The 46,568-nt window shown below is 69.8% G+C and carries 40 protein-coding genes and 4 pseudogenes; 22 read left to right on the top strand and 22 right to left on the bottom strand.

Going from position 1 to position 46,568, the window contains the following annotated elements; genetic code table 11:
- From G3I19_RS08245 to G3I19_RS38230, 9 genes are all read right to left on the bottom strand, one after another.
- On the bottom strand, nucleotides 1–518 hold a 518-nt coding region (locus G3I19_RS08245), incomplete at its 3' end, for an SRPBCC family protein (RefSeq protein WP_164261327.1).
- A complete protein-coding gene (locus G3I19_RS08240; protein WP_164261324.1) occupies nucleotides 518–1,030 on the bottom strand; it encodes a (2Fe-2S)-binding protein in 513 nt (170 codons plus the stop codon). The genes G3I19_RS08245 and G3I19_RS08240, both read right to left, overlap by 1 nt.
- Nucleotides 1,027–3,387, bottom strand: coding sequence for a xanthine dehydrogenase family protein molybdopterin-binding subunit (locus tag G3I19_RS08235; RefSeq protein ID WP_164261321.1), 2,361 nt, complete (start codon nucleotides 3,385–3,387; stop codon nucleotides 1,027–1,029). Before G3I19_RS08235 ends, G3I19_RS08240 begins: the two co-directional genes overlap by 4 nt.
- 53 nt (nucleotides 3,388–3,440) lie before the next feature.
- Entirely contained in the window at nucleotides 3,441–4,289 is an 849-nt protein-coding gene (locus G3I19_RS08230) for an FAD binding domain-containing protein (RefSeq protein WP_164261318.1), read from the bottom strand.
- A gap of 53 nt (nucleotides 4,290–4,342) precedes the next feature.
- Nucleotides 4,343–5,746, bottom strand: a complete 1,404-nt coding sequence (locus G3I19_RS08225) for an MFS transporter (RefSeq protein ID WP_164261315.1) — start codon at nucleotides 5,744–5,746, stop codon at nucleotides 4,343–4,345.
- Nucleotides 5,747–5,905: 159 nt separating this feature from the next.
- Nucleotides 5,906–7,174 carry an FAD-dependent monooxygenase gene (locus G3I19_RS08220; protein WP_164261311.1) on the bottom strand — a complete coding sequence of 423 codons (1,269 nt, stop codon included), beginning with the start codon at nucleotides 7,172–7,174 and terminating at the stop codon, nucleotides 5,906–5,908.
- 82 nt (nucleotides 7,175–7,256) lie between these two features.
- On the bottom strand, nucleotides 7,257–8,291 hold the full coding sequence (locus G3I19_RS08215) for a hypothetical protein (protein ID WP_164261308.1): 1,035 nt from the start codon (nucleotides 8,289–8,291) through the stop codon (nucleotides 7,257–7,259).
- 446 nt (nucleotides 8,292–8,737) lie between these two features.
- The gene (locus tag G3I19_RS08210; protein ID WP_239074064.1) at nucleotides 8,738–10,960 is read right to left on the bottom strand and encodes an NEW3 domain-containing protein; all 2,223 of its coding nucleotides are present in this window, start codon (nucleotides 10,958–10,960) and stop codon (nucleotides 8,738–8,740) included.
- 282 nt (nucleotides 10,961–11,242) lie between these two features.
- Nucleotides 11,243–11,626, bottom strand: a complete 384-nt coding sequence (locus G3I19_RS38230; protein WP_164261302.1) for a DUF3592 domain-containing protein — start codon at nucleotides 11,624–11,626, stop codon at nucleotides 11,243–11,245.
- Between the two features lie 382 nt (nucleotides 11,627–12,008).
- Here G3I19_RS38230 and G3I19_RS08200 point away from each other — a divergent pair, with 382 nt between their 5' ends.
- A complete protein-coding gene (locus tag G3I19_RS08200) occupies nucleotides 12,009–12,698 on the top strand; it encodes a hypothetical protein (protein ID WP_164261299.1) in 690 nt (229 codons plus the stop codon).
- A gap of 24 nt (nucleotides 12,699–12,722) precedes the next feature.
- Here the strand turns inward: G3I19_RS08200 and G3I19_RS08195 are convergent.
- The 4 genes and pseudogenes from G3I19_RS08195 to G3I19_RS08180 form a co-directional block, all read right to left on the bottom strand.
- Nucleotides 12,723–13,019 (bottom strand): annotated as a pseudogene (locus G3I19_RS08195) (hypothetical protein); the annotation flags it as partial.
- A 12-nt stretch (nucleotides 13,020–13,031) separates the two neighbouring features.
- A complete protein-coding gene (locus G3I19_RS08190) occupies nucleotides 13,032–13,826 on the bottom strand; it encodes an SDR family oxidoreductase (RefSeq protein WP_164261346.1) in 795 nt (264 codons plus the stop codon).
- Between the two features lie 571 nt (nucleotides 13,827–14,397).
- Nucleotides 14,398–15,152, bottom strand: a pseudogene (locus tag G3I19_RS08185) (transposase family protein).
- 317 nt (nucleotides 15,153–15,469) lie between these two features.
- The gene (locus G3I19_RS08180; protein ID WP_164261297.1) at nucleotides 15,470–16,351 is read right to left on the bottom strand and encodes a helix-turn-helix transcriptional regulator; all 882 of its coding nucleotides are present in this window, start codon (nucleotides 16,349–16,351) and stop codon (nucleotides 15,470–15,472) included.
- Nucleotides 16,352–16,666: 315 nt separating this feature from the next.
- Between G3I19_RS08180 and G3I19_RS08175 the strand changes: the two genes are divergently transcribed.
- The gene (locus tag G3I19_RS08175; RefSeq protein WP_164261294.1) at nucleotides 16,667–17,254 is read left to right on the top strand and encodes a hypothetical protein; all 588 of its coding nucleotides are present in this window, start codon (nucleotides 16,667–16,669) and stop codon (nucleotides 17,252–17,254) included.
- A 118-nt stretch (nucleotides 17,255–17,372) separates the two neighbouring features.
- Here G3I19_RS08175 and G3I19_RS08170 read toward each other — a convergent pair whose 3' ends face one another.
- Both G3I19_RS08170 and G3I19_RS08165 read right to left on the bottom strand, forming a co-directional pair.
- Nucleotides 17,373–17,666, bottom strand: coding sequence for a DUF1330 domain-containing protein (locus G3I19_RS08170; protein ID WP_164261292.1), 294 nt, complete (start codon nucleotides 17,664–17,666; stop codon nucleotides 17,373–17,375).
- A gap of 288 nt (nucleotides 17,667–17,954) precedes the next feature.
- Nucleotides 17,955–18,131 (bottom strand): hypothetical protein, encoded by a 177-nt coding sequence (locus G3I19_RS08165; RefSeq protein WP_239074063.1) that lies wholly within the window; start codon nucleotides 18,129–18,131, stop codon nucleotides 17,955–17,957.
- Between the two features lie 323 nt (nucleotides 18,132–18,454).
- Here G3I19_RS08165 and G3I19_RS08160 point away from each other — a divergent pair, with 323 nt between their 5' ends.
- Nucleotides 18,455–19,594 (top strand): GDSL-type esterase/lipase family protein, encoded by a 1,140-nt coding sequence (locus tag G3I19_RS08160; RefSeq protein WP_164261344.1) that lies wholly within the window; start codon nucleotides 18,455–18,457, stop codon nucleotides 19,592–19,594.
- Nucleotides 19,595–19,773: 179 nt separating this feature from the next.
- Here the strand turns inward: G3I19_RS08160 and G3I19_RS37335 are convergent.
- The 3 genes and pseudogenes from G3I19_RS37335 to G3I19_RS08155 form a co-directional block, all read right to left on the bottom strand.
- Nucleotides 19,774–20,038: pseudogene (locus G3I19_RS37335) on the bottom strand (hypothetical protein); the annotation flags it as partial.
- Nucleotides 20,039–20,357: 319 nt separating this feature from the next.
- Nucleotides 20,358–20,633 (bottom strand): annotated as a pseudogene (locus G3I19_RS37330) (IS3 family transposase); the annotation flags it as partial.
- A 130-nt stretch (nucleotides 20,634–20,763) separates the two neighbouring features.
- Nucleotides 20,764–21,729, bottom strand: coding sequence for a pirin family protein (locus G3I19_RS08155; RefSeq protein ID WP_164261289.1), 966 nt, complete (start codon nucleotides 21,727–21,729; stop codon nucleotides 20,764–20,766).
- 166 nt (nucleotides 21,730–21,895) lie between these two features.
- Here G3I19_RS08155 and G3I19_RS08150 point away from each other — a divergent pair, with 166 nt between their 5' ends.
- From G3I19_RS08150 to G3I19_RS08140, 3 genes are read left to right on the top strand one after another with little or no spacing between them, the layout of a single operon-like run.
- Nucleotides 21,896–22,567 carry an ABC transporter permease gene (locus G3I19_RS08150; protein ID WP_164261285.1) on the top strand — a complete coding sequence of 224 codons (672 nt, stop codon included), beginning with the start codon at nucleotides 21,896–21,898 and terminating at the stop codon, nucleotides 22,565–22,567.
- Nucleotides 22,564–23,238 carry an ABC transporter permease subunit gene (locus G3I19_RS08145; RefSeq protein WP_164261341.1) on the top strand — a complete coding sequence of 225 codons (675 nt, stop codon included), beginning with the start codon at nucleotides 22,564–22,566 and terminating at the stop codon, nucleotides 23,236–23,238. The genes G3I19_RS08150 and G3I19_RS08145 overlap by 4 nt, the downstream gene beginning before the upstream one ends.
- Entirely contained in the window at nucleotides 23,235–24,185 is a 951-nt protein-coding gene (locus tag G3I19_RS08140; protein WP_164261284.1) for an ABC transporter substrate-binding protein, read from the top strand. Before G3I19_RS08145 ends, G3I19_RS08140 begins: the two co-directional genes overlap by 4 nt.
- Nucleotides 24,186–24,298: 113 nt before the next feature.
- On the opposite strand, the gene G3I19_RS08135 is transcribed toward G3I19_RS08140, so the two are convergent.
- Entirely contained in the window at nucleotides 24,299–25,456 is a 1,158-nt protein-coding gene (locus G3I19_RS08135; RefSeq protein WP_164261281.1) for a betaine/proline/choline family ABC transporter ATP-binding protein, read from the bottom strand.
- Between the two features lie 368 nt (nucleotides 25,457–25,824).
- On the opposite strand from G3I19_RS08135, the gene G3I19_RS08130 reads away from it, so the two are divergent.
- The 15 genes from G3I19_RS08130 (at nucleotide 25,825) to G3I19_RS08060 (ending at nucleotide 43,003) form a co-directional block, all read left to right on the top strand.
- Nucleotides 25,825–27,363 carry a sugar ABC transporter ATP-binding protein gene (locus tag G3I19_RS08130; protein WP_164261278.1) on the top strand — a complete coding sequence of 513 codons (1,539 nt, stop codon included), beginning with the start codon at nucleotides 25,825–25,827 and terminating at the stop codon, nucleotides 27,361–27,363.
- Entirely contained in the window at nucleotides 27,360–28,385 is a 1,026-nt protein-coding gene (locus G3I19_RS08125; RefSeq protein ID WP_164261275.1) for an ABC transporter permease, read from the top strand. The genes G3I19_RS08130 and G3I19_RS08125 overlap by 4 nt, the downstream gene beginning before the upstream one ends.
- A complete protein-coding gene (locus tag G3I19_RS08120) occupies nucleotides 28,382–29,395 on the top strand; it encodes an ABC transporter permease (RefSeq protein WP_164261271.1) in 1,014 nt (337 codons plus the stop codon). The genes G3I19_RS08125 and G3I19_RS08120 overlap by 4 nt, the downstream gene beginning before the upstream one ends.
- Entirely contained in the window at nucleotides 29,392–30,474 is a 1,083-nt protein-coding gene (rhaS, locus tag G3I19_RS08115) for a rhamnose ABC transporter substrate-binding protein (RefSeq protein ID WP_164261269.1), read from the top strand. Before G3I19_RS08120 ends, rhaS begins: the two co-directional genes overlap by 4 nt.
- Nucleotides 30,475–30,524: 50 nt before the next feature.
- On the top strand, nucleotides 30,525–31,949 hold the full coding sequence (locus tag G3I19_RS08110; RefSeq protein WP_164261265.1) for an L-fucose/L-arabinose isomerase family protein: 1,425 nt from the start codon (nucleotides 30,525–30,527) through the stop codon (nucleotides 31,947–31,949).
- Nucleotides 31,950–32,208: 259 nt separating this feature from the next.
- On the top strand, nucleotides 32,209–33,507 hold the full coding sequence (locus G3I19_RS08105) for an alpha/beta fold hydrolase (protein ID WP_164261262.1): 1,299 nt from the start codon (nucleotides 32,209–32,211) through the stop codon (nucleotides 33,505–33,507).
- 39 nt (nucleotides 33,508–33,546) lie between these two features.
- Nucleotides 33,547–34,278: a PIG-L deacetylase family protein gene (locus G3I19_RS08100; protein ID WP_164261259.1), complete on the top strand. Its 732-nt coding sequence runs from the start codon at nucleotides 33,547–33,549 to the stop codon at nucleotides 34,276–34,278.
- A gap of 258 nt (nucleotides 34,279–34,536) precedes the next feature.
- Nucleotides 34,537–36,201 carry an amidohydrolase gene (locus G3I19_RS08095; protein WP_203599319.1) on the top strand — a complete coding sequence of 555 codons (1,665 nt, stop codon included), beginning with the start codon at nucleotides 34,537–34,539 and terminating at the stop codon, nucleotides 36,199–36,201.
- A 1-nt stretch (nucleotide 36,202) separates the two neighbouring features.
- Nucleotides 36,203–37,240 carry a GTP-binding protein gene (locus G3I19_RS08090; RefSeq protein ID WP_164261257.1) on the top strand — a complete coding sequence of 346 codons (1,038 nt, stop codon included), beginning with the start codon at nucleotides 36,203–36,205 and terminating at the stop codon, nucleotides 37,238–37,240.
- A 176-nt stretch (nucleotides 37,241–37,416) separates the two neighbouring features.
- Nucleotides 37,417–37,707, top strand: coding sequence for a DUF3311 domain-containing protein (locus G3I19_RS08085; RefSeq protein WP_164261255.1), 291 nt, complete (start codon nucleotides 37,417–37,419; stop codon nucleotides 37,705–37,707).
- Nucleotides 37,707–39,191, top strand: coding sequence for a sodium:solute symporter family protein (locus tag G3I19_RS08080; RefSeq protein WP_164261252.1), 1,485 nt, complete (start codon nucleotides 37,707–37,709; stop codon nucleotides 39,189–39,191). Before G3I19_RS08085 ends, G3I19_RS08080 begins: the two co-directional genes overlap by 1 nt.
- 219 nt (nucleotides 39,192–39,410) lie before the next feature.
- On the top strand, nucleotides 39,411–40,379 hold the full coding sequence (locus tag G3I19_RS08075; RefSeq protein ID WP_164261248.1) for an NADPH:quinone oxidoreductase family protein: 969 nt from the start codon (nucleotides 39,411–39,413) through the stop codon (nucleotides 40,377–40,379).
- Entirely contained in the window at nucleotides 40,376–41,593 is a 1,218-nt protein-coding gene (locus tag G3I19_RS08070; RefSeq protein WP_203599318.1) for an acyl-CoA dehydrogenase family protein, read from the top strand. The genes G3I19_RS08075 and G3I19_RS08070 overlap by 4 nt, the downstream gene beginning before the upstream one ends.
- Nucleotides 41,590–42,681, top strand: a complete 1,092-nt coding sequence (locus G3I19_RS08065; protein WP_164261245.1) for an acyl-CoA dehydrogenase family protein — start codon at nucleotides 41,590–41,592, stop codon at nucleotides 42,679–42,681. The genes G3I19_RS08070 and G3I19_RS08065 overlap by 4 nt, the downstream gene beginning before the upstream one ends.
- A gap of 127 nt (nucleotides 42,682–42,808) precedes the next feature.
- On the top strand, nucleotides 42,809–43,003 hold the full coding sequence (locus G3I19_RS08060; RefSeq protein WP_164261242.1) for a hypothetical protein: 195 nt from the start codon (nucleotides 42,809–42,811) through the stop codon (nucleotides 43,001–43,003).
- Here the strand turns inward: G3I19_RS08060 and G3I19_RS08055 are convergent.
- The 3 genes from G3I19_RS08055 to G3I19_RS08045 form a co-directional block, all read right to left on the bottom strand.
- Entirely contained in the window at nucleotides 42,993–43,508 is a 516-nt protein-coding gene (locus G3I19_RS08055) for a GNAT family N-acetyltransferase (RefSeq protein ID WP_164261239.1), read from the bottom strand. The genes G3I19_RS08060 and G3I19_RS08055 overlap by 11 nt on opposite strands.
- A gap of 88 nt (nucleotides 43,509–43,596) precedes the next feature.
- Nucleotides 43,597–43,947, bottom strand: a complete 351-nt coding sequence (locus tag G3I19_RS08050) for a DUF779 domain-containing protein (protein WP_164261236.1) — start codon at nucleotides 43,945–43,947, stop codon at nucleotides 43,597–43,599.
- 126 nt (nucleotides 43,948–44,073) lie between these two features.
- Nucleotides 44,074–44,922: an IclR family transcriptional regulator gene (locus G3I19_RS08045; protein ID WP_343235022.1), complete on the bottom strand. Its 849-nt coding sequence runs from the start codon at nucleotides 44,920–44,922 to the stop codon at nucleotides 44,074–44,076.
- Nucleotides 44,923–45,218: 296 nt separating this feature from the next.
- Between G3I19_RS08045 and G3I19_RS08040 the strand changes: the two genes are divergently transcribed.
- The gene (locus G3I19_RS08040; protein ID WP_164261234.1) at nucleotides 45,219–46,502 is read left to right on the top strand and encodes a hydroxyacid-oxoacid transhydrogenase; all 1,284 of its coding nucleotides are present in this window, start codon (nucleotides 45,219–45,221) and stop codon (nucleotides 46,500–46,502) included.
- Nucleotides 46,503–46,568: the final 66 nt, after the last annotated feature.

Raw genomic sequence — 46,568 nt, 5'->3', positions numbered from 1 at the left:
GCGGTCGAGTCCTGGCCCGCCTGCATCGGGGCGTTCGCGGCGGGCGACACCGCAGCGGCGGCCCCCTGGCCGCGGTCCTGGTCGAGCAGGCTGCCGAGATTCCTCGCGAACTGCTGGAGGATCCGGTCCGACACCGCACCGATGGCGCCCTTGCCGAACTGGGCGATCTTCCCCCGGATGACGAGGTCCGTGGACAGCCGCAACAGAGCGCCGTCCGGTGCCTCCTCCACCACGATCGTGGCCGCGGCCTCCGCGTCGCCGCTGCCGTGTGTGTCCGCGCCCCGCGCCTGGACCCGCAGCAGCCGCCGTCCTGCGTCGACCTCCAGGAACCGGACCGTCCCCGCGTACGCGGCGGTGATCGGGCCGACCTTGACCTTCACCTTGCCGTGCCAGGAGTCGCCTTCCTGCCCTTCGATGGCGGCGCCCGGCATACACGACGCGACCCTTTCGACGTCGTTCATCAGGGCGAAGACCTCGTCCGGCGGGGCTTTGACCGGAACGGTGTTGGTGAGCTGCATCAGTTCTCCTTCTCGCGGCGCCGGGCGGTGGCGCAGCCGTCGATCGCTTCGACGATGGTCTGGTAGCCGGTGCACCGGCACAGGTTGGCGGCGACGACCTCGCGGATCTCATCCCTGGTCGCGTCGGGCCGCTCGGCGAGGAAACCCTCGGCGAGCATCAGGAATCCGGGCGTGCAGAAGCCGCACTGCAACGCGTGGTGTTCGCTGAACGCCTGCTGCAGATCGTTCAGTTCACGCCCGTCCGCACCGCCCGACAGGGATTCCACGGTGCGGATCTCGGTGCCCTCGGCCTGCGCCGCGAACATCAGACACGCGCGTACGGGCCGGCCGTCGACCAGCACGGTGCAGGCGCCGCAGATGCCGTGTTCGCAGCCGACGTGCGCCCCGGTCAGCCGCAGGTCGTGGCGGAGCACATCGACCAGTGTGCGGCGCGCCTCGGTGATGACCTCGTGCCGCTCGCCGTTGACGTCGAGGGTCAGCAGATGGAGATCCCGCTGATCGGTGCTTGTCATGAGACGTTCTCCGGATTCCCCCGCAGTGCGCTGTGCACCGTGCCGGGTGTGATCGGGGTGTGGTCGAGTTCGATGCCGGTCGCACGCAGGCCGTCGTTGACGGCGTTGAGCACGGCGGCGGGTGCGCCGATCGTGCCGCCTTCGCCCGCGCCCTTGGCCCCGGTCTCCGTGAACGCGCAGGGCGTCGAGAGGTGATGGATCGTCACATCCGGGATCTCCTGCGCGGTGGGCACCTTGTAGTCCATGAAGCTGGTGGCGGACGGCTCGCCCTGCCCGTCGTACGTCACCTGCTCGAAGAGCGCGCCCGCGATGCCCTGGGCGATGCCGCCCCGGCACTGGCCCTCCACCACCTGCGGGTTGATCGCGACGCCGACGTCCTCGACGCAGATGTACCGCAGGATCTCCACCTGGCCGGTGCCTTCGTGCAGTTCCACGACGACGCCGTGTGCGGCATTCGAGAACGTGCCGTCGTTGAAGACGTCGAAGGTGGCGGTGGCCGTCAGCCCCGGCTCCACGTCCTTGGGCAGCAGATGCGCCCTGAGATACGCGATGTCGGCCAGTTGCTCGTAACCGAGCACGGCGGAGTGGTCGTCCTTGCGGCGCACCCGTGCGCGGTCGAGTTCGGTCTCCTCCGGGGTGATGTCCCAGTGGGCCGCCGCGATCCGGCACAGCTTGTCGCCGAGCTTTGCCGCGGCCAGCCGTACCGCGCTGCCGCCCACCGTGATGGACCGGCTGGCGAAAGTGCCCCAGCCGTACGTGATGCGTTCGGTGTCGCCCTGATGGATGCGGACCTTGGCGATATCCAGGCCGAGTTCGTCGGCGACGATCTGCGCCATCGTCGTCTCATGGCTCTGCCCGTGGCTCATGGTGCCGGTGGTGACGGTCACCGCGCCACTGGTGTCCATGCGGACCTCGGAGATGTCGAAGCCGGGAACGACCGCCATCTTGCGCTGCGCGAAGGCGGTGGACCCGTAACCGGTGCGTTCGCTGAAACACGAGTAGCCGATGCCGATGTGGCGCCCCTCGGCTGCAGCCGCGGCCTGCCGCTCGTACCAGCCCTCGTCCCTGACCGACCGCTCGCACAGATCCAGCGCCTCCAGGTAGGAGCCCGGGTCGTAGGTGATGCCGTTCACGCCCGTGTACGGGAAGTCGGTGATGACGTTGCGGCGGCGGATCTCGACGGGGTCGAGGTCCAGTTCGCGTGCGGCACGCTCGAAGAGCCGCTCCACGACCATCACGTACTGCGGCCGGCTGACACCCCGGTACGGCGCGGTGGGCGCCTTGTTGGTGGTGACGGCCCGCCCGCGCACCCGGTAGGCCGGCACCTTGTAGACACCGGGCATCTCCGCGGCCGCCATCAGCGGCTCGATACCGGCGGTGAACGGGTAGCAGGAGTACGCCCCCATGTCGCACACCACATCGGCGTCAAGGCCGAGGATCGTGCCCTGCTCGTCGAACGCCGCCCGTACCTCGTAGTGCTGTTCGCGGGCGAGGAACGAAGCGGACAGCGCGTCCTTGCGGTCCTCGATCCACTTCACCGGCCTGCCCAGCCGCAGCGCCGCGGCCGCCGCGGCGATCTCCTCGCGCCCGACCGCGCACTTGAGACCGAAGCCCCCACCCATGTCCGGCACGATCACGCGGACCTTGTGTTCGTCGAGCCCCAGGGAGCGGGAGGCCACCGTGCGCACCTGGTGCGGGACCTGGGTGCAGGTCTGCAGGACGAGCTGCTCCTCGCGGTCGTCCCAGTGGGCCACGGCACCGCGCGTCTCCAGCGGCAGCGCGTTCTGCCGGCCGGTCCTGGTGGATACCTGTACGACGCAGGGGGCGTCGTCGAAGATGCCGTCGATGCCGTCCGTGGCGAACAGCGAGACGTCCACGAGGGTGTTGTGCGCGGCCTCGTCGTGGACCAGCACCGCACCGGGCGCCAGTGCCTGTTCCTCCGATGTGAGGGGTGCCAGCGTCTCGTAACCGACCCTGGCCGCCGCAAGACCGTCCTCGGCGGCGTACGCGTCGCGTGCCACGACGACGGCCAGGGGCTCACCCACGTAACGGACCCGGTCACGGGCGAGTACGGGCATCGCGGTGGGGACGAACTCGTGCGGCGGGCGCCCGAGCAGGGCGGTGATGTCGCCGAGCGGCAGATCCTCCGCGGTGTACGCGGCGACCACACCCGGCACCTCCCGCACCGCGGACAGGTCGATCGAGGTGATCAGGCCGTGTGCGACGGTGCTCCGCACGAACTGCGCGTGCAGCATGCCGGGCAGCTGGATGTCGTCGACGAACCGGCCGCGCCCGGACAGCAGCCGGGGGTCCTCGCGGCGGGCGACCGACCTGCCGATCAGACGGGGGTCTGCCATCGGTGCGCCGTTCCTCGGTGCTTCACTCTTTCCGTTCTTCTCCGGGACGTTCTTCATCGGGATGCCGCCTCCTCGCAGGCGCGCTCGACCAGCGTGCGGATGAGCTGTTTGCGGTACTGCGTACTGCTGTTCGCGTCCCCCGGCGGCTCGACGGCGGCCGCTGCCGCCGCGGCGCACTCGGTGAAGGTCCCGCCGCCGGCCAGCACCGCCTCCGCTTCCGGCACTCGTACCGGAAGCGACGCCACGCCACCGAGTGCGACCCGTCCGCCGCGCACGCCGGGCCCGCCCGGATCGAGGTCGACGGCGGCGGCCACGATCGCGAAGTCACCCCGCCGTTCGGCGAATTCGGTGAGCGCGGCATGGGGGGCGGGACGTGGGAAGACGATCTCGACGAGCAGTTCGTCCGGGTCGAGCGCGTTCGTGTAGTAGCCGAGGAAGAACTCCCCGGCCGGGATACGGCGCTGCCCGCGCGGCCCCCTGGCCACCAACTCGGCGCCCAGCACCACAGCGAGCAGACACCACTCGGCGGTGGAGTCGGCGTGCGCGATGCTGCCGCCGGCCGTGCCCCGGGTACGGATCGGCAGATGGCCGATCCACCCCATGGCCTCCCTGATGACCTCGTAACCCGGCCCCAGCGTGTCCACCGGGGCCGTTTCCACGGCGTGGTGCGTGGTGAGCGCGCCGATGTGCAGGGCGCCGTCACCATCCCTGCGGATCCCGGCCAGTTCCCGCAGGCCGCCGATATCGACGAGATGCGCGGGCCTGGCCAGCCGGAAGTTCATCATCGCGACCAGGCTCTGGCCGCCGGCGATGACCTTGGCGTCGTCACCGAGCTCGGCCAGTAGCCGGGTGGCGCCCTCGGTGTCGCGGGCCCGGTGGTAACGGAAGGGGGCGGGCTTCATGTCTCTCCTGTTCGTGCGAGGGGGCGCCGTACGCCGGGCCCGGACGGCAGCCGTCAGGCGGCCGCGTTCTCGGGTGCGGATGCGGTGACCGGTGCGGGCTGCGCGCCCGCCTCGTCCGCGTCGTCCAGGGCCCGGCCCTTGGTCTCGGGAGCCGCGAACGCCATCCATACGACGGAGACGAGTACGGCAAGTCCCAGCACCCCGAAGGTCAGGGGCAGCCCGAGCGCCGGCCACATCACCGAGCCGAACAGCAGAGGGGCGAACCCGGTGGCGGCCCGGCTGACCGAGGAGGCCCATCCGAAGCCGCTGGCCCGCAGACGCGTCGGGTACAGCTCGGACACGTAGGCGTACAGGACCGGGATGGTCAGCTGCATCAGCAGTCCGAAGGCCGCGATCGCCACCACGGACCCGGTCGGCATGTCCATCACGAGCGCGAACACCACGAGGGCGAGCGAGGCGAGCGGCGCCGAGACTCCGATGAGCCACTTGCGGCCGATCAGGTCCACCAGCGCGGTGGAGACCAGTACGCCGACGATGCCGACACCGCTCATCACGGTGGTGCTCATGAACGCGGCGGTGTCGCCCAGGCCCTCGTCGCGGAGGATCGAAGGCATCCAGCTCAGCGCCGCGTAGTACACGAGCATCACGGTGACGAACAGCAGCCAGGCCGCCGATGTGATGCGCGGGCTGAACGTCCAGAGCCTGCACAGCTGTTCGGCCGCCGCCCGCAGTCCCTTCGCCCCCGTGTCCTCGGCCGGTGCGGGGATGACGTACGGCTCCACGGGGGCACCGGTGCGGGCCACCAGGTCGTCGATGACGGTACGGGCCTCGGCCTCCCGGCCCCTCTTCGAGAGGTAGATCGGCGACTCGGGAACGCCACGCCGTACGAAGAACAGCAGCAGCGCGGGCAGGCTCATCGTGGCGAGCATCCAGCGCCAGTTGTCGTCGAGCGTCAGCATGGCCGTCGACACCAGGCCGCACAGTGTCACACCGATCGGCCACCACACATCGAGGGCGGTGAGGACCCGTCCGCGGTACTTCTTCGGCGAGAACTCGCCCACCAGGGCGTAGTCCACCGGGATACAGCCGCCGAGCCCGGCGCCGGCCAGGAACCGCAGACCGAGGAAGGCCGGGTAGTCGGGGGAGAGCGCCCCCAGCACCGAGAACAGCCCGAAGACGAGCAGTGTGACGCTGAACGCCTTCTTGCGGCCGATACGGTCCGCGACCGCGCCCCAGGCCACCGCACCTACGGCCATCCCGACCAGATTCGCCGTGGCGACGAGCCCGCGCTGAATCAGCGAGAGGCCGAAGTGTTCGCCCAGCAGCGGCATCAGGAAGCCGTTGAGCGCGATGTCGTACGCGTCGAACAGGTAGCCGAGGCCACCGATGATGAAGATCCTGCCTTGGACTCCCCAGCGCCAGGGGAGGTTCTGGACGATCTGATCGCCTGTTTTCACGTTCGCTCCATGGTGGGTGTTCACGGGGGACGTCCCGCACCATCGCGGACACCGGGCCTGGCCCGGCGGGGGCATCGAGTGCTCCTGTGTTCGTTCGTGGCTGCCTGTTGGAGAGTGGAGAAGTGGCGAAGGAGTGGCGGCGAGTGGCTGCGCGCGGGGTCAGCGGGCGAACTGGTAGGAGAACGCCCCCAGATCGGGGTCGCTGAGCGGGGTGCCGCTCCACAGCCAGTCGTAGGACAGGTCGGACTCCCCGCTGAAATTCCTGAGCTTGGCGTCCCTGGCCTGCTGGTCGGGCCCGTCGGGGAAGTGGTAGAAGGTCTTGTTCCGCAGAGAGGCGTCCTGCACCATCCCGGCGTGCTTGGCGCGCCGGTCGACGTAACGGCGCAGCGCACCGTCGATCCCTGAGCGGGTGACGGAGCCCAGTTCTTCGGCGAGTACCGCCGCGTCCTCCATCGCCTGGGAGGCGCCCTGCGCCTGGTAGGGGAGCATGGCGTGGCAGGCATCGCCGAGCAGGGCCACCCGGCCGTCCATCCACACCGGGTCACGGCGGCGGTGGTAGAGGGCGAAGCAGGTGACGTCCTCCTTGGCCTTGGACAGCATGGCCGGGACCCGGTCGTCCCAGCCGGGGAACGCGGCCACCAGGTCCTGTGCGGTGGCGGACACGGCCCACTTCTCGGCGACCTCGTCGGTGCACGGCACACACGCGACGATGTTCAGATACTCGCCGCCGCGGATCATGTAGTGGACGAGATGCCGGTCCGGGCCGTACCAGATGGTGCTCTGGTAGCGGTCCACCAGCCAGCGCGTGGACGGGTCGGCGGCGATCAGGTCACCGGGGATCAGGGCGCGGAACGCCATCTCGCCGGAGAACTGCAGGGTGTCGGGGACGTCCATCAGCTCGCGTACTCGCGACCGGACGCCGTCGGCGCCGATCAGGACATCGCACGCGTACCGCCGGCCGTCCTCGGTGACAGCCACGGGACGCGCGGGGTCCGTACGGTCGGCCTCGACGACCCGGCTCGCGGTGTGGATCTCCACGACCGGCCCCGGACCCGCGGGGTCCAGACAGGCGTCCATGAGTACCCGGTGCAGATCGGCCCGGTGGTAGTGCCAGTAGGGGGCGTTGAACCGGTCCTTGCAGAACTGGCCGAGGGGCGTGAGACCGACGATGCTGCCGTCCTTCCACCGTCGCCTCACCTGGTCGAGCGGCTCGGTGCGGATGGCCTCCAACTGGCGGCGCAGGCCGAGTCCGAGCAGGATCCGGCTGGCGTTGGGTGCGGTCTGGATGCCCGCGCCGACCTCACCCAGCCGGGCCGCCTGTTCGAGGACGGTGACCCGCAGGCCGCGGTGGCGCAGGGCCAGCGCGGCGGTCAGACCCCCGAGGCCGCCTCCGGCGACGATGACTTCGTACGACTGGCTGGACGCCACTGACTTCCTCCAAGACGTTGAACGGGTGACGGCAGGTGACCGCCGCTTGCTGGTCGCCGTGCTGGTCGCCGCAGTGGTCGCCTCACTCGTCGCCGGCGAGCTTGCCGTTCACGACGGTGTCCGTACCGTCGACCGAGACGGAGCAGCCGCGCATCGCGATGTCGAGGTGCGCGTAGGACTCGCGCCCCAGAACCGGGTGCGGGCCGGTGGACCACAGGAAGTTGCCCGCGAAGGCCCGGGCGTCCATGCCCATCAGCTCGTCCTTGCCGTACATGGCGGTGGCGAACCAGTCGGCCGTGCGCATCAGGCCCCATCCCATGTGGGAGAGGCTGCGCGCCCACTCGTCCCGTGCGTCGTCGAAGAAGGTGTTGAGCAGCTCGGCCTCGGCGCCGCCGGTGACCTTCTCGATGTGGCCGCCGGAGATCTCCAGGGTGACGGGGGTGCGGACGTACTCCTTGAACGGCAGGAGGATGTCGCCCTCCGCGAGCACGATCCGGCCGTCGGAGATCTCGGGCCAGCACAGCACCATCGTGCTGGGCCAGTGGTCCCAGCGGCCCGGGTCGTCGGCGAAGCCGCACTGGAACTCGGGGTGGGAGCCGCTGAGCCGGACGGTGAGATCGGTGCCGGCCTTGGACGTGACACGCATGACGGACGACCGCTTCAGCAGGTCGACTCCTTGCAGCACCTGCGCCTTGTCCTCCTCCTTCGGGAGGTTGCGGATCAGGACGTCGGGCGCGTCGCAGACGAAGATGATGCGGGTACCGGCCTTGAGGATCTCCTGCTGTACGGGGGCGTGGATGAAGCCTTCGCGGGTCAGGTCGACCACGAGATCGGCGGACTTGAGCAGCTCCTGGGCCGTCGTGTCGTTGAGTACGGACGTCAGACCGGGGCCGGCACCGGTGTGCGTGCTGGGCATGGGCGCGGGGGTGCCACCGGGCACGGTGGCCGCGATGACATGGGCACCGCACGCCTTGGCCGCCCCGAACGCGGCCGCGACGTAATCACCCCGGCTGCCCGGCTCGGAGAGGACGACGACATGCTCGGTGGACGTGAGTTTGCAGAGCTGAAGTTCACGGGTGAACGCGTCGAGCAGATCGACGGACGAGAGATCGAACACGAGAGAACCCTCCCGGGCGTGAGGATGCGTCTGGCAGTCGGGAACGTCGGCCGCTCCAGCGCGGCGGTTACGTACGGAACGGCTCGCACCTGGCATGCAGGACGGCCGCCCCTGGCCCAACGAAAACGCGCTGAACTGCGGTGATGCACTGGCGGTGCGTCACCCGACAGAGATAATCCGAACACGTACTATCTGGTGCTGGCAAGGGGTGTGCACGGGGTCGGCCGTGTTGATTCGCGAGAGGCTGCCGGGGCGGGCTCCGTCGGCCGGCCGGTGCGCGGGACGACGTGGACGTCCTCGGCTCGCCGGATCAGCGTCAGCAAAGGCCGGCCCGCCGCGGCCGGCGTCGGCGTCGACACAGACGCGGCCGGACCCGCCGGACTCGACGGCCATGGAACGCAAAACGCCCGACTGGGCAACCCCAGCCGGGCGTCTCGCTGATCTGCCTACTGTGCCGTGATGGCGAAGATGTGCAGGGCGTCCTCGTCCGGGAGCGTCACCGTGCGGATGGTCTTGCCCGCGTCGAGCGGTACGGAGTTCCCGAACAGCTTGTAGCCGCCGCCGAAGTTGGCGGGCCCCTGCGGTGTGTTGCGGTGATCGGTCGTGGCGACCGTCGTGGCGCCGTACTCGGTGCCCGCCGTGCAGCACCAGTTGGGCAGCCCGAGGTCGCCGCTGCTGGTGGTGCCGTCGGTGTACGTGACGGTCACCTTGCCCTCTGCGGAACCTGCCTCGGCGCCCAGGAACCAGAGCTTCGTCCCGCTGCCCGCCATGTTGACCACCTGACCCGCTGCGGTCACGTTGTCCGGTGCGCCGGGGGCTGCCTTCGGGAACTCCCAGCTGACGCCGTCCTTGGTGACCGTGCCTCCCGGTGTCACACCCGCGCCGGCCAGCGCCTGGGCGGAGTAGCTGTCACCGTCGCCGTCGAAATTGCCCAGCGTGTAGTTGCCGTCCGCCGGCGGGGCGTCCTCGCTGCTGACACCGACATTGTTGAAAGCGTCGGCCAGAGCGGGATAGGGCACGACCGACACGACGGAACCCTGTCCTGTCGTACGGGACTCGCCTGCGGATCCCGCCCGGTACCGGGCGGTCGCGCTCAGCGTGACGGTCGTCGTTCCCGGCTTCGCCTCCGGGCCCTTCACCGTGAAGTCCGCTGCGGCCGAGCGGCCGGGGGCGATACGGCCGAGCCGTGCCTTCGACGGGCTGACCGACCAGCCCTGCGGCACGTCGACTTCGAGTGCGGTCGCGGACAGCGCCCCGGGGCCGTGGTCGGCCAGACTGACCTGCCAGGTCGAGGACGTCCCCTCGCCCCCCGTCCGCTTCCAGGTGATCGCGGTGGCCGGCGGCACCTTGTGCGCCTGCCCGGCATGTATCCGGTACAGGACGGTGCCGTGGGCGGGGACATTCGCCGCGATGGTGCCCGTGGACTGTGTGGTCCGCTTCGACCAGAGGTCCTTCAGCAGATAGGAGGAGCCCTTCGGGAGCCCGGCCTTGGCCGCCGTGGTCGTGATGGTCCGCGCCTGGTCCGACGAGTTGAAGAGTGCCACGGCCCTGTCGCCGCCGCGGAGCTTCTTCGACAGCACGTCGTAGCCGTCGCCCTGCTGGACGATGCGGCCCTGCAGACCTGTCGGATCCTGGTCGACCGCGATGACGTCACGGTTACCGAGAACGGACAGGGCGTCAGTGGACGCCTTGGTGAGGTCGGTACTGGAGATCAGTGGTGCGGCCATCACCGACCACAGGGACATCTGGCTGCGGATCTCGTCGCCGGTCAGCCGCGACTGGCCCGCGAGCAGGAAGTCCGGGTCGTTCCAGCGGCCGGGGCTCTGCAGGTCGGCGAGCGGCACGTTGTAGCCGTAGTTGTACTTGATCGAAGACCACTTGGAACTGGCCGATGCCGGTTCCATCGCGATGTCGGCGCCCTCCCGCCACAGATTGCCCACCTGGGCCGACCAGCCGATGACGTCGTGCCAGTCCTTCTCGCCCTCGAAGTACGCGGGGGCTGAGACGGAGAAGGTGATGGGCCTGCCGGTCTGCAGGAGAGCGGTGCTCATGTCGCTGTAGAGCGAGTGGTAGACCTCGTCGGGTGTCCGGCCGGTACTCTCGGGCACGTTGCAGCCGTCGAGCTTCAGATAGTCGACGCGCCACTTGGCGAAGAGGTCGGCGTCCTGCTTGATGTGACCGTACGAGCCGGGGTATCCGCCGCAGGTGGAGGTACCTGCGTCCTCGTAGATACCGAACTTCAGCCCCATCGCGTGCAGTTGCCGGCCGACGTAGGCCATGCCGTGCGGGAAGCGGTCGGGGTCGGGGACCAGGTCGCCGTCGGCGTTCCTGCTGTGTGTCATCCAGCAGTCGTCGGTGGTGACCGTGTCGTAGCCCTTCGCGGCGAGACCGGAGGAGACCAGGGCGCGGGCGTTGGACAGGACGGTGGTTTCGTCGATGTCACAGCCGTAGTAGGACCAGTTGTTCCAGCCCATGGGCGGGGTCGGGGCAAGGTTCGGGTAGGTGCTCCCCGAAGCGCCGGTGGTTCCCGCGCTCTGTGCGGGAACGGGGGTGCCCGCCGCCGCGGCGGACGGACCTGCGAGCCCGCCGAGGGCGAGTGCGGTGGCCGCCGTCAGGGCGTACAGGCTCCGTCGCAGGGATGCAGGGATCGGGGTCGTTCTCGCGGACAAGGCGTCTCCCGTCATCGAGCGCGCCTCAGTGACGGCGCGATGGCCAACACCGTGCCTCTGTAAGTTCATTTGTGCAAGATGCCATCGAGTTTCTTGCACAAACAGTCATCTTGGCGGACCTGGGAACGGAGCCGTGATCCGGCCTGTCCGGCTGTCTGGCCTGTCCGGCTGTCCGCGCCGCTGGGCGGGGCGCGCTTGCGGGACCTGAGGCGCGCGAAGGCATTGCTCTCGCCGTCGAGGGTGCGGCCGCAGGGTGGCGAACGCCCGCTCCGAGGAACCGGCTCAACGGCCGCCGGCGAGCATCCAGATTCCGATGGCGGAGAACAGAGTGCCGAGCGCGAGAGAGAACGCGACATCCTTGACACGCCTCCTGGCGAGGTCGATTCGCGCGCTCTTGGGGGCGTTGCCGGGAAGGTAGCGCACCGGGACCCCGCCGCCCACGGGAAGCCCCCTGACTCCGGATGACCCGGACTGGAACGTATGCCGACTGCCCTGCACATCGACGAATTCGACTATCGCGAAGTGGACAGGGCCGTCCTTCCCGAAGTTCACGCGGTGACGGACCACCAGGCCCTGGACGCGGATACCCTCGCGTCCGAGGCGGTACTGGACCACGGCCTCATGAGTGCCGAACCCGAGCGCGGTGAGACCTGCCAGTAGCAACAACGCAACCACCCTGCTGCCCCCCTGCGCACCCTGGACGGCCTTGGACGCTTCTTGCCTTCGAGCGCCCCTTGTCTCAGGAGTGGACGCTGCATCGGCGGGGGGCGGTTCCTGGTGAAAAGGCTGGACTGTGCTGAGCGGTCCGATACGAAGGGGGGAGACTGCCGCTCGGATCGGGGCGCGGGCATGGACGTGGGCGGGGGAGGGGAGGTACTCGGCGGCCGGGGCCGGGCCGGGCGAGCGGACCGATTCCCGGGCCGGCGGGGGAGCGGTGGCGGATTCTCGGGGACGGCGAGCCAGGGGCGCAGCCCCAGGTGTGTCGGAAGCCGGACTCTGAGCAACAACCCTGCAAGAAGCCCTGCGGAGCAGCACTAAGATCTTCGGCATGGCGAAGCGCAAGGTGCAGCGGCGGGCCCGGAAGATCCTGGGCGAGGAACCCGTCGCCCTGGTCTGGTGCGAGATCCACAAGCCCATTCCCGCACCGCCCAAGGACGTTCACCGTGCAGCAGGCAAGGGACGTCTGAAACCGCGCCACCATTGGCTGTTGTACGCCGGGGCCGTTGTGTTCTTCTTCGTGATCGTGCCGATGATGCTGATCGACAAACTCGGCCGCACGCTGGAGCAACTGCTGTCGGGACAGAGACGCGGCCGCCGTTCCGAACCGCCGTCAACTCCGTCCGACACACGGCGTTCCAGCCGTGACCGCTCCCCTGAGAACGACCGAGAGCAGGACCCGACCAACGGCGTCTTCGACGGAGACTGGAACCTGACCGCCGGCCAACTGCTGTTGCGCTGGTACGGCCACTCGCCCAACCCCAAGCGCCTGGTCATGCTGGCCCATGACCGCATCTGCGTGGCAGCGTCCCCCCGCCGGCGGCTGTCCCCGACCAAGGCCGACGACTTCCGGAGCGTCATGGAATTCCCCCTCGACCAGGCCCGTATCGAGGGCGAGGCGGGCCAGCCGCGTGGGTACGCCACCTTCCGGATCCGCTTCGCCGACGGTTCCTGGCTGGAGACAGGCCGACTGGGCGAGCCGGAAGACGCCGATCACTTTCTGCGCACGGTCAGCTGTTGATCTGGCCGCCTTCTCTGCCTCTGCGTCGCCCCACTGGCCAGGCGTGAGCAGGAGGGCCATGGGGCGGCAGCCGCATGGGCCAGCAAGGTGGATCTTGCAGGTCGGGCCGCGTTCTTGCAGGTCATGCCGTGGGACGCCAGTCCGGATCCGACACACCTTTGCGTTGATCACGGTGTGGTGGTCGTTTCACCGGCCACCCTCGCCACCCGGTGGAGGCAGATGCGCCTCCAGTATCGACCACTCGCGATTCGTCAGGTCCCTCCTGACCGACGCCCCGACAAACGAGCGACTGCTCGGAAGGACACATGCTCCGCCGGACAGCACCTAGGCGGCCTACGCGGTTGTGGCGATGCCGCCGTCGACGGGGATCACGGCGCCCGTCAGGTACGCGCCTGCCCGGCTGGCGAGGAACACGGCGACACCCGCCATGTCGTCGTCGCGGCCGATCCGGCGTAGTGGGGCCGACGCTGCGATCGCCTCGCCCAACTCATCGAGGGTTGCAGCCATCATCGCCGACGGGAACGGTCCCGGCGCCACGGCGTTCACGGTGACGTGCTGCGGTCCTAGTTCCTTGGCGAGCACTCTGGTGAGTTGATGCAGTGCGGCCTTGCTGCTGGAGTACGAGTAGTTGGGCCGCTGGGGGATGTGAATGGCGGCGATGCTGCCGATGTTGATGATCCGCGCGGGATCGTCGACGGTGCCCGTCCTGCGAAGCGCGGGAAGCAGCGCCTGGACCAGCCAGAACGGCGACTTCAGGTTGAGGTCGACGACTGTGTCCCAGGCCGCGTCTGGGAACGTCGCCAGCGGCTCGTCCCACATGGCGCCCGCGTTGTTGACGAGGATGTCGAGACGCTCCGAGTCGGCGATGACGAGGTCGGACAGTCGCCGGCACTCGTCGTGGCGGGACAGGTCGGCGGGGATGGCCCGCACCTCACCGAATTTGGACAGCTGTTCCTGCGCCAGAGCACACGCTTCTGCGTTGCGTGAGCTGATGACCACGCGGACACCCGCCTGGAGAAGGCCACGCGCGATCATCATCCCGATGCCTCTGGTGCCACCGGTGACGAGCGCGCGCTTCCCACGCAGATCGAAAAGTTCTGCATGCGTTGTGAAGGGGTTGTCTACCACTTGCTGCCTTTCTCGTTGCATGAGAGATGCTCCTGCGGTATCGGCTGTCTGGCTCTCACCAATTGCGTGTTTACCCGGGAGCCGGGAGCCGGGAGCCGGTACAGAGGTTAGGCAGCCTTCCGGGATGTCGGCGAGGCCCTGTTGATACAGGTACTGCGAGAGCCTCCCTCAGGGCCAGTCCGGGCGATCACGGGTTTCACTGCAGGGCTGTAGCGGAGCACCGTCTCGAACTGGGCTCAGTCCGCCAGCTGTCCGCCGCCGACGGCCAGGGACAGCGGACGGCAGCGGCCGTCGGCGCTCAGGTGGAGCCTGCCGGTGATCCCGACACCGGCCACAACGCCCGTTGCTGACCGGCAGGAACGGCCGCAGGCGTTTCCACTCCGCATCCGTCAGGTCACCCCGCCCTGCCTGGCACAGCGAGCCATCGGCCAGACAGTCACTTGATCGGGTGAGCAAGTCCTAGCTGGGGGACGGACGTATCCAGTGTGGTGCGCTTCGATGAAGTCGAGCGCCAGATCCGCGTGCGTTCGTACAGCCAGTCAGTCAGTCAGTCAGTGAGCCTTTTCCAACCTCATGCTGACGCGTGATGAAGGACGAGGACGGCCTGGACGATCGCTGTGATGCGGTTGGTGCTGCAGCGGAGCTTCCGCAGGAGGCGCCAGCCCTTCAGGGTGGCCATGGCCTGCTCGCCGAGGCAGCGGATCTTGGCGTGCGTGCTGTTGTGCCGACGCTGCCACCGCTTGAGCCGGCGACCCCGGAAGGGCACCCGGATGGAGCCACCAGCACCTTGATATGCCTTGTCGGCCCAGCACTTGAGGTCGGCGTCGGTGAGTGCTTCGACGATGCCGTGGGCGCGTGCGGCGGTCAGGTCGTGGGTGGAGCCCGGGAGTGCGGGCGAGGCCCACAGCAGTCGGCCGAAGGGATCGGTGAGGACCTGGATGTTCATGCCGTGACGTTTGTGTTTGCCCGAGTAGTACGGAGTGTCGGCGGCGATCCGGTCGATCGGCAGCAGGGTACCGTCCAGGATGACGAACGCCTTGGTTCGTGCGATCTGCATGACCTCGGCCAGGGTGGCGCGAGGCCAGCCAGAACCTCGACGGCCTCGCGTATGTAGCGGTATACGGTCGCGATGCCGATACCGAACCCGGCGGCGAGTTGGGCGTACGTGTCGCCGCATCGCAGATGGGCCAAGGCGAGGAGAGCCTGACGGCCAGCGGTCAGACGCCGCCATCGGGTCCCGATCTCCCCTCGCCGGACAGCGACTCGTCCGGTCAGGCACCGCAGGGTACGACTGGACAGGTCGATCGACGACGGGTAGACAAGCACGCGAAGCTCCTGGTGGCTGCGGGCGATCTTGGTCGAGAACCCGTCTACCGGGAGCTTCGTCGTTCCGCAGATCCGTCCAACACGCGGCCAGCACCGTCAGGTTGGAAAAGGCTCAGTCAGTCGTGGGTTGTCTCAGTCTGTCGGAGTGCACCGGAGTGCCGATGCCGGTCTTGTCCGGCGCGGGAACTCTTCTCTTGGCCGCTGATGGCGACCACCCTTCAGTGGCTGACGTCGTCGCCCTGGTTTGGCGGATTCTCGTCGGCATTGTGATCCCTGACGCGCACAGGCTGAGGGGGGATTGGGGTATCCGCCAGGTGCTAGAAGATCGGTTGCCAAGGTTTCTCGCTGGCCGCCCATGACGCCAACAGGGCCAGATTGTCAGCGGCCGGCCCCTCCGAGGGCGCGGTGTAGACATTCAAATGCAGGCCAGGGTCGGTGGGCAGATCCATGGACTCGAAGTCCAGGTCGAGCCGGCCGACTACTGGATGGTTGACGCGCTTGCTTCCGTATCCGTGCAGCCGCACGTCCTGAGATGCCCACTGCCGCCGGAATAGCTCACTGCACGCTGACAATTCGGCAACAAGGGCGACGAGTTCCTCGTGGTGCGGATCGCGGCCGACCTCCATGCGTAGTATCGCTGCCGCATTTCGCGTGATCTGCTCGTAGTCGACGAAGAACGTCTTGGCTGCGTCGGGATTCAGGTACACGAACCGCGCGATGTTGGCGGGGCGTCGCGGGTCTGCCAGCACCGGTGAATACAGGGCTCGGCCAAGTTGATTCGTGGCGAGCACGTCGTGGCGGCCGTTGCGGATCCACGCCGGTGCATCGGTCATGGCGTCGAGCACTTGTTGCAGCGCCGGGCGCACCGTCGTTGCGGGCTTGCGGCGGCGTCGACTGCTGGGTGCCCCGGACTGGCGCGCGAGGTGAAACAGGTGATCGCGCTCCGCGTCGTCGAGTTGGAGGACCGAGGCCAACGCGTCGAGCACGCCCTCGGAGGTACCGGCCAGGGCGCCGCGCTCCATACGCACGTAGTAGTCAACCGACACTCCTGCGAGCAGCGCTACTTCCTCGCGACGCAGACCCTTGACGCGGCGGTTGCCACCGTAGGCGGGCAGACCCGCCTTATCGGGAGTGATACGGGAGCGACGTGACCTCAAAAACTCCCGGATCTCGGTGCGCAAATCAATCGTGCCGACCATTCCCTCATCGTAGTCCGCCGACCCGCAGGCGAAGGGACATGATCTCGGCGCAGTCGCATTTCAGCAGATCAGCAGCGGTTGGATGAGGCGGTGCGGTTTCCGGGCGTGATAGCGCGGAGCTGGGGCGAAGTCGGACCCGGCCGGGGGAGAAGGCGGCACCGGCGATCGGCCACAGGACCCCCATCTGCTGTGTGGGCTCGCAGCGTTGACTTCCGGTGGCACCGGCACCGGACCAGGGTGCTTCAACGGCCGTGTGCCGGCGGAAACCCGCTTGTCGGTATCGGTGTCGTAGCAGGGCCGAATATCCTGTGCAGCGTGCCGACTTCGATCTACCACGTACGCAAGACCTCGCTCGGTCTCAAGCGCAAGTACCGGATCTCCGCAGACGATGGGAAGGGGAAACCGGGCAAGCCGCTCGGCTACGCCGAGAAGCAGCTGAAGATGTCCGACGAGCTGGACATCTATACCGACGAGCGGCGCAGCGAGAAGCTGGTGACCGTCCGGGAGAGCTCGAAAGGCTGGCTCGCCGCACTGACCGGCTACGAGGCGTTCGATCATGAGGGCCGTCTGCTGGGCTCATTCGCGGTGCTGCCGAAGAAGTCGGTCGACCGTACGACCTGGGAGTTCGAGCAACCCGGCCTCGGCAGGCTCATCGGAAGGGAGCGCAGCGTCGCGACTGCGCGGGCCCGGCGGCTGCTGACGCTCTTCGACACGGTCGGAGAGATCGCGGGGGCCTTCGTGAAATACCACTTCGACTTCTCGCGGGACGGCGAGCCGGTGTTCAGCATCGACAAGCCCAAGGTGTTCGACGACTGGTATCGCCTGACCGTGCACGAGGATTCCGTCGACAGGCAGTTGCTTTTCGCACTGGCTGTGACGATGGAGGCCCGGCAGCGAGGCTAAGGCTTGGCCCGCAATGGAGGATAGGAGTGTGAGTGAGGTCTTCTCGGGCACTTGTGCATGCGCACTCGCCGACGAGGCCAGCGGGGCCGCCAGGCCGGCCTGAAAGTCAGTGCGCCGGTCAGTCGATGCCTTCGATGATGCGGAAGTCGCGCTCGACGCCGTCGGAAAGGGCGGCCAGAGCCTCCTGGTAGGCCGCGCTCTCGTGTGCTGCGACCGCCTGTTCGAAGGTGTCGAACTCGACCAGGACGGTGCGCTCGGCGATTCCGGCGTCGTGGGCGACAACCCGACCGCCGCGGGCGAGCGTCCGCCCGCCCTCGGCCTGGACGGCCGGACCGGCCAGCTTGTTGTAGGCGGCTAGCTTCTCGGGGTCGGAAATGGTGCGGTAGGCGCTGACCCAGTAGCCCTTGGCCATGGAAACCTCCTGTGTTTGGACAAACGTGCCAGGTTTCGCGTCGGCCCTCGGGTGATCGGCCGCGGTGACGGATCACCGGGCATTTCGGAGGGCGGTTCGCGAGGAACTGGCTGATTGTGGTGCGCTGTTGAGGTAGGACGATGTCTCAGTTGGCGATGGAGCCTACCTGGAGACCGTACGAGTCGCTCAGTCAACCAGGCGTCTCTGTCTGGATGAACTCGTGAACGATGCCCCGCCCAAGCTGTCCTTGCTCTACATCTGGCCAGCTCAGCATGAAGTTGAAGGGGCTCACCGTGCCGGGAACGGGACGCCCCAGGGCTCCTCCTCCAGGAAAAGCCCGTTGGGCAGGTATCTGATGGTTCGGTACCAGCCGACCAGCACCAGGAACTCCAGGAGTTGGGTGTCTTCGTAGTGGGTGCCCAGGGAATCCCAGGCGGGTTGTGAGAGGTGTGCTGTAACCCGCACGGTGTCCTGATCTGTGACGACACCGGTTTCCTGCAAGGGGGCAGCAAGTCGTCCGGCGGCCGTACACCGGCACCGCGGTCGCCGGGAGAACCGCCAGATCGGTACCCGCGCCGCAGAAGCCGCAATAGGGCACGCAGCCAGGCACGAGCCCGGCCGTCCCCCTGTAAACGCCGAGGCCACAGCCTCCAGATGTGGTTGCAGCACTAGGCTGCGAAGGGGGCGTTGGTCGTGGTTGTTCCCCACTGGTTGGTTTGCCGGTGCCAGGCATGGTTATGCCGGACGGTCCATCAGGTGACGTAAGGGGCAGAGCGGTGACGGTGGGAATGAAGGCGGTGCCGCTGGTCGGCGGGCCAGTGGAGTTACGGGGTGCACTGGATCTGGAGACCACCGAGGCGGGGGTGATGCCGCGTCGGCTGCCGGCGTGGACGAAGGTTCAGTACCAGGATCCCTCGGTCTACGGGGTGACCCTTATGCCCTCGGGCGTACGGCTGGTGTTCCGTACCGACGCGCGCGCGGTGGAGTTGGACGTACTCACCTCCACGGGGCAGCTCGACACGGAACCTCGCCCCCGCCCGACGGGGATGATGGAACTCCTGCTGGACGGCGTGCTGTTCGGGCGGCAGCAGGCTCCGCTGGGCAATGTGCTGCGGATGGCGGGCCCCGGGGCCGAGCAGCGACTGATCCCGGGCGAACCGGGGACTGTCCGGTTCGGCGGGCTGCCGGCCGGCATGAAGCAGGTCGAGCTGTGGCTGCCGCAGCAGACCCCCACGGAACTGGTGGGCCTGCGGGCCGACGGCAAGGTGTTGGCGCCGCTGCCGGACGGGCGACGCCGCTGGGTGCACTACGGCAGTTCCATCAGCCACTGCCTGGAGGCCGACGGCCCGACCGGCACCTGGCCGGTGGTGGCGGCAACGCTCGGGGGAGTGGAGGTGATCAATCTCGGCCAGGCGGGCAACGAGATGCTGGATCCCTATGTCGCCCGGACGATCCGCGATCTTCCGGCCGACCTGATCAGCCTCAAGGTGGGAATCAACATTGTGGGCCTGGCCACCTTTCGGCAGCGGTCGTTCGGCCCGGCGGTCCACGGATTTCTCGACACGATCCGCGAGGGGCACCCGGAGACCCCGCTGCTGCTGATCTCCCCGGTGAGCTGCCCGACGTTCGAGGAGCGTCCGGGGCCGGGCGTGATGGGTGCGGACGGGAGGATCACGGCCCTGGGTGACCCGGCGGACGTGACCGCCGGGGCTTTGTCGCTGACTTTGGTACGTGCCGAGCTGGCTCGGATCGTGGCGGCCCGGCGGGCGCACGATCCCCATCTGCACTATCTCGACGGACGCGAACTGCTCGGGCCCGGCGAGGTGGCCGACCTGCCCGATGGCCTGCATCCCACCGCCGCCGCGTACCGCCGGATGGGCAAGCGTTTCGCCGCACACGCCTTTGTGGACGGCGGTCCGTTCGCCTGACCACCCTGGCCCCGGGCCCACGCTGGGGGTCCGGAGCCAGATAGGCCGCGGCGCTGCAGTTCCGTGACGAGGCGCGCCGACGGGCCGACGGGGCCGCGGTCACAGACGGACGACGAGGGCGACGCTGTCGCGGGCGCCGCCCGGTCCGGATCGTTCGTGGCCGTGGCCTTGGCCTTGGCCACGATCGTGCCGAGGGTGGCCACGATTCCCGTGGGGGTGAAGGCAACGGAGCCGACTTTCAGGTTTCCGGTGCCATCGGCGACCGTGAGGGCCAGTTTCGTGGCGGTACCGGACGTCAGGCTCCCATGGGCCACCCGCTGTGTGACGCCCCTGGCCGTCGGCCCGGGCGGGGCGGGTGAAGCTGCCTCCGACGGCGGCCCGTAGGCCGTCGATGGATGAGTAGGCCGAGGGCGTTGTGTCGCTGGGGAGGTCTCTGAATCCGCCCGGCAGGAGTGAATCCCGTCTTCCATCGCGTCCAAGACGCTGCTCCACGTTGCGCACGCCTCCTCGACACTGCCTTGGGCGATCTGCCTCGCACCCATGTACCCGAGGGCGACCACGTGCGTGCGTCGGAACGCAGCCCCGCGAGCGTGTACGGAGCGCCGAAACTCTTTGACTGCCCTCTGGTGATCACCAAGATCTCGCAGAGTGCATGCGGTCTCGTGCGCCAAGGATGCCTCTCCAAAGAAGAGTGTCCGGTCCGGCTCGCTGATCCCTTCCTGAGCATGCGAAAGGTCGCCTTCCGCTCGTGCCAGCGCCTTGAGACGGCGTTGTTCAGTGCGTTCACCGCAAAGCGGGTTTTCATCCGACGGTCGATTGAGGAGCCGACGATCCGGCCTGACCAGGAATCTTTGATTCGCGTCAGGGGGAGCATGCCCTGGACGGTGGGGTGTTCCGTGATGTCGGTCAGCCACAGCTGGTTCGGGCCGGTGGCGGTGAAGTCCCGCCGCACGAGATCGTCGTATACCGGCGGCCCAGGTCTCCTGCCGTTCTTGGCTTGTTTCCTGCCGAAGACGGACCACCAGGCGTTGTTCCGGCAGGATCCGCCACGCAGCTCACGGCTCCTGCGGACTCGGACTTGTCGCGCTCCTAGCACACCTCGGCGGAGGCCGTCATCCACCCCGGAGCCGCCCAGGACGAGGGCAGCCCAATGCCAGAAGATGCGCAGGTCAACGTACTCGCCCCCGAGGCTTCAAGGGGACTGGGGGCAACGCGGGGGCAGGGATCGGTGCGCCGTCATAGCCACGTACGGTGCCGAACCGATCACCGTTCATCCAGTCCTCCCGGGCCTGCGTGATATCGCCCTGAGTTCTGGCCACGAAGTTCCACCACATGACGATCTCCTCCGCGAACGGCTCGCCGCCCAGCAGCATCAGGCCCGCGTCCGACCCTGCGCGAAGGGGCAGTTCGGTGCGTCCGCAGCCGAGATAGAGCATCGAGCCGGGATCGACCGGTACGCCGTCCACGGATGCCTCTCCCGACATCGCCAGTACCGCGTACTCGAAGTCCGGGTCCAGCGGCAGGGCCGTCTCCGCTCCTGCCGTGAGGGACAGGTCGGCGCCGATCAGCGGGCTGTACGTGGTGCCGGGGGAGAGGGCTCCGTCGAGTTCGCCCAGGATGACCGTTGCCGTGAAGCCCGGGGCCCGCACCGTCGGCAGGTCCGCGTGGTGCTGGAAGTGCGGCTCGACCGTGCGGTGGGCCTCCGGCAGTGCGACCCAGAGCTGCGCGCCGTGCAGATAGCGGGCATGTGCTGCGGGGCTCTCCTCCGAGTGGCTGATCGCCCGTCCCGAGGTCATGAGTCCCAGCTCACCCGGGCGCACCGTCTGCAGGCTCCCCGTGCTGTCCCGGTGCAGTACCTCTCCCTCGTGCAGCCAGCTCACCGTCTGGAGGCCCATGTGCGGGTGCGGCGGGACCTGCATCCCCGGCTCGTCGGCGATGTCGTCGGGCCCGTAGTGGTCCACGAACGCCCAGGCACCGACCATGCGTCGGCCCAGGTTGGGCAGCAGTCGGCGCACTTCGGTCGATTCGCCGAGCTGCACCCTGCGGGGGCTGAGGAGCTCGCGTACCGGCTCGGCCGCGACGAAGCCGCGGCCGCCGCAGACGGAGAGGGTCGCCTGCCGATCGAGATTGCTCATGCCGCACAACCTAGTACTGATCGCACCAGATCTGCTCACCTGTCGGTAGGCCGGGCCCACGGTGGGGCCGGAGCTCGCCATGCCCGAGAGGGGCGCCCCCCCTCCCGCAGACCCGAACAGACCATCAGGACGGGCATCGCCCCCGGTGGCGGACTCCAATGGACGGATGACCGCGCCTCCGCACGACTGCCTCGCGCGTAATGAGTGGATCTGTGGTGCCTATGTGTCGACCCGCAAGTCCATCCTCTGGGATGCGGTCCTCCAGCACCTCCAGCTGACCGCGGTCTCCGTGCTGGTCGGACTGCTGCTCGCCGTGCCCCTCGCGGTGGCGGCCCGTCGCTGGCGCTGGGCCTCCGGTCCGGTGCTCGGGGTCACCACGGTGCTCTACACGATCCCCTCGCTCGCGATGTTCTCGCTGCTCCTGCCGGTGTACGGGCTCTCCGCCTCCCTGGTGATCGCCGGCCTCGTCCTCTACTCGCTCACCCTGCTGGTACGCAACATCCTCGCCGGCCTGCGCGCCGTTCCCGAGGAGACCCGGCAGGCGGCCCGGGGCATGGGGTACGGGCCGATCCGGCTGCTGCTCGCCGTCGAGCTTCCGCTCTCGCTGCCCGCCGCGATGGCGGGACTGCGTATCGCCACCGTCTCGGCGGTCTCGCTCGTCACGGTGGGCGCCATCGTCGGATACGGCGGTCTCGGCAACCTCATCTACACCGGTATGAACAGCTACTTCAAGGCCCAGGTGCTGACCGCATCCGTGCTCTGCGTGATCATCGCCGTCGCCGCCGACCTCGTACTCCTCGCTGTGCAACGGCTGCTCACACCATGGACCCGCCTGTGAACACGCTCTCCTCGGCCTGGTCCTGGCTCACCAGCTCCGCCAACTGGTCCGGCAGCGCCGGAATCACCCACCGGATCACCCAGCACGTCTTCCTCACCCTCGTCTGTCTCGCGCTGAGCTGTCTGATCGCCCTGCCGGTCGCCGTGGTGCTCGGGCACATCGGCAAAGGCGGTGCGCTCGCCGTCAACATCTCCAACATCGGCCGCGCCGTCCCCACCTTCGCCGTCCTCGTTCTGCTGCTGCTCACCCCGCTCGGCAAGCACGGCGACTGGCCGACCATCATCGCGCTGGTGCTCTTCGCCGTACCGCCGCTGCTCACCAACGCCTACGTCGGGATGCGCGAGGTCGACCAGGACGTGGTCAGGGCGGCCCGCGGGATGGGTATGACAGGACGACAACTGCTGTTTCACGTGGAACTGCCGCTTGCGTCGCCTTTGATCCTCACCGGTATGCGGATCGCCGCTGTCCAGCTCGTCGCCACGGCCACCCTCGCCGCGCTCGCCGGCGGCGGGGGACTCGGCCGGATCATCACCGCCGGCTTCAACCTCGCCTCCACACCGCAGGTCGTGGCGGGAGCCGTGCTGGTGGCCGTGTTCGCGCTGCTGGTGGAGGCGCTGTTCGTGATCGGGCAGCGGCTGGCGCCCGCGTGGGCCAGAGGGGGTACGGAGTGAGGGCCCGCCGGGCCGGACCCCGGCTGCTGTTCGGCGCGCTCCTGCTGACAGCCACGGCCTGCGCCACCGGACCCGCACTGGAGAGCCGCGGAACGGTCACGGCCCCGCCGGGCGACAGCAAACAGCTGACCATCGGCACGGCCGGCTTCACCGAGAGCGATCTGCTCGCCCAGATGTACGCGCTGCTGCTCCACCGGGCCGGATACCGTACCGACATCCTGTCCGTGACCAACAGGGAACTCTATGAACCGGCCCTGGAGAGCGGCCAGATCGACGTCGTCGCGGAGTACGCCGCCACCTTCGCTGACTGGCTCAACACCAAGGTGAAGGGCTCCGGAGCGCCGCCCGCCGGCTCGCCCGACCTCGGGGCCACCATGAAGTCCCTGCGTGCCCTGGCGGCGCCCCGCGGCCTCACGGTCCTGAAGCCGGGACGGGCGGTCGACCAGAACGCCTACGCGGTCACCACGGCCTACGCCGCCCGCCACCATCTGAAGACCCTCAGCGACCTGGGGGCGTCCAAGCTCCCGGTGCGGCTCGCCGCCGGTGACGAATGCGTCCAGCGCCCCTACTGCGAGCCCGGACTCAAGAAGACGTACGGCATTCACATCACCGGGATCGACCCCAAGGGTGTCGGCACCACTCCGGCCAAACAGGCGGTGCAGAACGGGCAGGACCAGATGGTGCTGACGACGACCACGGACGCCACCCTCGGCGCCTTCGGTCTCGTCATCCTCCAGGACGACAAGCATCTGCAGAACGCCGACGCCATCGTGCCCGTCGTCAACCGCTCACGCGCCGGGAGCAAGGGTGTCACCGGCGCGCTCGACCGGCTCAACGCCGTACTGACCACCAAGGACCTGGCCTCGCTCAACGAACAGGTGGACAGCTGGCGGCGGCTGCCCGAGGACGTCGCCAGGAACTACCTGAAGTCGAAACACTTGCTCTGAGTCTGCTCCGAGCTGCTCTGACTTGCCCTGAGTGCTCTCAACGGTTCCTCGTCTGCTCCGGGCCGTCCGTTGCTCCGGCCGTCCATCGGCGCAGACCGTGTGCCCGGCCCCGTTCACGCGTCCGAGACGGACTTGAACTCCACCTCGTCCCGCGCGAGCCCGTGCGCGTCCGCGTCCACCGACCGCCGCAGCGCCTCATGCAGTTTCGCCGGGGTCAGTACGCCGAGGAACCGGTCCCCGTCCAGCACCGCCACCCACCCCGCATCGTGCTGCAGCATCTCGCTGAACGCCTGTTTCAGCGGTGCCCCCACCGGAACCCACGCCTCCATCCGGCGGGCGAGGGGGCCCACCGTGCCGCCGGCCCCCGGCAGGGAGTCCGCGGCCACCCAGCCGTGGAGCCCGCCGTCCTGCCGCAGGACCACGGCCCACCGTGCCCCTTCCGTACGCAGACGCCCGGCGACCGTGCCGGCCGTCTCGTCGAGGCGGGCCACCGGCGGCTGTTCCAGGTCGTCCGTCTCGATCCGGGTGACGGACAGCCGCTTCAGTCCGCGGTCGGCTCCCACGAACTCGGCCACATAGGGGGTCGCCGGAGTACCGAGCACCGCTCCCGGGGTGTCGAACTGCTCGATCCGCCCCTCCCCGTACACCGCGATCCGGTCGCCCATCCGGACGGCCTCCTCGATGTCATGGGTCACCAGCAGCACCGTCTTGCGCACCGCAGCCTGGAGCTTGAGGAACTCGTTCTGCAGCCGCTCGCGGACCACCGGGTCGACCGCGCCGAACGGTTCGTCCATCAGCAGGACGGGCGGATCGGCGGCGAGCGCTCTGGCCACTCCGACCCGCTGCCGCTGGCCACCGGACAGCTGTGCCGGATACCGGGAACCGTAGGTCCCGGGGTCGAGGCCCACCAGATCGAGGAGTTCGGCGGCGCGCTCCCTCGCCCTGGCCTTCTTCCAGCCGACCAGGGCGGGCACGGTGGCCGTGTTGTCGAGGACCGTACGGTGCGGGAAGAGACCGACCTGCTGGATGACGTAGCCGATGCCGCGCCGCAGCCGGACCGGGTCGATGCCGGAGATGTCCTTGCCGTCCACCAGGATCCGGCCCGAGGTCGGTTCGATGAGCCGGTTCACCATCATCATCGTGGTCGTCTTGCCGCAGCCCGACGGGCCGACGAGGGTGACGAGCTCGCCCTCCGCGACTTCGAACGACAGATCGTCCACGGCGGCGGTGCCGTCCGGGTAGACCTTGCCGACCTGCTCGAACTCGATCATGGATCAACGCTAACCGCGAGGGGCGCACCGCGCTCACCAGCGGCCCCCGCGCAGGGGGGCGGAGAGAAGCGGGAGCAGCGACGGGGGCAACGGACCGTGGCGCGGCCCGGTCCGGGGCCGACCCCGCCGGAGAGTCGCTCGGTCGGCGCCGGTTTCTGTGAACCGGCGCGATGAATCGTTTCATTATCGCCAGGGCGCGGCTGTTTGTCCAGGGCGGATTCAACGGGCGCCCCGAGGTGTCAGGCGCGGCGAAATTTTCTGCTGCACGCCCATTGACGTGGGGCGAACGGCGCCCCTAGCTTCCGTGCAATCGAGTTGAAACCTTTCATGTGTCCGAGGCGTACGCCCTCAGCCACCGAGGAGCTTCCATGACCCAGTCCGACCCGGGCGCGGGCCCCGCTCCCGTGCTCGCGCTGGAGGACGTCTCCAAGTCCTTCGGCGCGGTTCGGGCCCTCCAGGACGTCTCCCTGCATCTGTTCGCCGGTGAGGCCCACGCTCTCGCGGGCGAGAACGGGGCCGGCAAGTCCACCCTCATCAAGACCCTCGCCGGTGTGCACAGGCCGGACTCCGGCCGGATCCTGCTGGACGGCGAACCCGCCGAGTTCCACGGACCGGCCGGCGCACGCGACGCGGGAGTCGCCGTCATCTACCAGGAACCGACGCTCTTCCCCGACCTGTCCATCGCCGAGAACATCTTCATGGGCCGTCAGCCGCGCCGGTCGCTGCGCCGCATCGACCGCAGGGCCGTGCTGGAGGCGACCGCAGCGCTGATGCGCAGACTCGGCGTGGCGCTGGACCCCGAGCGGCCCGCACGCGGACTGTCCATCGCGGACCAGCAGATCGTCGAGATCGCCAAGGCGCTCTCCTTCGACGCCCGCGTCCTGATCATGGACGAACCGACCGCCGCTCTCACCGGCAGCGAGGCGGCCAGGCTCTTCTCCGTGGTGGAGGCGCTGCGCGGCGAAGGTGCCGCGGTGCTCTTCATCTCGCACCGGCTTGAGGAGATGTTCCGGCTCTGCCGGCGCGTCACCATCCTGCGCGACGGACGGCTGGTCGCCACCGAACTCCTCGAAGAGCTGACCGAGGACGACCTCGTACGCCGGATGGTGGGCCGTGACCTGGGCGAGCTCTACCCCAAGCAGCCGGCCGCGCTGGGCGAGACCGCCCTGTCCGTCAGCAGACTGACCCGCGAGGGCGTCTTCCGGGACATCAGCTTCGACGTACGCCGCGGCGAGATCGTCGCACTCGCCGGGCTCGTCGGCGCCGGGCGCAGCGAGGTCGTCCAGGCCGTCTTCGGCGTCGACCGGGCGGACGCGGGCGAGGTGACCGTGAACGGCCGTAAGCTGCCCCCCGGTTCGCCCACAGCGGCGATGGACGCCGGGATCGCCCTGGTCCCCGAGGACCGGCGCCAGCGTGGCCTCGTCATGGAGATGTCGATCGAACGCAACATCGGCCTCACCGGACTCGGCAGCCTCGGCCGCGCGGGGCTGATCCGCCGGACGCTGGAGACCGCACGGGCCGCGGACTGGGCGGTGCGGCTCCAGCTCAAGTACGGCAGGCTCGGCGACAGCGTCGGGGTGCTCTCCGGGGGCAACCAGCAGAAGGTCGTCCTCGCCAAGTGGCTCGCCACCGAGCCCGGCGTCCTCATCGTCGACGAACCCACCCGCGGTATCGACGTGGGCACCAAGGCCGAGGTCCACCGGCTGCTCTCCGGGCTCGCGGCCGAAGGGCTCGCCGTGCTGATGGTCTCGTCCGATCTGCCGGAGGTCCTGGGCATGGCGGACCGGGTGCTCGTCATGCGCGAAGGGCGGCTGGTGGCCGAGATACCCCGTACCGGCGCCACCGAGGAGTCGGTGATGGCCGCCGCGGCGGGACGCGGCAGTACCGAGGAGGACGCGGCGGCATGACCACCACTCTCGACAAACCCCTGCCCGCACCGGACTCAGCGCGCTCGCTGCTCGACACCGTCTTCCGGGCCCGCGAACTGAGCATCGGCGGCGCGCTGGTGCTGCTCATCCTCTGCACCTGGCTCACCAACCACGGTTTCCTCGACGACCAGGGCATCAAGGACCTGCTGCTCAACTCCTCGATCCTGGTGCTGCTCGCGGTCGGCCAGTCCGTCGTCGTCATCACCCGCAACATCGACCTGTCGGTCGGCTCGGTCACCGGTCTGACGGCCTTCGCCTGCGGCCACTTCGTGTCCGGCACCGACCACAGCGCTCTCACCGTCGTCCTGCTGGGGCTCGGCCTCGGTGTCGTCTGCGGGCTGGTCAGCGGAGCGCTCGTCAGCTTCGGACGGGTCCCGGCCCTGGTCGTCACACTCGGCATGCTGTACGTCGTCCAGGGCCTCGACCACGCCTGGGCGCACGGTGAGCAGATCAACGCCGTCAACGTCCCCGACGGGGTGCTCTCGCTCGGTACCGGCAGCGTCCTCGGCATCCCCTATCTGCCGCTGATCTCCGCAGCCGTCCTCGCCGGGACCGCGTACTACCTGCGGAGCTACCGCAGCGGGCGCGAGCTGTACGCCATCGGGTCCAGCCCCGAGGCCGCCCGCCTCGCGGGCATCCCGGTCCGCCGCAGGATCCTCGGCGCGTACGCCTTCTCCGGCGCGGTCGCCGGATTCGCCGGAGCGCTCTGGCTGGCACGCTTCGGCACCGTCGTCGCGGACGCGGCCAACGGCTGGGAACTGACCGTGGTCAGCGCCGTCGTCGTCGGCGGTGTCGCCATCACCGGCGGCACCGGCGCGGTCTGGGGAGCGGCGCTCGGTGCGCTGCTGCTCACCACCATCGGCAGCGCCCTGGTCGTGCTGAAGGTCGACTCGTTCTGGCAGCAGGCCATCACCGGCGTGCTGCTGCTGGCGGCCATCACCACCGACCGCATCGTGCAGGTACGCACCACCAGTGCCCTGCGGAAGAGGAGCAGGCGATGACCACTCTCACCAAGTACGTGCGCTGGGACACCGTCGTCACCGTGCTCCTGGTCGCCGTCTTCCTCGCGGGCGCGGGCAGCACCGACGGCTTCGCCGACACCTCCAACCTCTCCGCCGCGCTCGACGACACCGCTGAGATCGCCCTGATCGCCCTGCCGATGACGCTGCTGGTCGTCGCCGGACAGGTCGACCTCTCGGTGGCGTCGATGCTCGGGCTCTCCAGCGCACTGGCCGGGGCCCTCTGGGACGCGGGCTGGACCTTCGAACTGATCGTGCCCGTCTGTCTGCTGGTGGGCGCGGCGGGCGGCGTACTGAACGGCTGGCTGGTCACCCGGATCGGACTGCCCTCGCTGGCCGTGACCATCGGGACGCTCACCCTCTACCGGGGTCTGGCGTCGGTGGTCCTCGGCGACAAGGCCGTCGCCGACTTCCCCGACGCGTACGCGAAGTGGGCCGCCTACACCAGGACGGTGCCCGGCACCTTCGTGCCGTATCCGGTCGCCCTGTTCATCGTGCTCGCCGTGATCACCGCCGTGGTGCTGCACTGCACCGGCTTCGGGCGATCGCTCTTCGCCATCGGCGCCCAGGAGGACGCGGCGTACTTCGCGGGCATCCGCGTCAAGCGCGTCAAGATCGCGCTGTTCGCGGTGTCCGGACTCGTCGCCTCCTTCGCGGGGATCGTCTACACACTGCGCTACGGAAGCGCCCGCGCCGACAACGGCATCGGCCTCGAACTCACCGTCATCGCGTCGGTCCTGCTCGGCGGAGTCGACTTCGACGGCGGGAAGGGCACACTCGGCGGCGCGGTCGCCGGGGTCCTGCTGATCGGGCTGCTCGGCAATCTGCTCACTCTCAACGATGTGTCCAACGAGGTCCAGGTGATCGTCACCGGCCTGCTGCTCATCGCGTCCGTCCTCACCCCGCGCGTCATCAGCGCGGTCTCCGCACGGCGCGCCACCTCCGACCGACCCCCCGACCAGACCCGAATCGAGAGGCCCTCCACGTCATGAAACTCCGCAGCACGCCCCCGCGCACCCGCGCGCTCGCCGTCACCGCCGTGGTCTGCTCCCTCGCTCTCGCGGGCTGCTCGGGAACCACCAAGGACTCGGTGAAGAACGACGACAAGCCGGCCGCGAGCGGCCAGAAGGCCAACCCGGACGCCCCGTTGAAGAAGGGGCTCAAGCTGGCCTTCCTGCCGAAGCAGATCAACAACCCGTACGAGCAGATCGTCGACAACGCGGGAATCGCCGCCGCCAAGGAGTTCGCGTCCAGCGGGAAGGAGGTCGGCCCGTCCGACGCCAAGGCGTCCTCGCAGGTCTCGTACATCAACACCCTGACCCAGCAGCGGCAGAACGCCATCCTCATCGCGGCCAACGACCCCAACGCGGTGTGCGGCCCGCTCAAGCAGGCCATGAAGCAGAACATCAAGGTCGTGGCGTACGACTCGGACACCGCCAAGGACTGCCGGCAGATCTTCATCAACCAGGCCAGTTCCGAACAGATCGGCCGCACCCAGATCCAGCACATCGCCCAACAGCTGCACTACAAGGGCCAGATCGCGATCCTCTCGGCCACCCAGAACGCGACGAACCAGAACACCTGGATCTCGTACATGAAGGACGAGCTGAAGAAACCGGCGTACAAGAACATGAAGCTGGTGAAGGTCGCCTACGGGGACGACGACGACCAGAAATCCTTCCAGGAGACACAGGGGCTGCTCAAGGCGTACCCGAAGCTGAAGGGCATCATCTCGCCCACGACGGTCGGCATCGCCGCGGCCGCCCGCTACATCAGCGCCTCCTCGTACAAGGGCAAGGTCGTCGTGAACGGCCTGGGCACGCCCAACCAGATGCGCAAGTACGTCAAGGACGGCACCGTCGCACAGTTCGCGCTCTGGGACCCCAAGAAGCTCGGCAAGCTCGCCTCGTACGCGGCGGCCGCGCTCGCCTCCGGGCAGATCACCGGGGCCGAGGGCGAGAAGTTCAAGGCCGGCGATCTGGGCGACTACACCGTGGGCAAGGACGGCGAGGTCATCCTCGGACCGCCCACCGTCTTCGACAAGTCCAACATCGACCGGTTCAACTTCTGAGCCACCGGCTCGGCCTCTGAGCCGTTGACAGGACGGGAGCACTGGACACCATGAGCGCACGCACACCCGCCGTCGCCCGCAGGACCAAGGTCGGACTTGTGGCGGGCGGACTCGGCGCCTACTGGCCGCAGTTCCCTGAGCTGCTCCCGCGGCTGCGCCGCTCCGCGGCCAGGGTGGCGGAGCGGCTCGGCGGGCTCGACGCCGATGTGGTGGACGCCGGGTTCATCTCCGACGCCCAGGAGGGCGCCGATGCGGCGGAGCGGCTGCGCACCGCGGGCTGCGACCTCATCGTCTGCTTCGTCGCGACGTATCTCACCGCCACCATGCTGGTCCCGGTGGCGCAGCGCAGCGGCGCTCCCGTTCTGCTCGTCAATCTCCAGCCCACCGAGGTGATGGACCACGACACCTTCGGCACCGGGGACTGGCTGGCGTACTGCGGTGCCTGTCCGCTGCCGGAGATGGCCAACACCTTCGCGCGGGTGGGCGTCGAGTTCCGCTCGGTCTCGGGTCATCTGGAGGACGACCGGGCCTGGGAGCGGATCGGCCGCTGGGTCCGGGCGGCCGGGGTGCGGGCCGTGCTGCGGCACGGCCGGCACGGGCTGCTCGGGCACCTCTATCCGGGGATGTACGACGTGTCCACCGACCTCACCATGGTGCCGGGCAGCCTCGGCGGGCATGTCGAGGTGCTGGAGACCGACGATCTGCGGGTCAGGGTCGAGCAGGCGGACGACGCCGCGGTGGAGGCGAGGCTGGCGGAGGCCCGGCGGCTCTTCGAGATCGACGGCTCCGTCGCGCCCGACGACCTGGCGTGGGCGGCCAGGGTGTCCGCCGGTCTCGACCGGCTCGTCGCCGACTTCGACCTGGACTCGCTCGCGTACTACCACCGGGGCCTCGACGGCGACATCCACGAACGGCTGGGCGCCGGGCTGATCCTGGGCGCCTCGCTGCTGACCGCACGGGGGGTGCCGGTCTGCGGCGAGTACGAACTGCGCACATCGCTCGCCATGCTGATCGCCGACCGGCTCGGTGCCGGCGGCTCCTTCACCGAACTCCAGGCGCTCGACTTCCGGGCGGGTGTGGTCGAGATGGGCCACGACGGCCCGGGCCATCTCGCCATCAGTGACGGCCGCCCGCTACTGCGCGGCCTCGGGGTGTTCCACGGCAAGCGCGGCTGGGGGGTCTCCGTGGAGTTCGACGTCAGGCACGGCCCGGTCACCCTGGTCGGGCTCGGGCAGACCCGCGACGGCCGCTACCGGATCGTCGCCGCCGAGGGTGAGGTCGTCGGCGGCCCGCGGCTGAAGATCGGCAACACCACGTCCCGGGTCGACTTCGGAGTGGACCCGGGGGAGTGGACCGACACCTGGAGCGCGAGCGGCGTCGGGCACCACTGGGCGCTCGCCACCGGGCGGCTGCTGCCCGACCTGCGGGCACTGGCCGGTCTCGGCGGCCCGGAACTGGTGGAGGTCGGCGGCTGACCGGGGCCGGAGCGTGTCCGGGCCACCGGCCGCACCGGCCCCGGGACCCGTGGTGCCCACGGGCCGGACGGCCCCGAAAGGCTGATGGCCACTGGCCGGCCTGCCCCGGGCGGCTCGGGGCCCATGGCCGATGTGTCCGGACCGCTGGGGGCCACCCGCCGGCCCGGCCCCGTACCCGGAGCGCTGGGGCCCACCGGCCGGACCGGCCCGGCGGGTATGGGGGATCATGAAGGTGCCGTACGTCCGATCAGGAGCACCGATGACCCGCTATCACCAGCCCGGCCTCACCCTCACCGACCACCGGTTCCAGGTCCCGCTGGACCACACCAGGCCGGACGGGGAGCAGATCGAGCTGTACGCCCGCGAGGTCGTCGCCTCCGACAAGACGGACGCCGGTCTGCCCTGGCTGGTCTACCTCCAGGGCGGCCCCGGGTTCGGTGCGAACCGGTTCCACGGGAAGCAGGCATGGCTGGGCCGCGCCGTGCGGGAGTTCCGGGTGCTGCTGCTCGACCAGCGCGGCACCGGAGCGTCCACGCCCGTCAACCGCCAGACGCTTCCGCTGCGCGGCGGTCCCGCCGAGCAGGCCGGCTATCTGGCGCACTTCCGCAGCGACTCCATCGTCCGGGACTGCGAACTCATCCGCCCCCGGCTCACCGGCGGCGCCCCGTGGACCGTACTCGGCCAGAGCTTCGGCGGGTTCTGCGCCGTCCGCTATCTGTCCGCAGCCCCGGAGGGCCTTGCCGCCGCCCTGATCACCGGCGGTCTCCCCACGCTCGACGGGCACGCCGACGACGTCTACCGGGCCGCCTACCCGCGGATCGCCCGCAAGACGGCCGCGCACTACGCCCGCTACCCGCAGGACGTGGCCAACGCCCGCCGCATCGCCGCCTTCCTGCGCGCCGACCGGCCGGTGCTGAACAGCGGCTACACCCTCACCGTCGAAGCCTTCCAGTCCCTGGGCATCGCACTGGGCGGCGGGGACGGCAGCCACGCGCTGCACTACCTCCTGGAGGACGCGTTCGTCGACACCCCGCAGGGCCCGCAGCTGTCCGACTCCTTCCAGGAGAGGGTGCACGCCGCCCTGTCCTTCGCCGCGCACCCGCTGTACGCGCTGGTCCACGAGGCGATCTACGGCCAGGACAGCCGCCCCACCGACTGGTCGGCGGAGCGGGTGCGCGCCGAATTCCCCGCCTTCGACGCCGACACGGCGCTCGCAGGCGACGCCCCGCTGCCCTTCACCGGCGAGTCCGTGCACCCCTGGCACTTCGATGTGGACCCGGCGCTGCGCCCGCTGCGCGAGACCGCGGAGCTGCTGGCCGCCCGTACGGACTGGCCCCGGCTGTACGACACGGCCCGGCTCGCGGCGAACGAGGTGCCGGTCGCCGCAGCCGTCTACCACGACGACATGTACGTCGACACGGAACAGGCCCTGCGCACCGCACGGTCCATCCGGGGCCTGCGCACCTGGGTCACCGACGAGTTCGAGCACGACGGGCTCAGGGCCGGCGGGCCGCGGGTGCTCGACCGGCTGCTCGCACTGGTCCGGGGCGAGGTCTGAGCCGTTGCCCCCGGCGACCGGGTGGGCGATCATGCGGTTATGACCGAGCAGCTGGAACCCATGCCCGCCCAGTGGGAGCGCGCGCTCGCGGTCGTCGCCCACCCGGACGACCTGGAGTACGGCTGCGCCGCCGCCGTCGCGGTGTGGACGGACGAGGGCCGGGAGATCTCGTACCTCCTCGCCACCCGGGGTGAGGCGGGCATCGACACCATCGAGCCCGCCCGGTGCGGTCCGCTGCGCGAGCGCGAGCAGCGGGCGAGCGCGGCGGTGGTCGGCGTGGGGTCGGTCGAGTTCCTTGACCACCACGACGGAGTGATCGAGTACGGTCCCGGACTGCGCAGGGACATCGCGGCCGCCATCCGCAGGTACCGGCCCGAGCTGGTCATCACGCTCAACCACCGGGACACCTGGGGCGGCACCGCCTGGAACACGCCGGACCACACGGCGGTCGGGCGGGCCGTGCTCGACGCGGCGGGCGACGCGGGAAACCGCTGGATCTTCCCCGAGCTCGCCGCGCGCGGGCTCCAGCCGTGGGACGGCGTGCGCTGGGTGGCGGTGGCCGGTTCATCCGAGCCGACGCACGCGGTGGACGTGACCGGTGGGCTGGAGCGTTCGGTGCGTTCCCTGCTCGAACACCGCACCTATATCGAGGCGTTGACCGACGATGACCCCGAGACGTACTGCCGTACGTTCCTGACCGGGAACGCCACGGCGGCGTCCGCGCGGTTCGGCGGCAGGCCCGCGGTCACCTTCGAGCTCTTCCCCCGCTGAACCGCTGAACTGCCCGACTGCTGAACCCCTGGACCCCTGAACCGCGCCCCCTTCGGGAAGCGCTGCCTGGTCCTGTCAGGCGGGGCCGATCTGGATCTGGCCAGAAGAGGCACCCGGACGGAAGGTTACCGGTGCTAGTTACTCGCATCACTCGTCTTTCGTGAGGAGCGCCGGCCGGGCCGCCTGCCACCGTGCGGAGCTGGTCATCGGCGGCGTGCCCGCCTGAGCCTGCCGACAACGAAGCCAAGGGGTAGCACCGTGGACGAGCAGCAGACCATCATCTATCCGGCCAGGACAGTGCGCACCATGGATCCGGCGAGGCCGGAGGCCGATGCGGTCGCGGTGCGCGGCGCCCGTATCCGCGCGGTCGGCTCCGTCGCCGAGCTGCGGGCGTTCCCCGGGGCCGTGGTGGACGACCGCTACGCCGACAAGGTGCTGCTGCCCGGGTTCGTCGAGGCCCACAGCCACGCCGGCTCCGGCGGGATGTGGGAGAACGCCTACGTCGGCCGCTTCGACCGGACATCACCGGACGGCCGGCGGTGGCCGGGCTGTGCGACGGTCGCCGACATCCTGGAGCGGCTGCGCGGCGCCGAGCAGCGGCTGCCGGCCGATCCGGCGGTGCCGCTGCTGGCGTGGGGTCTCGACCCGATCTACTACCCCGGGGACACGGTGCTGGCGCGGGAGCTCGACACCGTGTCCACCGTACGGCCGGTCCATGTCCTGCATGCCAACGGGCACCTGGCCGCGGTCAATTCGGCCGCGCTCAAGCTCGGCGGGGTGGACCGTGCCACCCAGGTGGAGGGCGTGGTCAAGCACGCGGACGGCACACCGACCGGGGAGCTGCGGGAATGGGCGGCCATGTCGCTGGTGCAGCAGAAGACCGGCGGCGGCATCACCGGGGGGATCACCGCCGACGCGATCCGCGGCTTCGGCCAGGACGCCGTCAACACCGGAACCACGACGGTGACCGACCTCGGCTCGATGCAGCTGATGGCGGACGAGACGATGACGCCGTATCTGGAGGCGGTGACCGAGGACTTCCCGGCCCGGCTGTCGGTGTTCCACTTCGGCGCGGGCAAGGGCGGCGTGATGCCCGCCGAGGCCGCCGCCAGACTGCTCGAACTGCGTGAGCGCAGCACGGGCAAGCTGCGTATGGGGCACGTCAAGCTGATGCTCGACGGCTCGATCCAGGGCTTCACCGCCCGGCTGCAGGAGCCCGGCTATCTGGGCGACCGGCCGAACGGCATCTGGATCGTCTCGCCCACCGAGTTCGAGGCCGCGCTGAGCACCTATCACCGGGCTGGGTTGCTGGTGCATGTGCACTGCAACGGCGACCAGGCCACCGAACTCTTCCTGAACACCATGGAGAAGGTCCTCGTCGCGCACCCGCGCCCGGACCACCGGCACACCGTCACCCACTCGCAGATGACCACCCCCGCGCAGTACAAGCGGATGGCGGCGCTGGGTATGTGCGCCAACATCTTCGCCAACCACATCTGGGCGTGGGGGGACCAGCACATCGACGTCACCGTCGGTCCGGACCGCGCCGCCCGGATGAACGCCACGGCCACCGCGCTGCGTTGCGGCGTTCCGTTCTCGCTGCACTGCGACACACCGGTCACGCCGCTGTCGCCGCTGGCGACGGTCAAGCATGCGGTGACCCGGCGTACCGTGTCGGGCCGGGTCATGGGTGTCCATGAGCGCATCACCGCCGAACAGGCCCTGAACGCGGTCACCCTGGGCGGTGCCTATCTGCTGAAGATGGACCACCAGGTCGGCTCGGTGGAGCCGGGCAAGTTCGCCGACCTGGCGGTGCTGGACGCCGACCCGCTGACGGTCCCGGCCGAGGAGATCGGCGACATCGACGTGCTGGGTACCGTCGTCGGCGGGGCGCACCACGCGTCGACCGTCCACGGGGCCTGAGGTGACCGCGCGGCTGACGGTCATCGGAGGCTATCTGGGAGCGGGCAAGACGACCCTGCTCAACGGTCTGCTGGCGGCCGCCGGGGGGTCGCGGATCGCGGTGGTGGTCAATGACTTCGGGGCGGTCAACATCGACCGCAGGCTGATCACATCGGCCACCGATGACACCGTGGAGCTGAGCAACGGCTGCATCTGCTGCAGCCTCCAGGACGACACATCCGCGGTGATGACACGCCTGGCCGGGCGTGGTGACCTGGACCATGTGGTGGTGGAGACCAGCGGTGTCGGTGACCCGGCGGCGCTGCGGACCTGGGGCAACTACCCGGGCTTCACGCCGGGCGCCACCGTGGTCTGCGCGGACAGCACGGCCGCCGCGCGGTTGCTGCGTGACGAGTTCGTCGGGGACACCGTGGCCAGGCAGCTGACCCGGGCGGACATCGTGGTGCTGACCAAGGCGGACCTGGCCGGGCAGGCGGGTCTCGCCGACGCCCGGCGGCGCTGCCGGGAGCACGCGGCCGATGCCAGGGTGGTGGAGTCCGCCGGGGGTGACGTGCACCTCAAGGACCTGCTGCCTGCTGCCCCGGCCAACCCGGCTATGGGTGAACAGGCCCCGGGAGACTCGGACTTGGGTGAACCGGCCCCGGTCGACCTGGATTTGGGTGAACCGGCCCCGGGCGACCCGGCTTCGGCCAAACCGGCTTCGGCCGACCCGGCTGCGGCCGAACCGGACGCGCACGGGACGGTGCATCGCAGCGCCTCGGTGACCGGCGCCGGACCGGTGGACCGGAGCGCGCTGCTGGCGGCTCTGCGGGAGCTGCCGGTGTCGGTGGTCCGGCTCAAGGGTGTCGTCCGCTGCGCCGACAGCCCGCGGGCCCGCACGGTGGTCCAGTACGCCGGCGGACGGCTGGAGGTCACCACCGACGGTGACTGGCGGGACGCGGACACCAGCGGTCTGGTGATCATCGTCGCCGGGGGCGGAAGGGCCGACGCCGAACTGCGGTCGGTGTCCGACCGCCTCGCCGAGGTCCTGCTCGGCTGACCGGGCCCCCGCCGACGCTGCTCCTGTGCGTGCGCCGCACACCGTGCCGAGGCCGTCAAGGGCCGTACCGAGGGGGCGAGTCCGTCCACACCTGAGTGCAGTCGACCGGAGCCGGCACCTCGTCTCCCTGAGCTGAGCCGCATGAAACCCGAGCTGAGCCCCATGAAAGGTGTCCCATGCCGTCGCCAACCGCCCGGCCGTCGGGCAAGCGCACCGCCCTCAGCGTCCTCATAGGACTCGTCGTTCCCTTCCTCTACGTCGCCGTGGCGCCCTTCCTGCTCGGTGGCGTCTCGGTCAAGATCTTCGGATTTCCCTTCCTGTATTTCTGGATCTTCAGCTCGTTCGTGTTCACGTCCGTGTGCCTGGCGATCTGCTGGTACGCCATCGACGGCCCGGTCCACCAGGAGTTCGACGCCGGGTTCGACACCGGTTCCGACGCCGGTTCCGGCGCCAGTGAGGAGTGGTGATGCAGACAACCGTCTTCATCGGCATCGTCGCGATCGCGGTACTCATCGCCGTCATCGGCACGTTTCTCGTCAAGCGGGTCACCCTCGACCAGATGCTGGTCGGCAACCGGTCGTTCGGCAGCTGGACGCTGTTCTTCATCTCGGCGGGTGAGTTCTACACGATCGGCACACTGGTCGCCTTTCCCTCCGGCGTGTACGCCAAGGGGTTCAGCTACGCGATGTGGTTCCTGGGGTACATCGTGCTGGCCTGGCCGGTGGCGTACTTCCTCGCCCCGTACTGGAACCGGGTGGGACGGCGCTACGACGCGATGACCCAGGCCGACGTGTTCCGGCGCCACTTCGACAGCCGGACGCTGGAGATCGTCATCTTCTTCGTGACGTTCATCGGCGCGCTGTTCGGCGCGCAGTACAGCTTCGCCGGGCTGTCCTACGCGATCGCCGGGGCCGGCATCCACATCTCATCGACGCTGACGCTGATCATCGCCTCCGTACTGGCGCTGCTGTGCGTGGTGTTCGGCGGGATGCGCCAGCAGGCGACGCTCGCCCCTCTCAAGGACGCGCTGATGATGATCGCGATCTTCGTGGTCGCGGTGGCGGCCATCCTCGTCAGCACCGGCGGGGTGGGCGACATCTTCGACGCCGCCGCTTCGACGGCCGTACAGCGCCCGGCCTTCGTCGCCGACTCCGTCCCTCCGTCGGCGTTTCTGTTCACGCTGACCACGATCATCGCGCAGATGGTGCCCGCGGGCGGCACCGGCTCCCAGACGGCCGGCACGCACGCCTTCACCGCGAAATCGGAGCGGGCGCTGAAGAAGCAGTACGTCTGGTTCCCGCTCTACATGCTGATGTACCCGTTCCTGATCATCGCGACATACTTCGCCGTCGACAGGCTGCCGCATGTGAAGGACCCGAACAGCGTCTTCATCGTCACCGCCATGCGGATCCTGCCGCCCTGGCTGGTCGGACTCGTCGCCGGAGCCGCGTTCGTGTCAGCGATCTTCGTCCTGGCCTTCGGCGGTCTCAGCCTCGGCGGCCTCATCAGCCGCAACGTCGTACCGGACATGCCCGAGCGGCGGCAGCGGTTCTGGGTCCGCACCGGGATCATGCTGTTCTTCTGCCTGTCGATCCTGCTGACCCTCTACACCTCGCCGACCCTGCTGGTGACGATCCTCAACCTGCTCTACTACGTCGGCGTGCAGCTCGTGCCCGGCACCATGGCCGTCTTCTTCATGCGCGGTATCCGGGCCGTGGGCGTGTCGGCCGGCCTGATCGGCGGTACGGTCCTGGCGCTGGGGCTCTACTACGGGCACGTCGACACGTACGGCGTCAACATCGGCCTGATCAGCGGGGTGCTCAACTTCGTACTCATGATCGTGGTCAGCAGGACCGTGCACCGTGGCCGCACACCCCTGCCGGCGACGGCGTGGCGCAGCTCGCGCCCGGCGCGGTCCGGCGCCCCGCTCCCGGAGGAATCGGCCGGCTGACCGGCGCCGCCCCGGCCCGCAGCGGAGCCCCCGGGGGGTGCGGAAGCAGAGATCCGGGGGTGCGGAAGCGGAGCCCCGGGGGTACGGGAGGAGAGATCCCGGGGTACGGGAGGAGAGATCCGGCGGTGCGGAACCGGTCGGCGGGGACGGTTCACAGCGCGGCAAGCGACCGCTTAGTATGCGCTGAGCGCAGTACAGCCCAGCTGATGGAGGCCCCCGATGCAGGCATGGCAAGTGCACGAGAACGGCGAGCCCGGCGCGGTCATGCGCCTCGACGAGGTGGCGGAGCCGCAGGCAGGCCCGGGACAGCTCAAGCTGAAGGTCCTGGCCGCCAACATCAACTTCCCCGATGCGCTGCTCTGCCGGGGCCAGTACCAGGTGCGCCCGCCACTGCCCTTCACGCCGGGCGTGGAGATCTGCGGCGAGACCCCCGACGGACGCAGGGTGATCGCCAACCCGGCACTCCCGCACGGCGGTTTCGCCGAGTACGTCGTCGTCGACGAGGCCGCCGTACTCCCGGCACCTCCCGCGCTGGACGACGCCGAGGCGGCAGCCCTGCACATCGGCTACCAGACAGGCTGGTTCGGCCTGCACCGCCGGGCACATCTGCGGAGCGGCGAGACGCTTCTGGTGCACGCGGCGGCGGGCGGCGTCGGCAGCGCCGCCGTGCAGCTGGGCAAGGCGGCCGGAGCCCGGGTCATCGGGGTGGTCGGCGGCCCGGAGAAGGCCCGTATCGCCGAAGAGCTGGGGTGCGATCTGGTCATCGACCGCCGCGCCGACGACCTCATCGCCAAGGTCAAGGAGTTCACCGGCGGCAAGGGCGCGGACGTCGTCTACGACCCGGTCGGCGGCGACGCGTACGCCAAGTCCGTCAAGTGCGTGGCCTTCGAGGGCCGGATCGTCGTCGTCGGGTTCGCCAGCGGCGTCATCCCGACCGCCGCCCTCAACCACGCACTGGTGAAGAACTACACGATCATGGGCCTGCACTGGGGCCTGTACGCGCAGAAGGACCCCGCGTCGATCGGCCGCTGCCATGCGGAGCTGACCGCGCTGGCCGCCGACGGCACCGTCAAACCGCTGGTCTCCGAGCGCGTCGCGCTCAAGGACGCGGCGGCCGCGGTCCAGCGGGTCGCCGACGGCATCACCACCGGCCGCGTCGTGATCGTCCCGGAAGGGGCCGCCCGATGACCGGGAACAGCACACCCCCGGACACCGCACCACAGCTCGACGCCGAGGCGCTGCGGGCGCGCACCCGCGAACTGCTCGCGGCGCACCCGCCGGAGTCCACCGCCCGCACCGACTTCCTGCGCGCCCGGTTCGACGCCGGGCTCGCCTGGGTGCACTACCCGGCCGGCCTCGGCGGCCTCGGCGTACCGCGCTCGCTGCAGCCCGTCGTGGACGCCGAGCTGGAGGCCGCCGGGGCGCCCGACAACGACCCGCGCCGGATCGGCATCGGCCTCGGTATGGCAGCGCCGACGATCCTGCGCTACGGCACGGACGAGCAGAAGCGCCGCTTCCTGCGCCCCCTCTGGGTCGGGGACGAGGTGTGGTGCCAGCTCTTCAGCGAACCCGGCGCCGGATCCGACCTCGCCGCGCTGGCGACCCGCGCGGTGCGCGACGGCGATGACTGGATCGTCACCGGGCAGAAGGTCTGGACGTCCAGCGCCCATCTGGCCCGCTGGGCCATCCTCATCGCGCGTACCGACCCCGACGTGCCCAAGCACCGGGGGATCACCTACTTCGTCTGCGACATGACCGACCCGGGCGTCGAGGTGCGGCCACTGCGCCAGATCACCGGCGAGGCCGAGTTCAACGAGGTGTTCCTGACGGATGTACGCATCCCCGACGCGCACCGGCTCGGTCCGGTGGGCGACGGCTGGAAGGTCGCCCAGACCACCCTCATGAACGAGCGGGTCTCCATCGGCGGCTCCCGTCTCCCGCGCGAGGGCGGCATGATCGGCCCCGTCGTCAGGACCTGGCGCGAGCGCCCCGGACTGCGCACGCACGACCTGCACCAGCGCCTCCTCTCCCTCTGGGTGGAGGCCGAGGTCGCCCGCCTCACCGGGGAACGGCTGCGCCAGCAGCTCGTCGCAGGACACCCGGGTCCCGAGGGCTCAGGGATGAAGCTGACCTTCGCCCGCCTCAACCAGGAGATCAGCGGTCTCGAAGTCGAACTCCTCGCTGAGGAGGGGCTGTTGTACGGGGACTGGACCATGCGCCGCCCCGAACTGGTCGACTTCACCGGCCGCGACGCCGGTTACCGCTACTTGCGCTCCAAGGGGAACTCCATCGAGGGAGGCACCAGCGAGGTGCTGCTCAACATCGTCGCCGAGCGGGTGCTCGGGCTGCCTTCGGAGCCGCGCAACGACAAGGACGCCGCCTGGAAGGACCTGGCCCGATGACCGACCTCCTGTACTCCGGGACCGAGGACGACCTGCGCTCCGCCGTCCGCTCGCTGCTCACCGACCGCTGCGGCGCACCGGAGCTGCTGGCCGCGGTGGAGGCCGGCACCCCCGGCGACCTGCGGCTGTGGCCCGCCCTGGCCTCGGACATGGGGCTGGCGGGACTGCTCGTACCCGAGAAGCTCGGCGGCCAGGGCGCCACGCACCGGGAGGCGGCGGTGGTGCTCGAGGAGCTGGGGCGCAGCGTCGCCCCGGCGCCGTATCTGACCAGCTCGGTGGTGGCGACCGAGGTGCTCGGCGGGCTGGGGGCGCGCAATGAGGCGGCCGCCGAACTGCTGGCCACGCTCGCCTCGGGGGAGTGTGTCGCGGTCCTCGCCGTGCCGCTGACCACCGAACCGGGCTCCGTACCCCTGCTCCCCGGCCTGTCCGGCACGGTGAGCGGGGTCGCCGACGCGGCGGCGGCTCAGGTGCTGCTCGTCCCCACCGAGGACGGGCTGTACGCGGTCGGCGCCAGGGACCCCGGAGTCACCGTGGAGCCGCTGGTCCCGCTCGACCTCACCCGCCCGCTGGCCGCCGTCACCCTCGACGGGGCGCAGGGCACTCTGCTCGCCGGTGCGCAGGACGCACGGGCCGCGCTGGATCTGGGGCTGCTCGCCGGGGCCGGGCTGCTCGCGTCGGAACAGCTGGGGCTCGCCGAATGGTGTCTGGAGGAGACCGTCCGGTACACGCGTGAACGCCATCAGTTCAACCGGCCCGTCGGCGGATTCCAGGCGCTCAAGCACCGGATGGCACAGCTCTGGCTGGAGATCGTCTCGGCCCGTGCCGCGGCCCGTAACGCGGCCGACGCGCTCGCCACCGGCAGCTCCGAGAAGGCCCTCGCCGTCTCGGTCGCACAGGCGTACTGCAGCCGCGTCGCCGTGCACGCCGCCGAGGAGTGCATCCAACTGCACGGCGGTATCGGGATGACGTGGGAGCACCCCGCGCATCTCTACCTCAAGCGTGCCAAGTCCGATGCGGTGGCCTTCGGTTCGGCGGGGGCGCACCGGGAGGCGCTGGCGCTCCTGGTCGACCTGCCGGGGCCCGAGTAGCGGAAGCCCGACCATTACAGCGAGTCAACACCCGTACGGCGTACAGGTCTTACGCCCGAAACCGGGGTCTCCTCCGCCACACTTACGGCCGAATGCCGCATACCCGGTGTGGCGGAGGAGGACGACCATGGCCATTTCGATCTCACTTGTGCTGCTGCTCGTGGTCCTCGCGGCGATCTTCCTTCGCGGCGGCGGACTCAAGCTCTCGCATGCGATCGTCTGCGCTCTTCTCGGCTTCACGCTGGCCAGCACCAGCCTCGCCCCGACCATCCAGCAAGGTGTCACGGGCACCGCGGACATGGTCGCGAACATCAAGCCCTGACTGCTGTCCCCTGGGCCCCGCCCGGTGTGAGGCGGCGCAGGTAGCGGATGGCGGGGCGTTCACCGATTCTGGCGTCCGCCACCGCGCTGAACCCGTTGTGCCGGAGCACGGCCGCCGACGCCGGATTGTCGAGGGTGACGACCGCGGTGAGCGCGGAGAGCCCGTACGCACCGGCAGCGAGGCGGCACACCTCTTCGACGGCGGCCGTCGCCGTACCGCGGCCCGCGGCGCGCTCGCCGATCCGGTAGCCGAGTACGGCTGTCCCGTCCGTGACGTCCACGAGATTGACGCGGCCGGCCAGTTCGCCGTCGTCGTCCACGACGACATGGAAGTGGCACACCCCGGCGTCCTGTTCGGCGAGCCGGTCGCGCAGCTCGTCGGCGAAGCCGGCGAAGTACGCGTCCCCGCGGTCCGATATGAACCGTGTGAAGTACGCCCGGTTCTCCCGTTCGAAGGCCAGCAGGGCCTCCGCATGCCCGGCCCGCAGCCGCTCCAACGTCATCATGACCGGCAGCATACGACCGGGGCCGGGGCCGGGGCCGGGGCCGGGGCGACCGGGAACGCGGACCGGATGCGCGGACCGGGTGCGCCCCTCAGAGCAGCCGGGACCTGATCAGGAACCTGACGCCTTCCGGGGCCTCCAGTGAGAAGCCGCTGCCGCGTCCCTCCACGACGTCGAGCACCAGCCGGGTGTGTGCCCACACCTCCTGCTGGCTCGCCGAGATCCAGAACGGGACAGGTCCGGCCACGCCGTCCACGACGAGTGACGCGAGGAGGACGTCCGAGCCTCCGGTGCGGAACTCCCCGGCCTGGTAGCACATGGGGGCGCTGCCGTCGCAGCAGCCGCCGGACTGATGGAACATCAGCGGGCCGTGGGCGGTGGTCAGTTGACGGATCAGATCGGCGGCGGCGGGGGTGAACTCCACTCGCGGGGCGTCGGACATCGCACTCTCCCGGTTGTCACTCGGCCAGTGATTGCCGCCCGGCCGGCTCGGGGCCCGGCCGGGCCCGGCCCAGTCAACTCCGGGCAACGTTGCGACGAGGTTGCACGGGGCGGTCCTGGGCCGGACTCAGTACGTGCCCCGGGTGGGCCGCATGGTGCGGTCGGACGGGACGACCCGGGCCACCTCGGCGGCGATCTCCACGACGCGCGGGGCCAGTTCACGGATCCGGGAGTCCGGCAGCCGGACCGAAGGCACCTGGACCACCACGGCGGCGTGCGCGAAGCCTTGGGCGTCCAGCACCGGGGCGCCGATGCAGCGTACGCCCTCGACGTTCTCCTCGTTGTCGATGCTGTACCCGCGCTCACGGGTCCGCTCCAGTTCATCGGCGAACCGCTCCGGGGTCCCGATGGTGTGCGGTGTGACGGCGCGCAGTTCGGGAGGGAGCGAGGCGAGATACTCGCCCGGGTTCTCCGCGAAGCTCATCAGCGCCTTGCCCGACGCGGTGGAGTACAGGGGGAAGTGGGCGCCCGGGTGCTGCTCGAAGCGGAGCGGCAGCGGTGAGGGGACACGCATCACGACGACGGACTCCTCGCCGTCCCGCACCGCGAGGTTCACCGACTCGTTGGTCTCGGCGTTGAGCTGCCGCAGGAGGGGGAGGGCCCGGTCGGTGCCGAGGGCGCGCTGGGCGGCTTGCCCCAGCAGGATGGCCGTGCTGCCCAGGTAGTAACCGTCCGTCACGGGATTGCGGCTGAGGAACCCCTCGGCGGCCAGCGCACCCACCACCCGGTGGGCGGTGCCGGGGGTCAGTCCGAGGCGCTGGATGATCTCCGTGACCTGGACGTCGCCGTCCGCCTCGATGAGCAGCCGCAGGACGGCCATCGCCCGGTCGATGGCCTGGGTGCCCGCGCGCGCGTCAGTCGTCTTGGCCGACCGTTCGGCCGGGTCCCGTCGTCCGGGGGGAGTGCCGGCAGCCACCTGGTGTCGGTCCTTTCGGCTCTGACCACGATTTCCGTGCAGCCTACCGGTGCCGCGGGCGCGGTGCGGCGGGTGCCCCGGCCGTGGCAGGCGGGCGCGGTGGGCGCAGTGCGGAGCAGGTGCCGGATCGCAGCCGATTCCTGTCATGGGCATTGACCGGCCGGGCGGAGACGTCCTAGCGTGACGGCACTCCACAATGTGGATGTCATTCCAAAACTCTTCCCAGGCCCCGGATCCACCGGCGGACAGCGGCCCGCCGCACCCCGCCGGAACGCCCCCACCAGCCAGGAGACTTGATGCCCAGCTTCGAGAACCCCACCGAGTCCGTCTTCACCTGGGCCGCGCCCCCGCTGAAGTTCGGGCTCGGCGCCATCGCCGAGATCGGCGAGGACCTGCAGGCACTCGGCGTGACCAACGCCCTGATCATCACCGACCCGGGTGTCGCCGCGACCGGCGTCCCCGACCGGGTCGCCCACGCGGTGAAGGCCGCCGGCCTCGACGTACGGATCTTCGACGGTGTCGCCGTCGAGCCGACGGACGTGAGCATCGGCGAAGCCGTCGACTTCGCCAGGTCAGGTTCCTGGGACGGCTACATAGCGGTCGGCGGCGGCTCCGCCATGGACACCGCGAAGGCGGTCAACCTGCTCACCACCCAGCCCGGCACGCTCATGGACTACATCGCCCCGCCCATCGGCGGCGGCAAGGTCCCCGAGCTGCCGGTGAAGCCCCTGGTCGCAGTGCCCACCACATCCGGCACCGGATCGGAAGCCACCACCATCTGTGTGGTCGACCTCCTGGACCTGCGCCTCAAAGCGGGTATCAGCCATCCGCGGCTGCGCCCGGCGCTCGCCGTCGTCGACCCGCTGACCAGCATGACCGTACCGGCGGCCGTCACCGCGGCCAGCGGCATGGACGTCCTGACGCACGCGGCCGAGAGCTACACCGCGCTCTCCTTCGACGCGCGGCCCGCCTTCCCCGGCGCCAAGGCACGCGCCGCGTTCTGCGGCGCCAACCCGATCAGCGACGTGTGGTGCGAGAAGGCCATGGAAATGGTGGGCACCCATCTGCGCCGGGCCGTGATGAACGGCAACGACCTCTCGGCCCGCTACGGCATGGCGTACGCCTCCGCCGTCACCGGCATGGGCTTCGGCAACGCGGGCACCCACATCCCGCACGCCAACGCCTACCCGATCGCCGGCGCCGTCGAGAACTACCGCGCCCAGGGCTACCCGGAGATGCCGATGGTGCCGCACGGCCAGGCCGTCGCCTCCACGGCCATGGCCGCGTTCCGCTTCACCTATCCGTCGAACCCGCAGCGCCATCTGCGGGCCGCCGAGCTGATCGGCGGACGGCCCGTCGACCCGGACGAGGGGGCCGAAGCCCTGCCGCGGGTACTGCGCGAACTCCTCCGCGACATCGGCATGCCCAACGGCATCACCGCCTTCGGCTACTCCGAGGCCCAGCTCGGCGAACTCGTCTCGGGCACGATGAAGCAGTCCCGTCAACTGAGCGTGGTGCCACGCCCGTTGACCAACGAGGCGGCGGAACAGATCTTCCGCGAGTCGCTCCGCAACTGGTGAACGGCGCGCGGCGGCGACCGCGCCCCGGCCGCCGCCCGCACCGGGCGACGGCCGGGCAGGTCCCGC

Source organism: Streptomyces sp. SID10853, assembly GCF_010548145.1.
Classification (GTDB): Bacteria; Actinomycetota; Actinomycetes; order Streptomycetales; family Streptomycetaceae; genus Streptomyces.
The sequence above is the reverse complement of the archived record's forward strand: the minus strand, read 5'-3'. Positions and strand labels throughout refer to the sequence as shown.

Coding starts and splice junctions, on each gene's coding strand:
- G3I19_RS08105 (WP_164261262.1), top strand. CDS start 32,209: ATGACCCGCTATCACCAGCCCGGCCTCACCCTCACCGACCACCGGTTC.
- G3I19_RS08200 (WP_164261299.1), top strand. CDS start 12,009: ATGGCGAAGCGCAAGGTGCAGCGGCGGGCCCGGAAGATCCTGGGCGAG.
- G3I19_RS08240 (WP_164261324.1), bottom strand. CDS start 1,030: ATGACAAGCACCGATCAGCGGGATCTCCATCTGCTGACCCTCGACGTC.
- G3I19_RS08120 (WP_164261271.1), top strand. CDS start 28,382: ATGACCACTCTCACCAAGTACGTGCGCTGGGACACCGTCGTCACCGTG.
- G3I19_RS08055 (WP_164261239.1), bottom strand. CDS start 43,508: ATGATGACGTTGGAGCGGCTGCGGGCCGGGCATGCGGAGGCCCTGCTG.
- G3I19_RS08075 (WP_164261248.1), top strand. CDS start 39,411: ATGCAGGCATGGCAAGTGCACGAGAACGGCGAGCCCGGCGCGGTCATG.
- G3I19_RS08160 (WP_164261344.1), top strand. CDS start 18,455: ATGAAGGCGGTGCCGCTGGTCGGCGGGCCAGTGGAGTTACGGGGTGCA.
- G3I19_RS08130 (WP_164261278.1), top strand. CDS start 25,825: ATGACCCAGTCCGACCCGGGCGCGGGCCCCGCTCCCGTGCTCGCGCTG.
- G3I19_RS08135 (WP_164261281.1), bottom strand. CDS start 25,456: ATGATCGAGTTCGAGCAGGTCGGCAAGGTCTACCCGGACGGCACCGCC.
- G3I19_RS08065 (WP_164261245.1), top strand. CDS start 41,590: ATGACCGACCTCCTGTACTCCGGGACCGAGGACGACCTGCGCTCCGCC.
- G3I19_RS08235 (WP_164261321.1), bottom strand. CDS start 3,387: ATGGCAGACCCCCGTCTGATCGGCAGGTCGGTCGCCCGCCGCGAGGAC.
- G3I19_RS08040 (WP_164261234.1), top strand. CDS start 45,219: ATGCCCAGCTTCGAGAACCCCACCGAGTCCGTCTTCACCTGGGCCGCG.
- G3I19_RS08155 (WP_164261289.1), bottom strand. CDS start 21,729: ATGAGCAATCTCGATCGGCAGGCGACCCTCTCCGTCTGCGGCGGCCGC.
- G3I19_RS08230 (WP_164261318.1), bottom strand. CDS start 4,289: ATGAAGCCCGCCCCCTTCCGTTACCACCGGGCCCGCGACACCGAGGGC.
- G3I19_RS08110 (WP_164261265.1), top strand. CDS start 30,525: ATGAGCGCACGCACACCCGCCGTCGCCCGCAGGACCAAGGTCGGACTT.
- G3I19_RS08170 (WP_164261292.1), bottom strand. CDS start 17,666: ATGGCCAAGGGCTACTGGGTCAGCGCCTACCGCACCATTTCCGACCCC.
- G3I19_RS08180 (WP_164261297.1), bottom strand. CDS start 16,351: ATGGTCGGCACGATTGATTTGCGCACCGAGATCCGGGAGTTTTTGAGG.
- G3I19_RS08100 (WP_164261259.1), top strand. CDS start 33,547: ATGACCGAGCAGCTGGAACCCATGCCCGCCCAGTGGGAGCGCGCGCTC.
- G3I19_RS08070 (WP_203599318.1), top strand. CDS start 40,376: ATGACCGGGAACAGCACACCCCCGGACACCGCACCACAGCTCGACGCC.
- rhaS (WP_164261269.1), top strand. CDS start 29,392: ATGAAACTCCGCAGCACGCCCCCGCGCACCCGCGCGCTCGCCGTCACC.
- G3I19_RS08125 (WP_164261275.1), top strand. CDS start 27,360: ATGACCACCACTCTCGACAAACCCCTGCCCGCACCGGACTCAGCGCGC.
- G3I19_RS08080 (WP_164261252.1), top strand. CDS start 37,707: ATGCAGACAACCGTCTTCATCGGCATCGTCGCGATCGCGGTACTCATC.
- G3I19_RS08085 (WP_164261255.1), top strand. CDS start 37,417: ATGCCGTCGCCAACCGCCCGGCCGTCGGGCAAGCGCACCGCCCTCAGC.
- G3I19_RS08060 (WP_164261242.1), top strand. CDS start 42,809: ATGGCCATTTCGATCTCACTTGTGCTGCTGCTCGTGGTCCTCGCGGCG.
- G3I19_RS08050 (WP_164261236.1), bottom strand. CDS start 43,947: ATGTCCGACGCCCCGCGAGTGGAGTTCACCCCCGCCGCCGCCGATCTG.
- G3I19_RS08150 (WP_164261285.1), top strand. CDS start 21,896: ATGACCGCGCCTCCGCACGACTGCCTCGCGCGTAATGAGTGGATCTGT.